Below are 41,138 nucleotides of genomic sequence, written 5' to 3'. Positions count from 1 at the left end.
GAGTTGCTTTGCCATCTGCTTCTACCAAAATAGTGTCATTGTCTTTTGAACATGATGTAAATAATAATATGGATAAACCTATAATAGATAATAATTTTTTCATTTGATTATAAATTGTTTTTTAATAAAAATGAAGCGATCATGATCTTAAAGTCAGTTATTGAAACTGCTAGCTCATAATGGGTTCATTTTGTTGAATAAATTCCATGGCGTATCCATAAGGGCACACGCATTTTGTTAAGTAATGATCAATACAGGCTGAACTGCAGAAACTGTATTAAAAAATAATAAAAATTCGGGTAAACATCTGGCTGTGATCGTTCACAGGTATAGCACCAACACCTGAATTATCAAAAGATAAAAAGGCAATGAACAAACAGATGTTTTAACTAAGAAATAAGACTACATGCAGAAGGTGGTGGATGAGGTACTTCAGAACTAACTTTGGGTAAATCCGAAGCAATTTCAGTAAGATGATTCTTTTTTATTTGATTAGAGAAAAGATCCAGCGTAATATTTTGTTTAACGATGAATTGATCAGCAGCCCCCTTCTTTTGACTGTCCTGCTCCTGCTTCTTTTCTTTCTCCTCCGCTTGTTTTAACTTTTTCATCAGGTAACATTTACCATTACAATGCATTTCCGGCTTATCCTTATTTTCACACAATGTACTGGCAATATAATTTTGATTCAGGTCAAAACTGGCATAAATAAACAGCCTGCTGAAGTTAGACAACATCAGTGCAACTAGAATACATATGGCAATAGCGCTTTTGAACATAATTCTCCGCAAAAGTAAGATTTAATTGCCCAATTAAAAATTTTGGTGGCGTTATATTGTGGGATCATTACACCAAATAACAAAATCAGACAAAAAAAGTCACTTTTAAGCCTTACCAGCATAAGGATATTACGGTAATTCATCAGGTGATTTGCCATACATGTTAGGTCATTGATCTGCTGCTTCAGACCGGATTGAATTTACATTCAAATTCCTATCTTGCAAAATGAACGAGATTTACTTAGCAATCAAACGCTTTTTACACTACCGTTTCAGCCTCATTGAAGACAACGCTGAAGAAACTGACACCATAGAATCCATCAGAAAGAATGTGGAATTTAAGGGGGCAAATCTCTGGACGCTGATCTTTGCCATTTTTATCGCATCGATCGGATTGAATGTAAATTCTACCGCCGTTATTATCGGTGCCATGCTCATCTCTCCCCTGATGGGTCCGATCATGGGAGTAGGTCTCGGCATCGGCATCAACGACATTGAGCTGGTCAAAAAAGCAGGCAGAAACCTTGCCATAGCAACCGTGATCAGCATAATTACCTCTACTTTATACTTCTGGATCACACCCCTGCACGATGCCTCTTCTGAACTCCTGGCCCGAACCTCTCCTTCCATCTGGGATGTATTCATCGCCGGCCTTGGCGGACTTGCCGGAATTATTGCTGCTACCCGAAAAGAAAAGAGCAACGCCATTCCGGGGGTGGCTATCGCTACGGCCTTAATGCCACCCTTATGTACCGCAGGCTATGGCCTGGCCTCGGGAAACATATACTTTTTCATTGGCGCGATGTACCTTTATTTTATCAATAGCGTATTTATTTGTGTTGCCACTTACCTGATCGTACGTTACCTGAATTTCCATAAAAAAGAGTTTGAAGATAAAGCCTATGGAAGTCGGGTCCGTCGCTACATCCTGATCATCGTGCTGATCACTGCTGCGCCGAGCGTTTTCCTAGCCTATAGAATCGTCGACCGCAGTATCTTTGAAAACAACGCCAGGGCATTCATCGAAAAAGAATTGAGCTATAGCAATACCCAGGTCATCACCAGGAACTACAAATACAGCAGGAAGGGTAACGAAATAGATCTGCTGCTTCTGGGCAAAGAACTCACTGCACTGCAAATCGACAGTCTGAGGAAGAAACTCCCAGCCTACAAACTTGAGAAAACTCAGCTCAAAATCAGGCAGGGGCTGAATGCAAAAAACGAACTGGATTTTTCCCAGATCAAGGCCAGCATCCTGGAGGCAGTGTATAAAAAAGACTCGACAGGTAAGGAGGATGCTTATCAGCGCATCAATATGCCAATCCCTGATCTGAGTAAGGAATTAAAGTCTTTGTATCCCGAACTTGTAAATTACAGCATCAACAACATCGAAATAAAACATCTGGATACCAACAGGTTGGATACGGTTACACTGGCATTCCTAAACTTCCGTCACCCCGTAGCGAACACGGAAAGAATAAGGTTACAGCGCTGGTTAAAAAGCCGTTTAAAAGCAGATTCCTTAAAGCTAATATTTGACAATTAAAAAAACCCGCCCTAAAGTATTTTTAGAGCGGGTCGGGATAAATTATTTTTTAGGGTTTAGCTTCTGTAATCGCTGCAGCCGGCATCACTTCCCGGCGGCCAGCGGGATCCATTAACTCCATTAACTTGATTCCTAACAGGCCATCCATAGCTGAGGCTCCGTTAGACCCGCTACTTCCAATCAAAACATCAGGAATCAGTTTGACTTTCCCTTTTGACAACTCTTCTGTAATCTTATAGCGGGTAAAGTTTTCGCCTCCGAGCGCTTTAACAGCCAGTTCGTATGCCTCTGCGGTTGATTTACCCACCGCCAAAATCTTACCTGCTTCCGCACTGCCTGTTAGCGAGATCATTTCAGCTTCAGCAGAGGCCCTTAATTTAATCGCTTCCGAATCGGCATGTGCCCGCGCTTTGGTTGCTTCCGCTTCAGCGTGAGCCCTCATTTTAGTCGCCTCAGCTTCCGCGCCCACCGCAAGTTTCACACCAGCTGCATCGCCCTCAGATTTTTTCACCGTGGCACTTGCTGTTCGTTCGGCGATCTCCACGCTTTGCTGTGCTTTGACCATGTCCTTTTGCATATCCGCAATGGCGGTTTCCTTCTCCATTCCCTGACGGGTTTCCTGGGCCTGCTTTTGCGTATTGTAAGTTACTTTCTGCTCTTCAGCGATCTTGCGGTCAGTCAACGTTTTCATCAGCGATTCAGGTGGAACAATATCACCGATCAGCGTATCAACTGCATTTACATTGTACTCATCAAGCACCTTGCGGATGTGTTCTTTCGCAGATTCCTGCCGTTCCTTACGTGTACTGAGGAACGCGATGACGTCACTATCCTGTGCCGAATTGCGGAAATAGTTACCGATGGTCGGTTCAAGTACCTGGGACACCAGGTTTACCATATTACCGAAACGCGCAATTACCTTCGGCGCTTCTGTTGTAGGAACATGAATAATCTGTGAAACATCCAGGTTGAACGGAAAGCCATCTTTAGACCTCACTGTAATGGTACACAAATTCTTATCCAGATTATGTGCCTCACTTCGGGCAGATGCCCAGTTCAAAACCAAATTGGTGGTAGGCACCAGCTCCACTTTCATCACATACTTATTGATCGGATACTTTCCAGGACCCAGGGGCTCCAGCCACACGCCTTTCGAACCCTTTGCGACAATGTTGCCATGTTTGAAATCTACTCCGGTAAGGTCATTGCCGTCATTTCCAATATAAGAAATCACAACACCCACATATCCAATGGCAATTTCGGTCATGGGAATCTGCTCTAACTGGATCGCCCAGGGATTAAGATTATAGGAACCCGCCAATACCACCTGTGGCTGCAAACCACGGTTGCCACCCTTATTGATAAACTCATCAAAATCCTGAAAGTTATTATGCCCTTCGATCAGTTTACCTGCAATCTGGTCCCGTTCAATCGGCAAGCCATCTAAAGTGGTTACAATGCCCACCATGCTTTCCTGGATCCTGACCATATCGGTTACAGACACCTGGAACAACAGCGTATTGATCCGGTAAGAACCCGCTGTGATGTAGCAGGTTTGTCTGCCCCGCTGACCGCCACTTTCCAAAAATTTCACCGCATCCTGAAAGTTATCGCATTCTACTTTATGCCCCAGAATATTTCCTGTTGGAATCTCAGCGCCATCTTTTGCCATGATTAAGCCAATCTGCCCCTCAGGAATTATTGTAAATGCCTCCATCGTCACGGTATATTGCCAAAACCACATCCCAAAATACAGCCCCGGCGCTAGTGTTTTTCCCTGAAAGCCTGCTTCACCTTTAATGGCTATGATCCTGCCGTCGGGCAACTCCTTACCAGGTCCGTACAAAACAAATTTTTTGGTAACCAGTCCGATTCTATCTTCCGGAACGACAACCATTCCAAAGAAAATTCTTAAAATGTACCTGTTTAAAATTGCACACATCAGTGCCACCACCACCCACCAGTAATTTAAAATGAGCGCTTCCATAGTCATATATTTCTACCTTTTATCGCCTGAAAAACCATTTGTCAAGCGCGATATCGAGGTCAAATTAAATGCTTAGTTTGATCATTTTCTAGCAATTTTCAATATATATTTTTATCGTTTTTAAGGCCTGAAAGATGATTCAGGGGCGATTTTTAAAAAAATATCACCTGCACTTGACGTTTCTCCAAATCACTCAGCAGAACACAGGAAAACAATGAAATTTCGTAAATACTAAATGGTTATTACTGAATCGCACAGCACTGGGATCTTGCCTGTCAAAAAAGACCTTTTTGGATTTTTACCGCAGCTTACCATTCGGTTGTATTATTGATACCAACATCCTTTGCATTAAAAACCGGATCCTTGCCTGCTTTTCGCTGCTGCTGATAATCCTTCAATGCATTCAGCGCAGGCTTGCGCAATAGTAAAATCGCAATGACATTCAGCCAGGCCATCATTCCCACACCAATGTCACCTAAAGTCCAGGCTGCTTCGGCAGTCTTAATTGAACCGTAAAAGGTAGAAAATAACAGCAGAAGCCGAAGGACATTCACCATCCATTTATTACCCTTTTTATCCAGGTAACTCAAATTGGTCTCAGCGATGTAGTAATAAGCCATAATCGTTGTGAAAGCAAAAAATAAAAGCGATACTGCGACAAATCCAGCACCCAGTGAAGGGAAATGGGAACTGATGGCTTGCTGGGTATATTCCGCCCCAATTTTAGCCCCCGGCAGATTTTCCACCAAAAAACCGCCCTTCGGATTGACCACATTGTATTTACCCGTAAACAAAATCATAAAAGCAGTTGCCGTACAAACGAATAAGGTATCAATATAAACTGAAAAAGCCTGGACCAAACCCTGCTTTGCAGGATGGCTAACCTCTGCTGCTGCAGCAGCGTGCGGAGCCGTTCCCTGGCCAGCCTCATTTGAATAAATGCCACGCTTCACCCCCCAGGCCACCGCCATCCCAAAAACACCCGCAAATGCAGGTTCCAGATCAAAGGCGGATCTAACGATCAAAGAAATCATCGCAGGGATCTCAGCAAAATTCAAAGCCATGATCACTATCGCCATCAGGATATATCCCCCAGCCATAAATGGCACTACAATTTCAGCCACTTTTCCTATACGTTTAACCCCACCAAAAATGATGAGTGCAAGCAGCAACACTACCCCCGCCCCGGTATAAGCTACAGGAACCGAGAAAGCATTCTGCATACTCAAAGCAATGCTATTACTCTGTACACCGGGCAAAAAGAAAGCAGTACTTAAGACCGTCACTAAGGCAAACAGCATGGCGTACCATTTCATGCCCAATCCTTTCTCGATGTAATAAGCAGGTCCACCACGATATTCCCCGTTATTTACCTGCTTATAAATCTGGCCCAACGTCGCTTCAATAAATGCCGAAGCACTTCCTAAAAAAGCAATCAGCCACATCCAGAACACGGCACCAGGCCCACCCATCGCTATAGCTGTCGCCACACCGGCAATATTACCGGTTCCGATCCGACCGGAAATGGCAATCGCAAACGCCTGGAAGGAGCTAACTCCCTTATCCGAACTCTTCCCGTCAAACAACAGCCTCCACATTTCCTTAATGTACCTGACCTGCAAAAAGCGGGTCACCACAGAAAAGTAAATTCCCGTTCCCATACACAGGATGATCAGTGCATTGCTCCAGATCAGGTCATTGATATTAGCAAGTATTTTTTCCATTTTGCGATTAGCTACTAAAGTATCTGAGGTTATTTTATAAAGAAAAGAAAAAAGCGCCGATTCTATCAGAACTATTTTTCAGTCGTTTTTCCAATTCGCTTAAGCACAATAGTGCCAACGATGCCAGCAAAGACCGAGGCTATTAAAATCCCATACTTTGCCTGATCAATAAAAGCCGGGTTTTTGAAAGCAAGTCCGCTAATGAACAGCGACATCGTGAATCCTATCCCGGCCAGCAGTGCTACACCGGCCACATGTTTCCAGTTTGCTTCTTCCGGTAAACTGGCCAATCCCAGTTTCACCATAATCCAGCAGAACAGCAAAATGCCCACAAATTTCCCGATGATCAGACCGGCAGCTACACCGATAGAAACCGGGTTAACAATAGAACTAAAAAAGTCTGACCCAATCACAATCCCGGCGTTGGCCAGCGCAAACAAAGGCATGATGCCAAATGCCACCCATGGGTGCAAAGCATGTTCAATCGTCTGAAGCGGCGTCTCAGCCGCCATACTCAAGCGCTTCACCTTCTGAATGGTCTTATTCTGTTTTGAAGTAATCAGGCTGCCCTTCTCCGGTATATCCGTTTCAAAATCATAGGATAGCTTGCGGAGGTTACTGGAGTAGATCACCTCATCAATTTTTGTCACCGCCGGAATGGTAAAAGCCACCAATACCCCAGCAATGGTCGCATGCACTCCCGAAAGCAGAAATCCGATCCAAACGCCTAAGCCAATCACCAAATAAAACAGGCTGCTTCTGATACCAAGCCCATTGCCGGCAATCAGCAGTAACAAAAATCCAAAACCAATACCCAGCGCTACGAAATTAATCTCCGCAGTATAAAAAAAAGCAATTACCAGCACCGCCCCCAGGTCATCAGCTACTGCAAGCGCAGAGAGGAATACCTTTACTGAAACAGGGACGTGTTTACTGGCCATAGAAAGTAGCGCCAGTGCAAAGGCAATGTCAGTAGCCATCGGTATTCCCCAACCATGTGAAGCTTCAGTCCCTTTATTGATCACAAAATATATCAGTGCAGGTACCAGCATTCCGCCAAGGGCAGCAGTCATTGGCAGCGAAGCCTTTTTCAGCGAAGACAACTCCCCCTCCATAAACTCACGTTTCAACTCCAGCCCAATTACAAAGAAAAATATCGCCATCAGTCCGTCATTGATCCAGACGTGCAAAGGATGCGTCAGTATGAAATCATCAAATCCTATAGAAAAATTAATGTGCCACAGGTGTTCATAAAAATCACGATAGCCAGAATTCGCCCAGACGATGGCAACCACCACACTGATCAGCAGCACAATCCCACTGGTATATTCCAAATGTATAAAGCGGCTTACAGGCGCCATGATTTTGTCTATCGCTGATTTCTCCATAGTTTCACAAAATCCCAAATATACAGATTTCGGCTAAGGTATCCGGCTTTTGCATGCAAAAGCCATCTATCGCTTTCCATAAAATCGCTATATTTTTAAACAGAATGGCTCGGTTGGATTCGTACAAGAATGTGCTCAATGCCATTAATACGATTTACAGAAATCCACAAAAAGGGCTTAGTGTGGTTGAAGGTGAAAGCATCAGCATAACGGCGTATGAAGAAGGAGTTCTATCTATAAAACTTTCTAATGGGCTCGGAAAAACACTTCGTAAATATGATTTATCGTATAAACTAACCTTTCTTTTTAAAGATGGCAAGATTCGGATCAACAGTCCTGATTTTGAAGCTAAAACAAATGGGTTTTTGTAGGCGAACGTATCCTTGAGGGTAGAGATAAATTACGAGCGTATATGAAAGAATTCTATTTGGAAATTGATGCAGTTTATTCAATAATCAATCAGACGATTAGCTTACTAAAATCAATAAGAAACTGATTAAAATAGGTACAGTTCTTTGCTATCTGATTTACATCCAATTGATCAAAAACCTGCGGACAATGAGATTCATGGAACTTCTTTGAACCGTTCCTTGTTATTTTTTTCAATTCTTGCTTAGGATCTTTAATTTTTGAGGGATCTCCTTTAAATTGATGGTTAACCTTATACAAGGTGTTAAAGGTGGATATATCCGCAAAAATCAACGCTTCCAGCTCCCAGATATTTGTCAATAAAATACCAGTCCGGCCAAATTGGTTGTCCAGATTTGTAAACCAAGTACTTATTTTAATAAGCTTTGCCCTTTCAGAATCAAAACCATCCAAATCCCTAATATAAATGATGCTTTTCAACTGTTGTCGTTTAACCTCAATGGTTAAACTGGTAATCAATTTTCTAGAATCCAACTGACAACCAGTTACCCCTTTGGCCAATTTCCTAAACTGTACATACGGATATTTTTTAGATAACAGACTAATTACAGAAGAGGTATCATTGGGATCCTCGCCCACCACACCGATTTTAATCATCACCCTCCAAATCTGAAAGTAACCAATAATCACTTAAAAACAGATCCTCCATATACTCCTTTGCAGCATCCTGCTGATCTGCGGTCATACGGTTTATTTGAGTTCCCTTTTCCCGGTCATACCTAGCAATCAGAATATGGTCAAGCTCATCGGCATTTAAAATGTCCAATGCCTTTGGTGAATGCGTAGAAATCACAATCTGTTTTTCTTCCGCCTGCGCCTTCAGAAACTGCATTAATAGCTGAAACTGATGCGGGTGGATCCCCAACTCGGGTTCTTCAATCAAGAGTATCCCTCTGGTCTTTTCAGTCACCTCAGAAATGATATGAAACAGCCTTTTAGTTCCATCAGACAGATGCGTCCACGGAATCCAATGTCCGTTCACCAAAAATTCTAACCGGATATTGTCAAGAGTAATTGAACTCTCATCCTTTGTGAAACTGACATTATCACTGACTCTTAAATCTTTAATCGGAGAAAACAAAGCCAAATTGTAAATAATCTCTTGACTTAAGACTACCTGATTTAAAATGAAAGCTTGGTCAATTTGATTATAGATTTCATCTTTGATTTTCTTCTCTTCCTCATCTGTTACATCAAGGTGCTCATCATAATACTTATCACTAATTGCCACACCTAACATATAAAAACTAAAATAGAGAAAGCTTGGTTCCAGATTAATGTCCCAATCAACAACATCTTCATAAGGTATTAAAACTGAGCCCGGCTCATCAAGACCCGCCATCTGAAAGGGTAAATCGTACCTAATGTAAGTACCCTTAACATGGCCATAGCCCATACGGTTAAATACCGTGCGAAGATTTCTACCCAACATTACTCTTTTACCCAAACGAGTAATACTCTTCTTAGGTTCATCATCCGAATTATCAAAAATTATTTCATCATCAAGAATTAGCTTTTGACTATAAAGCTCATCTCTCAAATATTCTTCCGCAGGAGTCAACTTTACGTTTTTTAAACGTTCAATAAGATATTTAAATTCACTACCGTCAGTCGATCTAAAATCGATCTCTCCAGATTTAAAGTTATCTGACCATTTAGAATAAATTGTATCAATTACTGATTCTAAAAATTCTAGAAAATTAGTTTTCCCAGAACCATTCATCCCAATTAAAATATTTAAGCCCGGCTTTAAATCCACAGTCAAATCATTAATAGACTTGAACCCTCTTAAATGAACTTTACTAACTAGCAGATCTTTCCTTTCAGTATCAGACATGGATCAAATTTGATATAACACAAATGTATCAAAAAAGCATAAAACATACTAATGGTAAAAGTTCCAGTACTTATCTATACCAAATTCATATTAACAGAATTTACAGCTCAAACCGTGACGCACTGCGTCGCGGCTTGGAAAAGCTATATTATATAATGATTATAATATGGCTAGATGCAGGTGCTCAGGGAATGATTACCACAACAGAGTAGCGAAGGAGATGTTTGAGGTAAATATGTGTAATAACAAATGTTATCTAATTCGATAAACTACTTTATGTGCCTCCCATAATGCGGGTACCTCTAGTTTACGAACCAACTTATCCAACACTGCGGCGGGCACTACATCATCTCTGTTTCTATTCTGATTGTGCAAACTATGATAAGGTACCTCAATATACACGATGTTTACTTTTGCTTTATAAGTTAAAAACATATCAATCAACTGCATACGCATCTGACTCGTTGTATTGGTCGCATTCCACACAAAAGATTGTTGCTTTCTCAAGAAAACCCTTGCTCGCTCTTTTGCCTCTTGTATCACACGTCCGTTACCGACCTTATCTGTTGGAGCTATGCCTTTTTCATTACGAATACCATCCAAGGAAATGATCGGCCAATCATTGTAATGCGCTTTAATATAGCTATCCTTTCCTGCACCCGGCAAACCACACATCAGAATCACCTCCGCTCCCGGTGTTTCAAATGGGATATAATCTATATAAGCATCCTCATTTTGCATATAGTACACTTGCGCCTGATCTGATTCGAACCGTCGCGGGTTGCCCCAACATTGATTTTCTTCAGCGTACGCTTCAAAGCAAGCGATACGATACAACATCTCTTCCTGATCGTTGCAAATACGCCCTAACATATCAGCCTTTGCCAGCAAGCATAGCCATTCCAAATTAACTTCCATACTTGCTTTTACCAAAGCTTTTAAAGGATCAGATTTTTCGAATAACCAGATAGGTAATCCATGATACCTGACTAAGCCTACAATTTGTTCGCGAATGGCAAAAGGTGCCGGTTCATTAAAGTACAACAACTGCCTGGCAAACTGCGCTCCTTTGCGCGCATGTCCATTCGAGGTAATACTCCCATCGGTTTCATGAACCGTGGTACTGTATTTCTCCACATCGTGCAACAAAGCCGCGGCCCATAAAATCTCCCGATCTTGTGCAGATAGCTTCTGAAAAGATGGTTCATTTTGCAAAGCATTCAATACCATTTGCGTATGTATTGCCACATCACCTTCTGCATGATAACGAGGGTCTTGTGGAACCTCTTTCATGCGCTTCACCCAATCAAACCGGCTTTCGAGATCTGCCCATTGTTTGTTTTCACTAATAGTCCACATAACAACCTCCTTCATTTATCAGGGATGCACGTTTCCAGTTTCTTGTCCAATGCTCATCTGTTTTTACATGCCCTTTACGTACATATTTAAACACATTTTGCACAAAATCATCGACGGCATAACCTTCGCCATTTCTGGTAACGATCCCCTCCATAGTGGCTTTCGATTTGAGTTTAACATCGTAAGGATCAAACGCACCTGAACCGTTAACCAGCATTAACATTTCTTTTTCAAACTGCTCTTGATTTTCCGGCTTCTGTTCCATTTTAATAACAGGAACAGTAGGCAAATCGAGTAGATTAGCATAAAACTGAGTTTCTTCCCAGCTTAACCATCGATCATGCTCCCTAATTCCGAACACGTAAAAATGATGTTCTAAATTACGATATTCTATAGAGTGGATTGCGTATAGGTTTTCCATAAAGAACTCCAGGTCACCAAGATCATATTTAACGAGGTGCCAAAACCTCCTTAGACTCTCTGTCCAGGGTGATGTAGTTGGAGCTGCATGTGAGCGGGCAAATACACCGTGTTTAGACAAACAATTATTCTCCCCGTCTAGTTTTTCAGTATGTATTAGCGTCGATATTTGTTGTAAATATTTCCAATAGTCGTGCTGAACGCTATCGTCGCTTGTTGTTCCTGGCGAAAACGGATAGTGAAAAGTACGACCATATTTTTGTGAAATAGCCATATTGTAATAAGTAAAATTAAAAAAATAGTAATTACTCCCTCCCCGGCTGGGAAAGGTCATTTAACATGATATGCGAAATGATATTACATGACTCAAGACTTAAACAGTTGATTTATTTACAAATGTAAAAAAAAGATCGGTCAATCCTAGATAAAGGCTGATTTAGACACAAAACAAGCCGCTTTTCTTATCGAAAAACGGCTTGTTTATATATAGTACATTTTAGATCAAACTGTTTTTAAAACGCCACCATCTGCCCTTATACTACTGCCATTTGTGGCCAAAGAAAGTGGACTCGAAAGATATGTTGCTAAGTGAGCGATCTCGGCTGGATTAATAAAACGTCCTATTAATGAATGAGGATTTGTCTGTTGCATAATTCCAATCTTCAGCTGCTCAACACTTAGGTTTTGAACATTTGCAAAATACTCAATAGTGTTAGCAACTCCATCAGAATAAGTAGGACCACCCAAAATAGTGTTTACAGTTACCTCCGTCCCCTTGGTTAATTTTGATAATCCGTTACTAACTGCCATCATTGCGGATTTTGTCATTCCATAATGGATCATATTTTCAGGGATATTAATGCCCGATTCACTACTAATAAAAACAATTCTGCCCCAATTCTTTTTCAACATCTGTGGAAGTAATTTCCTCGATAGACTAACACTGCTCATTACATTGATCTCGAAAATCCTGTACCAGTCTTCATCTGTAAGCGCTGTAAAATCCTTGAGCTCAAATATACCGACATTATTGATCAGGATATCTATATCACCCAACCGATCCAACAGTTCTGTTACTTGCTGCTTATCTGAAAAGTCAGCAGTTATTCCTGATACATTGGCATCTGGAAACTCTTTTTTTAGCGTTGCCAGCGAATTGTCCAACTTTACCTGATCCCGCCCGTTTATGATAACATCAACAGCCTCAGCTAACAATTGCTGTGCTATGGCGAATCCGATTCCCTGAGTAGAGCCACTTATAAATGCTCTTTTTCCTTTTAATTTTAAATCCATTCTATTTTTAATTTTTGTATTGATCAATACATAATTGTTCAAAAAAAATTAACGAAGTATGTCCAGCTGCATTTCTATTTGTTCGGCAAGTACCTTCCGGTCAGGGTAAATCCTTCTTAGTGTATTCAAACCGCACCAGAAGGTTACCAAATATCTTCCTAGCACCTGCCCAGATAAGGGATTACTGAGATTACCATTAAGTTTCTCCTTTACAAGAACATCAGTAAACATCTTTTCTACATCCTTCAGGATGTGGACCGCCTCTGCTTCCAATTCATCATCTAAAAAGGTCATTTCAACAACCGTATTAGCAATAATACAACCCCTTAGGTTTTCCTCCTTGGATGATTTCGCAATTCCCCTAAAAAAATCTTTAATTAACGCTAATGGTGTTATGCTCATTTCCAATTCCTTTCTGAAATTATTAAATGACTCCCTGCGCTGTAAGATTGCCGCTTTAAAAACTTCTTTTTTACCTCCCTTGAAACTATTATAAAAACTACCAGAACCTATTCCCGTAACCTCTAACAAATCATTTAGGGATGTCGCAGTATACCCCTTTTCCCAGAATACGCTCTGAGCCCGACTAACTAGCTCCTTGTTCTCAAATAATGTTGGTCTTCCCTTCATTGCAATTTAATTTTTGTATTGATCAATACAAAAGTAATAAAAACATCTTATACTCGAAAATCCCACCGGCTGTAAACTCAGTTTTAAGACTGAAATAAACAAAATGTTAAGCGAGATAACCTATGAATTGGGCATATGGAATCGGGATTTTTGCAAACAATGACATTCGCAGCGATAATGATCTTACCATTAAACAATTTTATAATAGGAGAAATTTTAATTCATGTTGTCTGCATTGCAAGTCAAGGTTATCACCGATAAGTTGGGGATATTGTTTTGTAGGTGGCAATCCGTTATTATGGCCTACTCACCAATAATGGTATATGTCATTCTTTTTTCTATTTTTACATTAGTAATGTAATTAGTCTAACATTCTAAAAATCATTTAGTAATGAAGAAATACGCTCTGTTTTTAATTGCCATTTTCCTATATAGCCTTGTTCAAGCACAAGATTTAGATGAAGTAATCCGATTCATCAAGGAAAACCCTGAAAAAGCCTCATTTTATCTGATAGAAGATGGCAAAATAGTTGTTGATTTTAATAGCCAACAACAGATGCCTCTGGCCAGTGCAGTTAAAACTATTATTGCAATTGAATTTGCTAATCAATGCAGTGCTAAAAAGATTTCGCCGTTAACAAAAATAGCAGTAAAAGACTTAGATAAATATTATATTCAAAATACCGACGGAGGCGCACAGCCCAGCTGGCTTAAATCTTTAGATAAAACATCAGCAGATAGCGTTAATCTTTTAGAAGTGGCAAAAGGCATGATCAAATATAGCTCAAACGCCAATACCGAATTTTTGCTAGATCTATTGGGTCTAGCCAATATCAACAAAAACTTAAAAAAACTAGGTCTCAAGGCACATCAGTCCATTTATTATTTTACAGCATCAGCCCTTATGGTCTGCCTAAAGCCTGAAAGTATTGATGAAGATGAATGGATCAAGGAATTAAGAGCAATGTCTATTACCGACTACAGTAAAAAATGTGAAAAGGCACATCGAAGACTAAAGACAGAACCTTCTTATATGAAACAGTTTAATTTTGCCAATTTATCGTTAAACATACAGCGTCTATGGTCTGACCGCTTAGTTTCTTCCACTACCGAGAATTATGCCCGTTTAATGCAAAAGATTGTGAGTAGGAAATATTTTACACAAGAAACCCAGGCTATATTAGAAAGTATTATCGAATGGCCAATGGAATTTGCAGGTAACCAAGAACGGTTTTTCCACTTTGGTCAAAAAGGCGGTTCAACAGCATTTGTATTAACCGATGCATTTTATGCCTCACCCAAAAACGGGAAGCAATTAGCCTGTTCATTTTTCTTTAATAAACTAACAGCAAGCGAAAATATATTCATCAATAAAAATTTTGGCATCTTAGAAGGCAATATCTTAACAAATGCCGCTTTTCGGAAGAAGCTGTATGAAAGGTTAAAATAAAAACAAACATATTATAAGCATCTTAAATCTATATTAGTGTCAATTTATTTAGCAAAAAGCTGGAATCGGTTTCCACTTTAAAATAACCTTCTGTTAAGGCCTCATAAGAATATTCTGTTAGGTTTTCTAACCTTAAACTTTTTTCAAGATCGTAAGCAACAGCATTTGGGATAGAGTTCAATACAAATGGTGAATGGTGGTTACAATCCATCATCGCAAGCAATAAAGAAGTGATCGCCTCCTGATAGGTATAACCAATAAATACATTTCTCATGAAGACATCAATTTAGATCAGCCCCCATAAAGAATTTCTTGAAATGGATATGCTTATTTAGCAACATAACTTTTACCGGTTGAAAATTTTTTCAGTGCAGCATAATCAAGAGTAACACCCAATCCATAACCATGTGGTACGCGGGCATAGCCATTGTTAAACTCAAGTCCACATTCGATCAGGTCGTCCTCACGAACCAGTTCACCAAACAGATCAGAAGGTATATCGCAGTTGATACTCGCAGCTGCGATATGTAAACCCATTGCTTCCAAAATACCCAGATCAACTTCAGACCCCCGCCAGCAGGACTTTCCTTCCAGATGCGCAATCTCAGATAACAATACAGAATGATACGCCGGACCATTGAAATTATAACCGTCTGCCGAGTCCTCCCGAATTATCGGTATAATATCCCGGATATCCTGCGAATACGGTAACGAAATGTGCCGGTATATCGGAATCCCCAGGTGATCCTTGAGATATTTGAAACCTTTCACATCTGTATGCAAAATTGGATCTTCCAGCCCCAACATGAGATCCTTGTCAATTCCATCCATCAACCTAAGTGTTGTTTCTACATCAATCCATCGCTGATTTGGATCCAACAGCACCTGAATACCATCACCACACCTGGATTGGATCGCAGCCGTCCACAAACTGACCTGATCATCATCTGCACATTTGAATTTAAAAGCTTTATGCCCTTTTTCCATAGCTTCAAAGGCTTTTTGCGCCGCGTCTTCCGGCGTTCTCCTCCCCGTCCAACCCATGCAGGCAATATTTTCCCTATAAGCTCCACCCAATATCTGGTAAACAGGAACTTTCAACAGTTTACCTACCAGATCAAGTACTGCAGCCTCAAAAGCTTCATAAATTCGCTGATCCCTGACCGGAAGTCTTCTCCAGTTCAGTTTCAGAACATCCTGCCCATGCAACGTCTGCATGGCTAATTGTAGCGAAATATCAGAGGCAGATCTGTAGGTCTCCCCGATGCCCAAAAGACCATTTTCGAGCTCAATTTCAATAATCCACTTTGGCTGATTGGCAAAATCAGCCCAGCTAACTCCGGTTAAAAACTTTCGGGCAAATTCCGCATCATCGTCGATCACTGAATCAGAATTCAAGCTCCCGGGTCTGGCAGGAACAACAACTTCTGTTGCCCTGATATATTTTATCTTAGTCATGATTCAAACGATCTCCTACATCCTGCGGATAAACATCCGACAACCTCCGGATCTCCAGACTAAACTTCATAAACAAACGCTCCCAGTTGGCAGCAGTTTCTGCAGTATAGGTATAAAAACCAGCGCCTGTACTCAAACCATTGTGCCCCTGTGACACTAGCTTTTTCATAAACTCAGGAACCTGCTCTGCCTGGCTCAATTCAGGAAACAAGTCCTCCATTACTTTCAGATAAGCGCTCAGTCCGGTAAGATCCATAAACCGGAAGGGGCCAGCAAAGGTCATCCATTGCCCCAGATCATTCCTGCAGGCCCTGTCAATATCTTCAACCGTAGCATAGCCCTGTTCCACCAGGGACAAACCTTCCCGGATCATTGCATACATCATGCGATTGCTGATAAAACCCCTGATGTCCTTCCTTACCAATGCAGGTTCTTTGCCCCAGCTGGTCGCCAGACTCATTAGTTCATCTGCATATTGTAGTTCAGAATGATCTCCGCAAATGACTTCCATAAATTTACTGATGTGGGCAGGTTCTGCCCAATGCAGTCCCAGTAACCTTCCTGGATACTTCATTCCAAACTGAAGCTGAGAAATTGGAATTGCGGATGTATTACTGGCGATGATCGCATCCCTTGCCAATAGCCTTTCCAGCTGTGTAAACAGCTGCTGTTTTTCTGCAATATCTTCGGTAATACACTCAACCACCAACCCAATTCCCTGAAGCTTTGAAAGATCATCTGTAATGATCAAGTGATTCATCAACGTGGCAGGAGAATCTGACAACTTACCTTCGCCCGCCAATTGGTCAAGGAAAGAGAAAATGTTGCTACGCAGTACCGGCTCAAGATACAAGTCCGTGCTTACTGCTACTACCTCATGTCCCCAGGCTAGTAAACACGCTGTAATACTAGTTCCCATCAAGCCCATTCCAACGGTTCCGATACTTTTATTTTTCTTCATCAATATGGCGAAATACATCAAATAATCCTGCTAAAATAAAAAAACAGTATCCACGATTACTCCCATTACGCATTGATTTCCTATACTTTATTAACCCAGACCAACATCGGAGGGGCTTCCATCGATTAGCATGGAAAGATTCTAAAGCGCAAAGTTATCCTGGACTTTATATTTTTTTAACACCAAATCATTCACTTTGCAACAGTATTCAATTAAAAAGTACATGAAACCCAAACTGTATAAAATCCCTTTCGCACCAGACGCATCCTTCCTGTACAAGCAAATAGAAAAGAGTTTTATCAATGATCCCTGGCATTTCCACAAGGAATATGAATTGATTGCCATCCACAAAGGAAAAGGGACAAAATTTATAGGTGACAATGTCTCTCTATTCGAAGAAGGTGATCTGAGCCTGATTGGATCAAATATCCCACATCTGTACCGCAACAATCAGGATTTCTATGATGCCAGCCACAATCTCAGTACAGAATTGAGTTACATTCATTTTACCAAAGAATTTCTGGGCAGACAGTTCTTTGAAATCCCCGAAATGACTCAGACCAACAGGCTCCTGGAAAAATCAGCACTGGCCCTTGAAATTCATGGAACAACCAGAGAAAACGTGATTAGCCTCATGATCAAAATGAGTGAACAAAGACCCGCCAGACGATTGATTTCTTTGCTGGAGATTTTGGAAGAACTGAGCCAAAGCAACGACCTGAAACCATTGTTATCCAGTGGATACACTGCCAATACCAGTGGCAGCACAGATAAAATTAATCTGGTTTTTGAATTTATCCTTAAAAACTACACCAAAGAGATTTACGTACAGGACATCGCAGAAAAACTCAACATCAGTGTTCCGGCGTTCTCCAGGTATTTTAAAAATCATACCCGCAAAACCTTTTCCGATTATGTAACCGAGATCCGCATCGGACATGCCTGCAGGTTATTGATGGAAAATAACCACACCATTTCCGAAATCAGTTACCAAAGTGGATTTGATAACTTATCCAATTTTTACAGACATTTCAAGAAAATCCTTGGTGTAATCCCAAAAGATTACAGAAACAGGTTCCTGAAAACTACAGCACCCGTTTCCATGCCCGAAAGCAGCCAGCTACATTTCAAAGCTTCCTGAATTATGCCTTCTAGCGGCCGGTAATCGCTAATGATGCCTGATTTTCTGATAAAATCTCTTCTTGAATTATTCATATCATTTATTAATATGAATCAACAGTATCAATCAGGATGAAATCATAAGCATTCAACACCTGTTTATAAAGTCCCGTATACTCGAGGGTCTGCTCCAGTTTTTTATTTTTCTTAGCATCCCAGACCTGCACGTGAATTTGAGCTCCTTTTGCTAAACCCGGAATCCTCAGTTCCAACAACGTAGTTTCAATCGCCAGAAAAGCACTCACTTTTGGCCCTGCTATTCCCCATACGTTCGATCCTGACAGCACCCCAGAACCTGAAAGCAAATCCGATATGGGATAAGCCGTTTCCCAGTTTAGCGCAGTGGTAGTTACCAGATATTTATTTCCCAGACCAACCAGGTACGGGCCTTTTCCATAGGTATCGTTGGGACTGCTCAGTACCTGTCCCTTTATTGACTCCTTTGGTAAAATGGTACCGGCACGCAGTTCCCGGCCTCGTTGCATATCCGACCCCGGAAAACGCAGGTAAGTACCCTTATAATATCCCGTATATGGAATATCTTCTTCCTGGCTTTCGGGAAGTGAAACATCAGACGATCCATCAGTTCCCCCCGCATACTTAAATGAATGTGTGGCATCTATCCCACATTTTGCCAATGCAGCTTTCCAGTTGGCTGTTGTTGAGGCCCCGCCAGGAATCCGGTCAGCTGCTTGAAGAAATACAGGCTGATTACCCTCCATAAGTTTAACAACCTCGATGGGCAAGTCAGCCACCGCCCCGGGAGTATATATCCAATAGGCATCGGCAGGTAATACCCGATCACTTACCACCACATCATATCCGGCATTAAATGCCCCAGAAGTAATGGCATCACCGGAATTAAATAACCTATTCCAGCCCTTGCCAACAGACGCGTCTTTACCTCTTTCATCCTGGGTCTTTAGCAGCACTACAACATTCATCACCGGCCGGTTCTTCTCTTGCTTACTGACGTAAGTATTGATCCATTTGCCCGTTTCGATCGGATTGAAACGCTCTGCACCCCCAAAAATCATAAAATGATCCAGCCTAAACTGGAGCGCACGAATCATACATAGATAAGAGACTACTGCAGGCGCAGATTGGACATCTATGCCCCAGTCACGATCTAAAGGGGAAATCATCGAAGTTGGTTTATTCCAGTACTTAGCCCAGGCTAGTCCCAGCGAACCATGCTGGGCTAGTGTAGCCACATTATACAGCTGGTCTCTCTTCAGATAATAATTGTAAATATTGATCGCACCAGTCTCCTTCCATAACGAAGAAAAACCAGGTTCACGAAGCAGCATCGGGTCAGTACCAGAAATATAGGTAACCTGCTTATTTTTCAACTCCCGGGCCATCGATAAAAACACCTCCGGTTTAGCCTCAAAGCACTCTTCAAAAACTGCATCTATTCCGGTAGCAGCCAGGTCCGACGCTACTAACCTGATGTTTTCTGCATTCCAGGGATTCTGCTCCCAATGATAAGGGTTAACCGCTTCAATATTAGCCATCACTTTCATCCCTTTTTCATGGGCTTTTTTCACAAGGCCAGTCAATCCATCTGTTCCACGAACTGCCCAGCGCTGCTTTTCCAGGTAGGGAGATTTGTAATGGTACCGCATTTGATCGCCTTCGCTGTCAGCCGCCCAATACAGCAGTCCATGCCAACCCTTGGCTGCAATTTCTTCCAGGGTTTGTTTCTGATCCTCTACCCAGAATGTCGGACGGTAAGTCTGTGCAAAGCCCTCAATACCTAAAAAAATAACCAAACAAAATATGGCCAATGAAAGCCGTTTTAAATTCATCATGATGTGCTAAAAAGGAATTAAATTAATCTTTACCAAAGGTATCTGCTCCATGTGAGCCTGTCATTTGATAATGAATTGAAAACCTATACTTTTTTAACAAGATCAAAGTGCATTGAGGGCAGCCTTTGCCGAGCTGATCAACATTGCAGCGGATGCCGTCTCCAGGTTATGCAAATCAATGGCAGATAAGATCTGATTCAGTTCGCGTAGCTTTTCCTCCTGATGTTCCCTGATAAATTCCTCTCGTAGCAAACGAACTTTTTCAAAGTCCTGAATGCCCTCCCTGAGCTTCTCAAACCGTACAGAGCTTCTCGGGCCCGGGTAAAACTGGAATAATGTACCTGAAGGATAGCGCTTCCAGCGTGCATCTCTTAATGGATCATTAACCCAGCTGTTGAAAGCCCAGAAAAGATAGCCGGAATAACCTTTAGCCGCAGCATACCAGCCAAAAAATGTACTTTCTGCGGGTGATGAAAAAGTATAAGCATTGGGATATTCTTCCACGCATGCCGTATAAAAACTGGTGGATTTACCCTGCAGATTCCGAACCTTGATGAGACTATCCGGCACCTGAATATAACTTGCCAGCGCATAATCGTCAATACTGGCAGCGATCTCCGGATGAAAGACATCTCCGGCCAATGAAATTCGCCAGGCTGGATCCACCGCTTTAAGTACAGCAATAGCTGCCTGCATATTTTCCAATGGCCGCTCATCCATAGCTATTGCTGTTTTTGAAAACCAGTTCCTGGTTTTCAAATGGCTGGTAAAAGCTTGGAGCATCGGCGTCCATAAATCCGAGAATGCTTTGGTATCCGGCTGAAGTTTCCGTGCCACATCTGCACCTGTGGCTTCATCAAAATAACGGTAAGAAAGATCCCAGGAGATCATACTGTAACAGTTGATCCTATTTGTGATCCCACAGCTTTGAACAAATTCAATGTACCTGTCAAACAGGCTGAAGTCATAAAACCAGTTGCCATCCTTCTTTTTGACCCATCTGATCAGACTGAGGTCTTCAAAATTGGAATGATCCGGCCCCCATGGATGGGGAATGATATTGGCTGTAATGACTTTCTGGCCGGCATTAGCTAGCGCTTCGAAATAAGGCCGCATCAATTTGAAATGCATTTTGCTCCAGGGAACCACCTGGTGAATTTTGGCAACCGCAATCGGATACTGCCACAGATCCAATTGAAATGCCCATTTTTCGGGCTCAGGCAACAGACGCGGATTCACCTTCAGGCTGATCCGCAGTTCATGTCGACCATTGGCAAAAACCGTGATTTTGCCCTTATACGTTCCCGGAGCTGTGCCTTCCGGAACGGCGATGCTCAGCCAGATGGGCCGGACCGAATTCGCGGGCACATCCATCCGGTTAATCCGATCAATCGGATCTGCAACTAAGGTGGAGTCGTAGCGATTTGGTACCTCATGTGCACAACCGTCTTCAAAAGTATCTGACAACACATACCGCAAAAAAGCACCCTGGACAGCTTTCCGGGAAATCGTTGCACCAGAAGCAGACCTTAGCGCACCGATACTGAAATGGAGATTAGAAATTCCGGTCTTCGACCAGACCAGAACCTGGGTATGGACAGTTTCAGCCCTCCAGGCATCCGCATGCCATTCCTCTTGCTGCTGCAGCTGTGGAACCTGCTCTTTGGGATACCTCCGCTCATCTCCCGCAAAACTCACCTGTATCGCTTTTCCCAGCTTATTCCAGGCGGCAATATCCGTCCTGACCGGGTTGGGTATTTCCTGATAATTTTGTTTCCCCCGTCTGGAGTAGCTCTTGTCCTGGCCTTCGGCGTAAAGACTGATGGCACAGATCAGAAAAAAGAACGTTAATCTTTTTTTCGCAAAAGGGTGCATAGTCAGCTCAAGTATTATTCCGACAAAATACGCTGGTGCGTATTAGTAGAACATCAAGACAGCATTAATAAACTTACAACAATCATTCAGGAGATTTTACCGGAGGATCAGTCAGCGACTCTAAAAAAGCAATCACCTGGGCGATCTCCTGCTTCGTTAAGTTCAGCGGCCTGGAAGACAAGGTTTGCTGCGACACTTCAAGCCCCATTCCTGCCCCGCCACCTTTATTGTAGAATTCAAGCACCGATTCCAGATCAGGAAACATCCCATTGTGCATATAAGGCGCAGTTTTAGCCACATTCCTTAAGGTAGGTGTTTTAAACGCAGCCATAAAATATTCAATCGGAAAGGTTTTATACCTGCCACGATCTGCATCCAGTACCGGCTTGTCGAAATTGGCATCTTTGGTCAGTCCAACAATTTCCAGGTCAGTTCGGTCATAAAGCGGGGGCGTCAGCCCATTAAACACAGGCATGAAATGGCAAGTCCCACATTGGGCTTTGCCCATAAACAAATTGAAACCTTTAACCTGGGCTGCAGACAAAGAATGCTTTTCGCCGCGCATATAACGGTCAAATGGCGATTCAAAAGGAGCAAGCGTTTGTAAAAATGCCACGATCGCAGTGGACAACTGATCCATATTGATGGGTTCTCCCAAAGCTTTGGGAAATGCCTGGTTAAATGCCGACCTGTAGACCAGGTCCTGGTTCACAAACTTCAATATGGTATCTTCGTTGCCATCCATTTCCAGGGGATTGCGCAAAACTTCCCGGATTTGTGTAGGAAGATCAGGCGCACGCCCGTCCAGAAACTGGCTATGTTGTAATGCGCTGTAAAACAAAGAAGGTGTATTCCGGGGCAGGTTGGCCTGATTATCCATAGCCAGTGCTTTAGGCAGCACATCTGTAAAATACTTTTCCGGACGATGACAGGTTGCACAGCTCCGGCTTTGATTACCAGACAGGGCCTTTTCAAAAAAGAGCTTCCTACCCAATTCGGCCATTCCAGCCTGATTTTCGGTAGATGAATTGATGAACAGCGCATCTTTACTAAACAAAGATGCTGCTTTGTAATTCAGAAACCTGCTGGTATTCAGCTCCATTCCGCTGGCGCTGATGAATGCATCCAATTCCTTTAAAAGCGGAAGCCCGGCATCCTTTAAAAAAGAAGCCCGGTCAAAAGCATCAAAGTCAGTTTGTTGGGTAAGGAGTTTTAAGCTGACATCCAAATGGCGTCGAAGACGGATACCAGTTTCCGGTGCTTGCTCCAGATAAGGTCTGAGCACTGTACTGATCGCCACCAAAGATTGTGCTGCTTCAGGGATACCGCTTTTCAGTTCCGTAGCATCAAATCCGGAGAGGCCCAGGCCCATCAGACCGATCAGAGAAATCCGGAGACTTTCCAACACCTGCTGATCGCTGATTTTCAAGTCAAACAACAGAGAAGGCAGGTCTGAGGCAGAAGAAGTAATCAAATCTGCCTGTTCCAGCAATTCCCCTTTATGCGCTACCGGATCAGGGTCAAAAAGCAGGGCCTCCATGACCTGCAGTCCGGTTGGCTCCCGGTATTCCATAAAGGGAACCTCTACTTCCACATTAGCCGGGGCATTATAAATGAGCGATGTACTGGGCAAAAAATAATTCAGAAAAAACTCTATGCGCTTGTATTCCATCCTGCAGTTCAGCAAGGCCTGCTTAGCGGCCGCAATGGAGCCCGAATCTACTGGCTTCAGCTCTTGCAATTCATGGCGCAGTGTTAAAGCACTTTCCGAAAAACCCTTGGCATGCTCCTTAAAATAATCCAGCGTATGCGCTGCAGCATCTGTCGTTTTAACCTGTTCCGCATTGATCATGGACAAAAAAGCGAAGCAGACCAACAACACTACATAAACCTTTATCTTTTTATCCCCCGATAGCATATCTTATCATTATTGTTTCTTTTTGATGGTAAACTGATCACGGATCAGCCCATCCCCACAAATCCATTTGAAATCCAGGCGCTTGCCTTCCACCTCAATAATGGCCGCACCAGCATCTGTAGCATTTGAATAATACATGGCATCGTGAGGCCAGCTCGCTTCCGGTTTACCTACATAACTGGCAGATCCACTCACCACATAGACCGTTCCCGGTGCAACTGTTTTCTTTTTCAAATACGCCGCCGACTTGCTGCTGCCGTCATCATAGCCACTTGCATTACTTACATTGTGCTTTTTTGGATCAAAGCTGCCCTCCAGACCATAATGGCCTTTCATCAGCCTGGAGCGTTCATAAACATGACTATGTCCACACACCACCAAATCCACGCCCTCCCGCTCCAATATCCTGATAAAGTTCTCGCGGATTTTGGTCATGATACCATCCGTATCAGAATTGTGCGTTCCCATGCTGTAAGGTGGATAATGCCAGAAAGCAATCACCCAGCCTTTATTTTTGTTTAGTTTCAGATCCGCTTTAACCCATTTCACCTGCGGCGAGAGCGTATCATATAGAAAATACTGTTTTTCCTCCTTACCATAGGAATCCAGGGAGAGGAAATGGATGTTACCAACATCAAAAGAATAATATGCAGGATTATGAGAAGGCACACCACCAGACTCCCCTTCAGCCGGCATGGTAAAATTCTGATAATAGGCCGTAGTATGGTTGTTCTGTGCGTACTCAGCCCCAAAATCTACGTCGTGGTAATCGTGATTTCCCGGACTGGGAAATACCGGGTAATTTTTCAGCAGCCGGTCCTTATAAATGTTAAAGAACTTCGCCTGATACTCCATGTCAGTGCCATCGTTATAGGCATTGTCGCCCAGCAGGATCCACGCATCCAAATCCCTGGGGCCAAGATATTTCAGGAACTCATCCCTTACCCTGGCCTGGTTGACAGACAATGCGCCACAATCACCAAACACCCCTACCCGGTATAAACCTTCCTGCCCCGCAGCAGGTAAAGTACTGAAATACGTATCCATACCTGAGGCCAGGGTATCATTTAAAGTACCAACGGAATAGTAATATTTCGTTTTTGGTTTTAAACCTGTCAGTCGGATTTTATGCTCCCTAACCAGCTCCAGGTCATCTGCATGTTGATCCAGACGGTCTTGTCTCAAACCATAAGATACCCGGCTCCTGGTTGCCCCGTCAGTGCGCCAGCGGATCATCATCGATGTATCACTCGCCAGTTGCAGGTAAGGTTCGCGGACCAGCCTGGCCTTGCCATTAAATTTCGGGCTGTCCCTGGTTACCGGCGGGCTATAATTTTGCGCCCTAACGCCATGCAAGAATAGTCCGGCCATCATTAAACAGGTTAAAAATTTCATTTTGCAGGTTTTTGAATGATAAACTGATCCCTGATCACGCCATCTGCACAAATCCATTTGGATACCAGTTTGTTGCCTTCAAACTCCAGGATACAGGAACCTCCATGGGTGACGTCAGAAAAAACCATGGCATCGTGAGGGAAACTGGTCTGACTACCACCAAGTTGTCCGGCAGAGCCGCTTAATACATATACAGTTCCTTTATTGGCCGCATCTTTCATATAGGTATTGGCTGGTTTGCCCATAGCCCCGCCAGCATGTACTACATGTTTTTTTGGGTCAAAAGTCTGTTCCATACCATAATGTCCCTGCATCAAGGCCGACCGCTCATAGGAATGACTATGTCCACAGAGAATCAGGTCCACCCCATAACGTTCTAGGATCTGTATAAAGTTTTCCCTGATCTTCACCATCTGGTCTTCCGTATCAGAATTGTGCGAGCCCATACTGTATGGCGGATGATGCCAGTAAGCGACCACCCATTCTTTATTTTTATTGGCTTCGAGATCTTTTTTTACCCATTGTACTTGTCTGCCCAGGGTATCAAACAAACGCGAGTTCTGGTCCTCTGTACCATGAGAATCCAGCGAAAGGAAATGTACGTTACCAATATCAAAGGAATAAAAAGCCGCGGTATGTGAAGGTACACCTCCTGATTCTCCCTCTTGTGGCATAGAAAAATTCTGATAGTACGCCACCTCTTTTGATTCCTGGGCATAAGTAGCAGAATAAGGTTCATCGTGGTAATCATGGTTCCCCGGCGCCGGGAATAAAGGTGCCTTTTTCAGCAGATTATCTTTATAAATATTGAAAAAATTACTTTGGTATTCATTGTCCTTACCAAAAGAATATGCATTATCACCCAGCAAAATCCAGGCCCTCAAGGGATTGTTACCCAGGTACTTTTCAAACTGGTCGCGGGTACTCCGCTGATTGGTAGAGTTGTTGCCGCAATCGCCAAACACACCGATCCGGTACAGTTCCCGATCACCCGTTAGCGGAAGGGTCATGAAGTAATTGCTGCTATCGCCTTGTAAAGTATCCTTTGCTCCTTCCAGCAAATAATAATACCTGGTGTTGGGCTTTAAACCTGACAGCGTCACCATGTGCTCTCTAACCAGGCGCTTGTCGCCGCTGATCTTGTCCAGCTGTCCAGGCCTGGTACCATAACGTACCTGACTAAAATCGGGTTCATCGGTACGCCAGCGTAACATCATACTTTGCGGCGTTGCCATTTGTAAATAGGGTCCCCTAACCAGTTCCGGACGGAATCCATATTTTCGTTTTTTCTGTTGTACAGGTTTTCCCTGCGCAAAAATCTGCACAGGGAAGGCCAGTAATAAAATGATCCAGTAAAAATTGTAATGCTTCATAACTCGTTTTAAGGTTTATCCCACCATACGCGGGTGCTAGTTAAATCAGGCCCCTGCCTTTGCAGTGCTTCCTGTAGTTTCGGGTTGGTTGACACTTCGTCTGGTTGATAAGTCAGCCTACGCGGCATCACAGCACCTAAGTTACCAGGCTGCTGACTAACCGGGGCCAGCTGATCATAGAGCTTTGGATATCCGCTCCTGCGTAAATTGGCGAAAGTTTCATACCAGTTGTAATGTGTTTCAATCCAGTATTGGGTATTGATCAATTCCAATGCCTGTGCTTCATTGGCTGGCTGATAAGGATTTAGCCTCAGGTATTCATTGGCCTGCGCCAAAGTGATCACACCCTCGGTACCATAAGCTTTCAACTGATCCATGGCCGCACGCACGCCATTTTCATAATACGTTTTTGCCGTAGTGCTACTGGTGATGATGCGGCGTTCCACACATTCGGCAAGCTGGAACTGCACCTGAGCAAAACTCAGATGGATATATGGGGCGTCATAACGGCCAAATGTGGCATTGTTGGAAACAGAATAGTTGAGGCGGTTTGCAGAAGGAATACTTGCATACGGTGCCTCTTCAGCGCGGTCGCCAAATGGAGGCCAGCCTTTCTGCAGGGCAGGATTTTTACTGCCTGGGGTATACACTGTCCTGGAGGCAGGCAGCATCGCAAATACAGACAATCTGGGATCGCTGTGGTTCTTCAACTCATTGATAAAAGGCGAAGTCAGTCTATAGTTATCCGGATACCTGATAAAAATGTGAGCCTGTCCATTGGAAGTTGGATTGGTTGTTCCACCTGTAGAAGAATTGGGCAAGTATTTCACCAGAAAGTTGTCGTCGTTACTCTGCGGAAGGCCGCCGGCAATTGCTTTTTCTATCCATTTCTTTCCGTTCAGCGCATCTGCTTTCATAATGCGCAGCCCTAGTCTCAGCATCAGGCCGTTGGCAAATTTCTTCCATTTGCCCAGATCCCCTTTGTAAACGATATCAGCCAGAACCGGTTTCATTTTACTATCGTCCATGCCGGCTACGGCTTGTTCCAGTTCCTTAAACATGTCTTCGTAAATAACCTGCTGCGGATCGTAAGCAGGGGTAAATGTACGGTCCAGGTAACCTCTGCCCCCTTCAAAGTAAGGGATATCGCCATACAGGTCGGTCAGTTGATGAGCAAGGTAAACTTTAATGATCCTTCCGATCTGGTAATAATTAACCCGTTCAGGATCAGATTTGCTGCGTTCGATAAAATCGACTGTACCCACCAGCGGATTGCCATAAATCCATTCAAAATGATAGCCATGATATCCGCCCGGGGTAGTCACCGCAGCATAGGTTTTACGGTTGGTGACATGCATCACCAATGGTGCTACAAAATCTCCCATGGTATAATAAGTATTGTCCAGCATTTTCAATTCAATGTCCGGCAACATGTAATCAAGATTGGGCTGCGAAACAAAGTCCACACTTCGGTTTACGTCTTCGAAACCTTTATCACATGCGCCAAACAGGCCAGTGAGCAGCATCAGCAGGCAAATGCTGTATTTATTAATTTTGTGTTTCATTTTTCTATCTTTTATCATTGTATAACCTTGAAGGGTGCTACAAACCTAATTTTATGGTCAGACCAAAATTCCTCGTCACCGGATAAACCAATCGTTCAATCCCTTGCGCATTACCACTTGCCACGCTGCTTTCGGGATCAACATTTTTTAGATTTTTATCTTTATAAAGTGTTGCCAGGTTTCGGCCTACCAGCGCCACGCTAGCTGAATTGATGCCAAGCTTTTTAAGTACAGGAGCGGGCAACTTATAAGCAAGAGACAATTCCCTCAGTTTGACAAAACTGGCATCATAGATAAACTCCTCGGCGATGTGTGACAGCTGCTGATAGTATCCTGAGATGCTGCCATATCCGGCCGGCAAGCCAGTAACATCCGTTGTTTTTCCAGGCACGAGTACGGTATTCGGCTCGCCCTTGTCATTTACACCCGCTCCAGTAAGCCCGTCTTCTCGTCCGGCCAGTGTGGCTTTATGCTTACCATTGCCATAAGAAAGGGCATTGGTTTCTGAATAGATGGATGCACCCCATTTCGAATCCAGCAAGGTATACAGCGAGAAGTCTTTGTAGTTAAACGTATTGCTAAAACCAAGCATCTTATTGTAAACTCCGTTGGCAAGAAATTCATTTTTGGTGGTATAAGTCGGATATCCCCTGCTATCGAACACCTTATTACCGCTGTCGTCACGAACGTATTTATAGCCGTAAATACCACCATATCTTTTATTTTCCTCCAGCTGAATGATCACTTCGCCACTTTTAGCCGTAGCTAAAAGAATGGTTGCATTTTCAACCCCATCTCCCAACCTGACTACTTTATTGTCATTGGTTGAAAAAGTTGAACTCATGTTCCAGCTAAAGTTTTGTGTTTTAACCGGTGTAGCCCGTAATAAGATCTCAAAGCCTTTGTTCTGCATTTTACCAACATTCAGAATGGCTGTACGGAAACCCGTACTTCTGGATACCGCAGTTCTTACAATGTCATTTTTGGTTTCCCTGTTGTAATAAGATGCATCAAAACCGATGCGGTTATTGAAAAAATCCATTTCCAGGCCCAATTCATAATCCGTTGATAGAAGTGGTTGCAATTTTCTGTTGGGTACATTGGTTGTACCAATATACTGGAGGTTATTGGAACCATACGCAATCTGTGTCAGGGTATAACTCAGATCCAGCTGGTAAGGTCCGGTATCCCCACTTACCTGGGCTGCGGATGCCCTTACTTTACCAAATGAAATTACCGAAGGCAATTTAAAAGCATCAGAAAACACATAAGAAACAGAAGCCGCAGGATAGAACAGGTTATTGTTTTCTATCGGCAAGGTTGAAAACCAATCGTTTCGTCCGGTTAGCGTCAGGAACAGGTATTTGTTGTATGACAGTTCCATACTACCAAAGAAAGAATTGGTTTTTTGCCTGCTCTTGCTGGTGGTCGGCAATTTGGTAGACAGGTTGTTAAAAGTATAAACACCCGGAACTACAAAGCTGTTACCTGAAGTATTGGCAATGTCACGTGTGCGGTACAAGTTGTTTCCACCCACAAAAGCATTGATTCCAATTTTTCCGATTTCAATCGGGCTTAAGCCCAGGATCGCTTCATAATTGGTTACCACACTTTCCGTAACTGCCTCTTCCAGCTGCCCAAGCGGATAACTGGTATATTGATTTCCGTCTGGGATATAGCGGTTACGATTGGCCGAATAGTAATCCCTTGTCGCACGGCCACGCAAATAAATCCATTTATTGAGGTTATATTTTAAACTCACAGAACCGGTCAGCCTGTTTTTGGTGTCTACCTGTTTAGTCTTGTTGACCACGTAATACGGATTGGAAATGCTGTTTGCGTAACTGAATTCTTTTCCGTCCGGCCCGTAACCCGGCATCAGATTGGCCACATCAATGCTACCCGGCATATAAGCTAAAGAATAAAACAAGTTGGAAACATTACCACCAATAAAAGGTCTGTTGTTGGCTTTCTCCATGGTATAGTTGAGCACAACGTCTGCATTGAATTTGCCAAACGTAGAAGAAGATTTGGCATTCAGGCTAGTCCTGTTAAACAAGGCATTCGGAATGATGTCCTTGTTCCTGAGATCGGAAACCGACATCCGATAATTGTGATTGGCCGAGCTTCCAGAAACCGCTACCGTATTGGTAATGGTACTCCCGGTATTGAAAAACCTTTCGTAATTATCTTTAACCGCAGTAAATGGGCGCGTCACGCCATCAAACTGCATGGAAGGTGAACCGTCAAATTTGGCACCCCAACTGGAGGAGCTAAAAGCTTCCTCCGGTGTTGCGGGTGGTTCATCACCCGTACCACTTTGTCCGTATACATATTGAAAGTCTGTGGTATTGATCAGTTTATCCAGTAAAAGTGAAGAACTGACTTCAACATTGGCTTTGCCATTGATAGATTTTCCTTTTTTGGTTGTAATCAGGATCACTCCGTTAGCAGCCAGGGAACCATACAAAGCTGCGGCGGCATTACCTTTAAGTACACTTATACTTTCCACATCATCCGGATTGATCGCTGTAAGACCATCGCCGTAGTCTACCCCGCCATAAGCATCAGGTCCGCCCAGACTTTCTGAGTTTACCGGTATACCATCAATCACCCACAAAGGCTGATTGTTACCCGTCAGGGACGATCCGCCACGGATCACAATTCTTTTGGTACCGGCCACACCATTGGCAATGTTACCCACATCCACGCCTGCCACTTTCCCGGAAAGCGCATTGATGATATTAGGTGTCTGAACCGAGTTCACCTGCTTCCCATCGAGGGTGGCCACTGAATAGCCCAGGCTCCTGGCGTTTCGCTCCATATTTAAGGCTGTAGTCACCACCACTTCCTGTAAACTATTGGCATCAGTTGCCAGACTTACATTGATTGTGTTCTGGTTTCCGACCAGCACCTCCTTAGTTTTAAAACCGATATAAGAAAAAACCAGGATTGCTTGCCTGTTTTTTACCCTGACGGTGAAATTACCATTTCCATCTGTACCCTCCCTTAGACTCGAACCTTTGGTTGTTATCGTTACACCAGCGAGGTAGCTTCCTGTTTCATCAGTGACTTTCCCCTTGATGACCACATTGTCATTCTGAGCCTTAGCTGAAAAACCCGCGGAGAGAAGAGCAATCAGAACGAATGTAAAAAAAGTAAAAATTGATCTCATTCTTTTTAGTTAAAGTGTTTGTTTGAATTATGCCCCAAAAGTAGAGTTAGCCTCTTGGTCAGAAATCTGCTTATCAATTGATTCTATATACTTTTTTAACACAATTCAGGGCAAAAACACACTTTAACACTGTGTTAACACCAATAAAATACACACTTAACATCCGGACGAACATTTGCTGCATAATTAGCACCATTCGTAACCATCTTCAGAGCTAAATCCAGAATTTCTCCATAATTGACATTTAGCTTAGCTTAAAAAAATCAAAGAATTATGAAAGCAATACTCCTGTTAATTGCCTGTATAACCGGTATAACTCTGAGCGCGAACGCACAAAAAATTACAGCAGCAAAAGTACCTGCAACAGTTAAAACTGCATTTGCCAAAGCACATCCAGATGTAAAAACGGTAAGCTGGGAAAGGGAAAAAAGCAGTTTTGAGGCAGGCTTCAAGCTAAATAGCCACGAAATGTCTGAAATTTATTCTCCCAAAGGAGTCCTTGAGGAATCTGAGACAGAAATCACCATTGCTGAATTACCAAAACAAGCCAGCAATTATCTGGAAATTCATTATAAAGGCGTCAAAATAAAAGAAGCTGCTAAAATTGTCAAAGCCAGTGGCGTGGTAAATTTCGAAGCAGAGATTAAAGGCAAGGATATTCTTTTCGATGCCAATGGCAACCTGATCAAATGATATGAAAACACTATTCTTTTACCTGATAAGTTTAACTATCCCGGGGTTTTGCATGGCGCAAAATCCGGATAGTTTATCCAGAGCAAACTTGACTCTTGATATCCATAACGATTATAAGTTTAAGGTGAAAAATTTTATAGTGCCGGCGATATTTATAGGATACGGATTAGTCTCACTGGGCGATAATAATGTAATCAGAGACCTTGATTTAACTACCAAGGATGAACTACAGGAAGATCATCCTTTATTTGCTGCTCATGCAGATGATTACCTGCAATTCGCACCGGCCGCGGCTGTGTATGGACTGCATCTGGCAGGCATTAAAGGAAAGCATTCCCTGGCCGATGCGACCGGATTATATCTTTTATCAGAAGCCATCATGGGTGGAACCACACACAGCTTAAAATCATGGACGCACCGGCTAAGACCGAACGGCTCAGCATATAACTCCTTTCCTTCAGGACACACCGCCAATGCTTTCGCTTCTGCTGAATTCCTGAACCAGGAGTACAAAGACACCTATCCCTGGATCGGTTATGCGGGATATACCGTGGCCACGGCAACCGGGCTGCTCAGAATGTACAACAACAAGCACTGGTTGAGCGACGTAGTTGCAGGAGCCGGCTTCGGCATATTATCCACAAAGCTTTCTTATCTAATATATCCCAAACTCAAACGACTCATTCTGGGTAAAGGGAGCACTAACTATAACCTGACCCCCTCCTATCAGCAACACAGTTTTGGATTGTCATTCAATGGAACCTTTTAAAAAGTATCTGTATCTGGGGCTGCTGGTGCTTGGATTCACCACCCAGGCAATCGCGCAGGATCAGGAGAAAAAAAATCTGGATTTCTACCTCACTCAGGCAACCAGCACCTCACCGCTGATCAAAGATTTCCATAACCAACTGATGATGAACAAAATTGACAGCCTACGCCTTAAAGCGAGATATGGACCACAGGTAACGGCGAGTTCTTCAGGGTTGTACGCACCCAGAATCAAGGGTTATGGTTTTGATGAGGTCATGACCAATGGCCAGTCTCTGGATGCGTTACTCAATGTCAGCTATGCCCTAACCGGGAATAATATCAGAACCAACCAGGCGCAGGAATTAAGTTTGCAGCGCGACTCGCTGAGTTACGCCATCAGAATCTCCAAGCTAGACCTGCAAAAAGCCATCACCGAACAATATATACAGGCCTATGAAAGCCAGCAACAGGTTGAATTCAGTCTGGAAATCGTCAGCCTGTTTGAAAAGGAAGATGCTTTGCTAAAGCAACTGACCCGTTCCAATGTCTACAAACAAACTGAATATCTTACTTTTCTGGTCACTTTAAAGCAGCAACAAATACAATACCGTCAGGCCCAACTGCAATTTAAAACTGACCTGGCCAGCCTCAATTACCTCTCCGGAATAAATGACAGTACAACTGCTACTCTCGCTGAGCTGACCTTAGAGCAAGATGTCATCCGACAACAGGGAGACAGTTTTTTCGTTACACGCTTCCAAATCGACAGCATGAAAGCCGTCAATGAAAAGAAAGCCGTTAAGCTGAGCTATAAGCCTAAACTAAATCTTTATGCAAATTCGGGATACAACTCATCACTGTTATTGCAACCATACAAGAATTTCGGTGCCAGTGCCGGCTTTAGCCTGTCCATCCCCATCTATGATGGCCATCAAAAAAAAATGCAGCAGGACAGGATTGATTTGCAGGCCAGGACAAGTTCAGCCTACAGGAATTTCTTTCTGATCCAGCGGCGCCAGCAAATCGACATGCTTTACCAACAGATCCAGGCCACAAACCAGGTATTCAGTCAAATCAATGAGCAGATCAAATTGAGCCGCGGATTGATCGATGTGGACAGTAAGCTACTGCGCACCGGGGATGTTAAAATCTCAGATTTTGTGATCGCTATCAATAATTACATGGCAGCACAAAACGCCTTGCGTCAGACCAATATAAAACGGTTAAAACTCATCAGCCAACTCAATTACTGGAACCAATAAGGCGGCTGGTTAACATGCTATAAATTATGACTTTAAATAAATTCATTACTAACAGCTCCTTGTTTTTTCTCACGATAAGCTCGACGATTGTTATGGTATCATGCGGCCAGCAGACTGATACGGTTACTGATACAGTTGCTGAGGTCATTTCACCTGTCGAGGTGACCACCATCAGCCGGACGGCTCTGGCCGAATACACAGAACTAAGTGCAGTATCATCCTACCAGCAAAAAAGTTATGTAAAGGCCAATATAAACGGATATATTCAGTCTGCAAAGGCCGTTGTCGGAAACAGGGTGACAGCGGGAAGCCTGCTCTTTAGCCTGATTACCAAAGAAGCCCGGGCGATTGGCAATGCGGTCAATCAACTCGATCCAGGGCTCAGATTTTCCGGGGTCTCGACTATTCGTGCCGATCAGAGTGGGTTTATCACCTCGGTAAGTCACCAGAAAGGTGATTATGTTCAGGATGGTGAAGCACTTGCTGTAATCAGCAACCAAAACAGCCTGGTATTTTTATTGGACTTGCCTTACGAACTGCATCGCCTGCTGAGCAACCAGCAAGCGGTAGAAGTGTTGCTCCCAGACGGGGAAAGGCTTGAAGGACAGATCAGCGGCTCACTGCCAGTAGTTGACTCCCTGGCCCAGACCCAGCGCATGATCATAAAAGTGAGCACCCCTCAGCAGATTCCTGAAGGTCTGATCGGTAAAGTTAAAATCCGAAAAGCCTCCAGTCCAAATGCCCAGGTACTGCCCAAATCAGCGGTACTGAGCAATGAAACCGAAGATGAGTTCTGGGTCATGAAAATGACAAATGACTCAACAGCCGTTAAAGTACCGGTTAAAAAAGGAATTGAAAATGACAAGCTTATCGAAATTGTCAGTCCCATATTTAAAAGCAATGAAAGGATCATCAGTACAGGCAACTATGGGATTGCCGATACAGCGAAAGTCAAAGTTGTAAAGCAACTATAGCCATGAAAAACTTCTTTATCACCCACCGAAACCCGCTGCTTGTCATCTTAATCCTGATCATTACCGGAGGCGGGTATGCTTACCAGCAATTGAAAACCTCACTTTTTCCAGAGATTACTTTTCCTAAAATTAAAATCATAGCGGAAGCAGAACTGCAGCCCGTAGATAAAATGGTGACTACAGTTACCCGGCCACTGGAGAACGCCATAAAACAGGTTCCGGATCTAAAACTGATCCGTAGTACCACATCACGGGGAAGCGCGGAATTGTCGGCCTATATGAATGAGGGTGCAGATATTGACTTGAGCCAGCAGCGCATTGAATCACAGATTGCCAAGATCAATGGGAGTCTGCCACCTGGACTCCATATATCCGTAGAAAAAATGAATCCTTCTATATTGCCTGTAAGCGGTTATAGCCTGGAGAGCAACACCAGGTCACCGATGGAGCTCAAACAGATCGCCAATTTTACGGTAAAGCCATTTCTTTCCCAGGTAGACGGTGTTTCGGAGATCCGCATTATCGGCGGAAAGACCAAAGAATACTGGCTGGAGCTGGATCAGCAAAAAATGAGTAGCTTATCTATTACCGCTGATCAGCTGAGTACTGCGCTGGGGCAGACCAACTTTATCAAATCAAACGGCTACCTGTCAGACCACAATTACATGTACCTGTCTGTCACTGATGCCACGGTTAAAACCAAATCTGATCTGCTGGAGCAGATCATCAGTAAAAATGGAAACCGTCTGGTACGTGTGAGTGACATCGCAAAAGTAAGCATACAGGAAGGAGTCGAATATACAAAGATCAATGCCAACGGCCAGGACGGCATATTAATCGCAGTGATCAAGCAGCCCAACGCCAACCTGGTCGATTTGTCGAGCCAAATGACCAGAAAAGTTTCAGAACTTCAAAAGATCCTTCCTGCCGGGGTAAAAATAAAACCCTATTATGTACAAGCGGATTTTGTGAATAATGCGGTAAAAAGCGTGAGTGACAGTTTGCTGATCGGGCTGGCACTGGCCATCATCGTAGCCATCATTTTTTTAAGGTCTATAAAAGCAAGTGCCGTGATCCTGATCACAATCCCAGTCACACTTTGCCTGACGGTGATTGTGCTGTATGGGATTGGTTATTCCCTGAACATCATGACCCTGGGTGCCATTGCTGCCGCCATCGGGCTGATCATTGACGACGCGATCGTTGTGGTAGAGCAGATCCACCGGACACATGAGGAGCACCCCGATGAACCTACGCTGAATTTACTAAAAAAAGCAATCAGTTATCTTTTCCCGGCAATGCTGGGCTCCTCGATCAGTACAATGGTCATCTTTATTCCTTTCAAGCTGATGACTGGTGTGGCAGGTGCTTATTTCCAGGTCATGACCAACACCATGATCATTACCTTGGTCTGCTCTTTTTTTGTGACCTGGATTGGTTTGCCTGTCATCTATTTGATGCTGACACGTGATATTTCCAAGAATTCCGTTAAGGCAATAGCTTTTCATGAAGTCAAAAATCAAAAGTGGGTCGGCTATTTTATCCGCCGTCCGTACCTCAGTATGATTTTTATGCTGGTACTGGCTGCTAGTATTGTTCTCGTGTTTCCGCATTTACAAACCGGCTTTTTACCTGAAATGGATGAAGGCAGCATTGTTCTGGACTACAATACTCCTGCCGGAACCTCTCTGGAAGAAACAGACAGGGTGTTGAAAGCGGTAGAAAAAAAACTGGTGAAAATTCCCCAGGTACAGGCTTATTCCAGAAGAACGGGAACTCAGATGGGCTTTTTCATTACAGAACCCAATAGCGGAGATTACCTGATCCAGTTAAAGCAAAACAGGGCCAGGACTACCGAACAGGTTACCCAGGAAATCCGTGCAATGATCGAAAGTACCCAACCCTCGCTAAAGGTAGATTTCGGCCAGGTTATCGGAGATATGCTGGGTGATCTGATGAGTTCAACCCAGCCCATCGAGATTAAGATCTTTGGCAATGACCAGGACAAACTCCAGCAATTGTCAAAGCAAGTATCCGCTATTGTGGTCAAGGTACCTGGTACAGCCGATGTATTCGATGGAATTATATTGTCCGGCCCTTCAGCCGAGATCCAGCCGGATTTTGCTGCGCTATCCAGGTATGGCATTACCCCTGCCAATTTTCAGGCCCAGGTGCAGACAGCCATCCAGGGAACAGTAATCGGATCAATATACGACACGCAATTGTCCCCTATAAGAATGATTTATCCTGATAGCAGGAAATCAGGCATTTCTGCGCTCAAGAATTTAAAGATAGCCATTTCAAATGGCAGTCTGCTTCCCGTTGCTACCCTGGCCAAGGTTGAGCTAAAAACAGGAACGGCCCAGGTAGAACGGGAAAATCTGCAGTCGGTTGGTGTGATCACCAGCAGGCTCGACAACCGCGACCTGGGCAGTGTAATGAAGGATATACAAGCCGCAGTGACTCAAAAAGTAGCATTACCATCCGGTTATCACATCGAATATGGAGGCGCATACGCCCAGCAGCAGCAATCCTTTAAGGAATTGCTGACCATATTGATCGCCTCCAGTTTGCTGGTCTTTAGTGTGATCCTGTTCCTGTTCCGGGATTTTAGAATTGCGCTGCTGATCCTGTTGATTTCTGTTTTGGGAATTTCAGGAAGTTACCTCGCCTTATTGCTTACCGGAACCCCATTGAATGTAGGAAGCTATACCGGACTGATCATGATCGTAGGAATTATCGGTGAAAATGCCATTTTTACCTTTTTGCAATTCAAGGAATCACTACATAAAAAAAGTGTAGAAGATGCTGTAATTTATGCCATATCGGCAAGGTTAAGGCCAAAACTGATGACCGCGCTGGGTGCTATCATCGCGTTATTCCCCCTGGCTCTTGGAATTGGGGCGGGCGCACAACTGCACCAGCCGCTGGCCATTGCTGTCATTGGTGGATTTATAGTGGCCATGCCACTATTGCTGATCGTATTGCCAAGTATGATCAGGAAATTTTATTGAATATCCCAATTTTGGGTAGAACCGCAGCGGCAGCGGCAAAAAAAGCTGATCGTAAAGCTTAAATCCACCACATATGTATTATCTTAACTGTGATCAAATATAAACACTCAAAATTAATCCAGTATGGATGCATTTCTTACAACTATTCAGCTATGAAACTACTCATTATAGAAGATGAAAAAGAACTTTCAGAGAGCATAAAGAAATATCTGGCTTCTGAAAAATTCATTTGCGAAACGGCTTACGATTACCATACTGCAATGGAAAAGATCCATATCAATGAATATGCCTGCATTCTTCTGGATATCACCCTACCCAATGGCAATGGGCTCGATATTCTTAAAGAACTAAAACGAATAGAAAAGACTGATGGCGTCTTGATCATAAGTGCAAGAAATTCATTTGAGGATAAAATTAGAGGTCTCAATCTGGGAGCAGACGACTACGTAACCAAACCCTTTCACTTACCCGAACTTGGTGCCCGGGTAGCCGCCATAATTCGCAGGAAATCTTTCGACGGAAGGAATCAGATCATTATCGATGAGCTCGTTTTGGATCTGAATGACAAGACACTTAAATTCAATGATCAATTGATTACCCTCACCAGAAAAGAATACGAACTCTTACTGTATCTGTTAAGTAATAAAAACAAGGTCGTCACTAAAGAAGCCATCGTAGAACACCTCTGGGGTGACGACATCGACATGGTCGACAGCTTTGATTTTATTTACTCTCATGTTAAAAATCTGCGTAAAAAGCTCATCCAATCCGGAGCGCCAGATTATATTAAAGCGGTATACGGCATGGGCTATAAATTTGCCCAGCGATGAAATTATTCACCAAATACAATCGGATTAACCTCGCTGCAATGGCAATTGTGTTCCTGATTTCAGGAACCATATATTATATACTGATCAGTAGCGTACTCATTCATGAACTGGACGAAGCTTTAGGAGAGTATGAAAAAAGAGTCGAAAAATACGTAAGCCAGAAAGATTCATTACCGGTTTTTAAGAATTTTGAAGAGGTGGAAGTTGCGTATCAGCCGGTCAAAAAAAAGCGCAGTAAAGGCATTAGTTCGATTGAAAGATATGACCCGGAAGAAAAAAAAGTGGGAACTTACCGGCAACTGGTATTTTATCAAACCTTAAAGGACAAAATTTACGAAATCAAGGTTGCCAAACCTGTAGAAGGTACCACACTGCTAACCAATGTGATTGCATACAGCACACTGGCGATGATCTTACTGATTATTTTAGTATCCATATTACTCAACCGTTTTATCCTAAAACGGTTATGGCAGCCGTTCTACACCACAATGAATGAATTGAGCGGATTCAAGGTAGCAGGAGAAACCACGCCTTTACTACCCGATACAGCTATTGAGGAATTTACTTTAATGAACCGCAGCCTGCTGGAGGTGACCAACAGCGCCAGAGCAGACTACAAAACACTAAAAGAATTCACAGAAAATGCAGCGCATGAAATGCAGACCCCACTGGCTATCATCCGTTCCAAACTGGATCTGATCATACAGGAGGAGGGACTTTCTAAAGATCAGGGTCTGGCTATGAAAAGTGCTTATGCCGGGATTCGCAGGCTAAGTAAACTTAACCAGTCCTTATTGTTGCTGGCCAAGATTGAGAACAAGCAATTTCAGGAAACTGAGCTTATCCATATGAAAGCGTTGCTGGAGGAAAAAGTTGAACAATTCGCAGAACTGTGGGCGGGATATTCCTTTACAGTGCATACGACGCTACAGCCGGCCAGCTTCACCGCCAATCCTGAACTTATTGATATTCTTTTGAGTAATCTCTTCAGCAATGCCAGCAGGCATAATGTAGAGAAGGGAAAGATTTATCTTGTACTTGATCAACTTGGAATGTCTATATCTAATACCTCAAAATCCGGGGAGCTGGACAAGACTAAATTGTTCAACCGTTTTTATAAGGCAGATCATTCCAGTCCGCACAACGGCTTAGGGCTAGCTATTGTCCAGCAAATCGCTGATCTTTCAACATTAAGCCTCAAATACGAGTATAAAGGTGATTTTCACATCTTCAAGATATCCTGGTAAGCTTTCGAATCTTGTTGACCCAAAGTGACCTTCATGCCTTTTGAAGCACCTGTAACAACAGCCACTTTATTTATTAATCTTTCCATTTCGAATTATTTTTTACTTAGATAAATAGGTCATGCCACCATCTACAAGGAGTTCGGCACCCAACATAAATGAAGAATCATCAGAAGCCAGGAATACCGCTGTTTTACCGATATCAGATGGTTGTCCTATTCTGCCAATCGGCATTATACTGGCAAAGTGTGTTTTTAAAGCTTCAATTTGTTCCGCAGGCACGAATTTGTCAAATGCTGGCGTATCAGTTGTTCCCGGTGTAATTACGTTTACTCTTATTTTTCTATCTATAAGGTCATTTGAAAACGCTTTTGCCAAAAAGATCACAGCCGCTTTTGCAGCACCATAAAGCCCAAATGAAGAGTAGGCACGATGTGCCGCATTTGATCCGATCAGAATAACGGAACCTCCATCGTTCATATAAGGCAGCGCTTTTTGCAGCGTGAAGTAAACACTCTTTAAGTTTAGGTCTATGGCTTTGTCAAAATCAGCTTCGGTAGTATCTGCCACGGTTCCGGTAGTTCCGGCACCCGCGTTCGCTACAACTACGTCTATCTTACCAAATTTCTCAGCGGTTTCTTTAAATACGCGCTCCAAATCGGCCAGGTTGGTTACATCTGCATTGATGGCTATAAAATCATCACCGAGATGTACCGCAGCATTAGCCAGGGTTTCCTTGTTTCGGCCAACAATGGCTCCAACTGCGTCTTCATTTTTAAATGCTTCCGCAATACCAAATCCAATACCACTATTACC

At 43.2% G+C, this 41,138-nt stretch carries 32 protein-coding genes (1 of these 32 cut by a window edge); 11 read left to right on the top strand and 21 right to left on the bottom strand.

From position 1 onward, the window contains the following. Positions 1–389: 389 nt before the first annotated feature. Positions 390–611 (bottom strand): hypothetical protein, encoded by a 222-nt coding sequence (locus tag IM797_RS21940; protein ID WP_194129335.1) that lies wholly within the window; start codon positions 609–611, stop codon positions 390–392. Positions 612–1,005: 394 nt separating this feature from the next. On the opposite strand from IM797_RS21940, the gene IM797_RS21935 reads away from it, so the two are divergent. Then, a complete protein-coding gene (locus IM797_RS21935) occupies positions 1,006–2,325 on the top strand; it encodes a TIGR00341 family protein (protein ID WP_194129334.1) in 1,320 nt (439 codons plus the stop codon). A 49-nt stretch (positions 2,326–2,374) separates the two neighbouring features. Here the strand turns inward: IM797_RS21935 and IM797_RS21930 are convergent, their stop codons facing one another. The 3 genes from IM797_RS21930 to nhaA form a co-directional block, all read right to left on the bottom strand. Next, the gene (locus IM797_RS21930; protein ID WP_194129333.1) at positions 2,375–4,312 is read right to left on the bottom strand and encodes an SPFH domain-containing protein; all 1,938 of its coding nucleotides are present in this window, start codon (positions 4,310–4,312) and stop codon (positions 2,375–2,377) included. A 308-nt stretch (positions 4,313–4,620) separates the two neighbouring features. Beyond that, entirely contained in the window at positions 4,621–6,036 is a 1,416-nt protein-coding gene (locus IM797_RS21925) for a sodium:alanine symporter family protein (RefSeq protein WP_194129332.1), read from the bottom strand. 71 nt (positions 6,037–6,107) lie between these two features. Next, on the bottom strand, positions 6,108–7,424 hold the full coding sequence (gene nhaA / locus IM797_RS21920; protein WP_228099038.1) for a Na+/H+ antiporter NhaA: 1,317 nt from the start codon (positions 7,422–7,424) through the stop codon (positions 6,108–6,110). Positions 7,425–7,477: 53 nt separating this feature from the next. Here nhaA and IM797_RS21915 point away from each other — a divergent pair, with 53 nt between their 5' ends. Continuing rightward, positions 7,478–7,795 (top strand): hypothetical protein, encoded by a 318-nt coding sequence (locus IM797_RS21915; protein WP_194129331.1) that lies wholly within the window; start codon positions 7,478–7,480, stop codon positions 7,793–7,795. Between the two features lie 88 nt (positions 7,796–7,883). On the opposite strand, the gene IM797_RS21910 is transcribed toward IM797_RS21915, so the two are convergent. The 6 genes from IM797_RS21910 to IM797_RS21885 form a co-directional block, all read right to left on the bottom strand. After that, the gene (locus tag IM797_RS21910; protein ID WP_194129330.1) at positions 7,884–8,450 is read right to left on the bottom strand and encodes a hypothetical protein; all 567 of its coding nucleotides are present in this window, start codon (positions 8,448–8,450) and stop codon (positions 7,884–7,886) included. Next, positions 8,443–9,690, bottom strand: a complete 1,248-nt coding sequence (locus IM797_RS21905) for an AAA family ATPase (protein WP_194129329.1) — start codon at positions 9,688–9,690, stop codon at positions 8,443–8,445. Before IM797_RS21905 ends, IM797_RS21910 begins: the two co-directional genes overlap by 8 nt. A 252-nt stretch (positions 9,691–9,942) precedes the next feature. Further along, positions 9,943–11,049: an AAA family ATPase gene (locus IM797_RS21900; protein ID WP_194129328.1), complete on the bottom strand. Its 1,107-nt coding sequence runs from the start codon at positions 11,047–11,049 to the stop codon at positions 9,943–9,945. Next, the gene (locus tag IM797_RS21895; protein ID WP_228099036.1) at positions 11,036–11,803 is read right to left on the bottom strand and encodes an RNA ligase family protein; all 768 of its coding nucleotides are present in this window, start codon (positions 11,801–11,803) and stop codon (positions 11,036–11,038) included. Before IM797_RS21895 ends, IM797_RS21900 begins: the two co-directional genes overlap by 14 nt. A 167-nt stretch (positions 11,804–11,970) precedes the next feature. Beyond that, on the bottom strand, positions 11,971–12,762 hold the full coding sequence (locus tag IM797_RS21890; protein ID WP_194129327.1) for an SDR family NAD(P)-dependent oxidoreductase: 792 nt from the start codon (positions 12,760–12,762) through the stop codon (positions 11,971–11,973). Positions 12,763–12,810: 48 nt separating this feature from the next. Then, positions 12,811–13,392 (bottom strand): TetR/AcrR family transcriptional regulator, encoded by a 582-nt coding sequence (locus IM797_RS21885; protein WP_194129326.1) that lies wholly within the window; start codon positions 13,390–13,392, stop codon positions 12,811–12,813. Between the two features lie 391 nt (positions 13,393–13,783). Here IM797_RS21885 and IM797_RS21880 point away from each other — a divergent pair, with 391 nt between their 5' ends. Continuing rightward, positions 13,784–14,842, top strand: coding sequence for a serine hydrolase (locus tag IM797_RS21880; RefSeq protein WP_194129325.1), 1,059 nt, complete (start codon positions 13,784–13,786; stop codon positions 14,840–14,842). A gap of 28 nt (positions 14,843–14,870) precedes the next feature. Here IM797_RS21880 and IM797_RS21875 read toward each other — a convergent pair whose 3' ends face one another. Genes IM797_RS21875 through IM797_RS21865 form a run of 3 tightly spaced genes read right to left on the bottom strand, consistent with a single transcriptional unit; the run spans position 14,871 to position 17,261 of the window. After that, on the bottom strand, positions 14,871–15,116 hold the full coding sequence (locus IM797_RS21875; RefSeq protein ID WP_194129324.1) for a hypothetical protein: 246 nt from the start codon (positions 15,114–15,116) through the stop codon (positions 14,871–14,873). 53 nt (positions 15,117–15,169) lie between these two features. After that, positions 15,170–16,300: a mandelate racemase/muconate lactonizing enzyme family protein gene (locus IM797_RS21870; RefSeq protein ID WP_194129323.1), complete on the bottom strand. Its 1,131-nt coding sequence runs from the start codon at positions 16,298–16,300 to the stop codon at positions 15,170–15,172. Beyond that, the gene (locus tag IM797_RS21865; RefSeq protein WP_194129322.1) at positions 16,293–17,261 is read right to left on the bottom strand and encodes a 3-hydroxyacyl-CoA dehydrogenase family protein; all 969 of its coding nucleotides are present in this window, start codon (positions 17,259–17,261) and stop codon (positions 16,293–16,295) included. Before IM797_RS21865 ends, IM797_RS21870 begins: the two co-directional genes overlap by 8 nt. Before the next feature lie 223 nt (positions 17,262–17,484). Between IM797_RS21865 and IM797_RS21860 the strand changes: the two genes are divergently transcribed. Then, on the top strand, positions 17,485–18,402 hold the full coding sequence (locus IM797_RS21860; protein WP_194129321.1) for an AraC family transcriptional regulator: 918 nt from the start codon (positions 17,485–17,487) through the stop codon (positions 18,400–18,402). 82 nt (positions 18,403–18,484) lie between these two features. On the opposite strand, the gene IM797_RS21855 is transcribed toward IM797_RS21860, so the two are convergent. The 7 genes from IM797_RS21855 to IM797_RS21825 form a co-directional block, all read right to left on the bottom strand. Further along, the gene (locus IM797_RS21855) at positions 18,485–20,254 is read right to left on the bottom strand and encodes a hypothetical protein (RefSeq protein WP_194129320.1); all 1,770 of its coding nucleotides are present in this window, start codon (positions 20,252–20,254) and stop codon (positions 18,485–18,487) included. A gap of 102 nt (positions 20,255–20,356) precedes the next feature. Beyond that, positions 20,357–22,129 (bottom strand): DUF4091 domain-containing protein, encoded by a 1,773-nt coding sequence (locus IM797_RS21850; protein ID WP_194129319.1) that lies wholly within the window; start codon positions 22,127–22,129, stop codon positions 20,357–20,359. 82 nt (positions 22,130–22,211) lie between these two features. Continuing rightward, entirely contained in the window at positions 22,212–24,047 is a 1,836-nt protein-coding gene (locus tag IM797_RS21845; protein ID WP_194129318.1) for a cytochrome-c peroxidase, read from the bottom strand. 9 nt (positions 24,048–24,056) lie between these two features. Next, positions 24,057–25,442: a metallophosphoesterase family protein gene (locus IM797_RS21840; RefSeq protein WP_228099035.1), complete on the bottom strand. Its 1,386-nt coding sequence runs from the start codon at positions 25,440–25,442 to the stop codon at positions 24,057–24,059. Further along, positions 25,439–26,815 carry a metallophosphoesterase family protein gene (locus IM797_RS21835; protein ID WP_194129317.1) on the bottom strand — a complete coding sequence of 459 codons (1,377 nt, stop codon included), beginning with the start codon at positions 26,813–26,815 and terminating at the stop codon, positions 25,439–25,441. The genes IM797_RS21840 and IM797_RS21835 overlap by 4 nt, the downstream gene beginning before the upstream one ends. 8 nt (positions 26,816–26,823) lie before the next feature. Then, positions 26,824–28,380 carry a SusD/RagB family nutrient-binding outer membrane lipoprotein gene (locus tag IM797_RS21830; protein WP_194129316.1) on the bottom strand — a complete coding sequence of 519 codons (1,557 nt, stop codon included), beginning with the start codon at positions 28,378–28,380 and terminating at the stop codon, positions 26,824–26,826. A gap of 37 nt (positions 28,381–28,417) precedes the next feature. Then, the gene (locus IM797_RS21825; RefSeq protein WP_194129315.1) at positions 28,418–31,555 is read right to left on the bottom strand and encodes a SusC/RagA family TonB-linked outer membrane protein; all 3,138 of its coding nucleotides are present in this window, start codon (positions 31,553–31,555) and stop codon (positions 28,418–28,420) included. Positions 31,556–31,828: 273 nt separating this feature from the next. Here IM797_RS21825 and IM797_RS21820 point away from each other — a divergent pair, with 273 nt between their 5' ends. From IM797_RS21820 to IM797_RS21790, 7 genes are all read left to right on the top strand, one after another. Continuing rightward, positions 31,829–32,248 (top strand): PepSY-like domain-containing protein, encoded by a 420-nt coding sequence (locus IM797_RS21820; RefSeq protein ID WP_194129314.1) that lies wholly within the window; start codon positions 31,829–31,831, stop codon positions 32,246–32,248. A 1-nt stretch (position 32,249) separates the two neighbouring features. Beyond that, positions 32,250–33,017: a phosphatase PAP2 family protein gene (locus tag IM797_RS21815; protein ID WP_228099033.1), complete on the top strand. Its 768-nt coding sequence runs from the start codon at positions 32,250–32,252 to the stop codon at positions 33,015–33,017. Next, positions 33,004–34,260 (top strand): TolC family protein, encoded by a 1,257-nt coding sequence (locus IM797_RS21810; protein ID WP_194129313.1) that lies wholly within the window; start codon positions 33,004–33,006, stop codon positions 34,258–34,260. Before IM797_RS21815 ends, IM797_RS21810 begins: the two co-directional genes overlap by 14 nt. Before the next feature lie 92 nt (positions 34,261–34,352). Then, positions 34,353–35,234: an efflux RND transporter periplasmic adaptor subunit gene (locus IM797_RS21805; RefSeq protein WP_228099032.1), complete on the top strand. Its 882-nt coding sequence runs from the start codon at positions 34,353–34,355 to the stop codon at positions 35,232–35,234. Between the two features lie 2 nt (positions 35,235–35,236). Continuing rightward, on the top strand, positions 35,237–38,248 hold the full coding sequence (locus IM797_RS21800) for an efflux RND transporter permease subunit (protein WP_194129311.1): 3,012 nt from the start codon (positions 35,237–35,239) through the stop codon (positions 38,246–38,248). Positions 38,249–38,400: 152 nt separating this feature from the next. Next, complete coding sequence (locus tag IM797_RS21795; RefSeq protein WP_194129310.1) at positions 38,401–39,078, top strand: response regulator transcription factor; 678 nt, start codon at positions 38,401–38,403, stop codon at positions 39,076–39,078. Continuing rightward, positions 39,075–40,325, top strand: a complete 1,251-nt coding sequence (locus IM797_RS21790) for a HAMP domain-containing sensor histidine kinase (protein WP_194129309.1) — start codon at positions 39,075–39,077, stop codon at positions 40,323–40,325. The genes IM797_RS21795 and IM797_RS21790 overlap by 4 nt, the downstream gene beginning before the upstream one ends. 99 nt (positions 40,326–40,424) lie before the next feature. Here IM797_RS21790 and IM797_RS21785 read toward each other — a convergent pair whose 3' ends face one another. Beyond that, positions 40,425–41,138: the 3' portion of an SDR family NAD(P)-dependent oxidoreductase gene (locus IM797_RS21785; RefSeq protein ID WP_194129308.1), read on the bottom strand. It continues 39 nt past the right edge of the window; only the last 714 of its 753 coding nucleotides appear in the window; its start codon lies beyond the right edge, outside the window; its stop codon occupies positions 40,425–40,427.

It is taken from the genome of Pedobacter sp. MC2016-24, assembly GCF_015223055.1.
Taxonomy (GTDB): domain Bacteria; phylum Bacteroidota; class Bacteroidia; order Sphingobacteriales; family Sphingobacteriaceae; genus Pedobacter.
This window is presented reverse-complemented; position numbering and strand designations above follow the sequence as displayed.

Coding starts and splice junctions, on each gene's coding strand:
- IM797_RS21825 (WP_194129315.1), bottom strand. CDS start 31,555: ATGAGATCAATTTTTACTTTTTTTACATTCGTTCTGATTGCTCTTCTC.
- IM797_RS21835 (WP_194129317.1), bottom strand. CDS start 26,815: ATGAAGCATTACAATTTTTACTGGATCATTTTATTACTGGCCTTCCCT.
- IM797_RS21845 (WP_194129318.1), bottom strand. CDS start 24,047: ATGCTATCGGGGGATAAAAAGATAAAGGTTTATGTAGTGTTGTTGGTC.
- IM797_RS21865 (WP_194129322.1), bottom strand. CDS start 17,261: ATGAAGAAAAATAAAAGTATCGGAACCGTTGGAATGGGCTTGATGGGA.
- IM797_RS21815 (WP_228099033.1), top strand. CDS start 32,250: ATGAAAACACTATTCTTTTACCTGATAAGTTTAACTATCCCGGGGTTT.
- IM797_RS21790 (WP_194129309.1), top strand. CDS start 39,075: ATGAAATTATTCACCAAATACAATCGGATTAACCTCGCTGCAATGGCA.
- IM797_RS21805 (WP_228099032.1), top strand. CDS start 34,353: ATGGTATCATGCGGCCAGCAGACTGATACGGTTACTGATACAGTTGCT.
- IM797_RS21915 (WP_194129331.1), top strand. CDS start 7,478: ATGCAAAAGCCATCTATCGCTTTCCATAAAATCGCTATATTTTTAAAC.
- IM797_RS21855 (WP_194129320.1), bottom strand. CDS start 20,254: ATGATGAATTTAAAACGGCTTTCATTGGCCATATTTTGTTTGGTTATT.
- IM797_RS21860 (WP_194129321.1), top strand. CDS start 17,485: ATGAAACCCAAACTGTATAAAATCCCTTTCGCACCAGACGCATCCTTC.
- IM797_RS21900 (WP_194129328.1), bottom strand. CDS start 11,049: ATGTGGACTATTAGTGAAAACAAACAATGGGCAGATCTCGAAAGCCGG.
- IM797_RS21925 (WP_194129332.1), bottom strand. CDS start 6,036: ATGGAAAAAATACTTGCTAATATCAATGACCTGATCTGGAGCAATGCA.
- IM797_RS21850 (WP_194129319.1), bottom strand. CDS start 22,129: ATGCACCCTTTTGCGAAAAAAAGATTAACGTTCTTTTTTCTGATCTGT.
- IM797_RS21910 (WP_194129330.1), bottom strand. CDS start 8,450: ATGATTAAAATCGGTGTGGTGGGCGAGGATCCCAATGATACCTCTTCT.
- nhaA (WP_228099038.1), bottom strand. CDS start 7,424: ATGGAGAAATCAGCGATAGACAAAATCATGGCGCCTGTAAGCCGCTTT.
- IM797_RS21890 (WP_194129327.1), bottom strand. CDS start 12,762: ATGGATTTAAAATTAAAAGGAAAAAGAGCATTTATAAGTGGCTCTACT.
- IM797_RS21830 (WP_194129316.1), bottom strand. CDS start 28,380: ATGAAACACAAAATTAATAAATACAGCATTTGCCTGCTGATGCTGCTC.
- IM797_RS21935 (WP_194129334.1), top strand. CDS start 1,006: ATGAACGAGATTTACTTAGCAATCAAACGCTTTTTACACTACCGTTTC.
- IM797_RS21795 (WP_194129310.1), top strand. CDS start 38,401: ATGAAACTACTCATTATAGAAGATGAAAAAGAACTTTCAGAGAGCATA.
- IM797_RS21930 (WP_194129333.1), bottom strand. CDS start 4,312: ATGGAAGCGCTCATTTTAAATTACTGGTGGGTGGTGGTGGCACTGATG.
- IM797_RS21800 (WP_194129311.1), top strand. CDS start 35,237: ATGAAAAACTTCTTTATCACCCACCGAAACCCGCTGCTTGTCATCTTA.
- IM797_RS21875 (WP_194129324.1), bottom strand. CDS start 15,116: ATGAGAAATGTATTTATTGGTTATACCTATCAGGAGGCGATCACTTCT.
- IM797_RS21880 (WP_194129325.1), top strand. CDS start 13,784: ATGAAGAAATACGCTCTGTTTTTAATTGCCATTTTCCTATATAGCCTT.
- IM797_RS21905 (WP_194129329.1), bottom strand. CDS start 9,690: ATGTCTGATACTGAAAGGAAAGATCTGCTAGTTAGTAAAGTTCATTTA.
- IM797_RS21940 (WP_194129335.1), bottom strand. CDS start 611: ATGAAAAAGTTAAAACAAGCGGAGGAGAAAGAAAAGAAGCAGGAGCAG.
- IM797_RS21870 (WP_194129323.1), bottom strand. CDS start 16,300: ATGACTAAGATAAAATATATCAGGGCAACAGAAGTTGTTGTTCCTGCC.
- IM797_RS21840 (WP_228099035.1), bottom strand. CDS start 25,442: ATGAAATTTTTAACCTGTTTAATGATGGCCGGACTATTCTTGCATGGC.
- IM797_RS21810 (WP_194129313.1), top strand. CDS start 33,004: ATGGAACCTTTTAAAAAGTATCTGTATCTGGGGCTGCTGGTGCTTGGA.
- IM797_RS21895 (WP_228099036.1), bottom strand. CDS start 11,803: ATGACCTTTCCCAGCCGGGGAGGGAGTAATTACTATTTTTTTAATTTT.
- IM797_RS21820 (WP_194129314.1), top strand. CDS start 31,829: ATGAAAGCAATACTCCTGTTAATTGCCTGTATAACCGGTATAACTCTG.
- IM797_RS21885 (WP_194129326.1), bottom strand. CDS start 13,392: ATGAAGGGAAGACCAACATTATTTGAGAACAAGGAGCTAGTTAGTCGG.